We start from the raw sequence: 56,498 nt of genomic DNA on the forward strand, positions 1-56,498 counted from the left end.
AAGGTCTTGAATCCCGGCGCCTCCGCACTCACCTGTCGGTGAAACGTGGGGAACTCCAGACATGCCATTCGCCAATCACCGGGGTCAGCGCATTCATTACACCGTCGAAGGATCCGGGCCGCTGATCGTGTTACAGCACGGCCTGCTGCTCGACGCCGCGAGCTGGAAGCGATGCGGCGTGGTCGACGCGCTCGCCGATCGCTTCCTCGTCGTCTGCGTCGACTCGCTCGGACACGGCTTGAGCGACAAGCCCGCCGATCCCGAATTCTACGATCAGGAACAACGTGCCGGCGATATCGTCGCGGTGATCGATGATCTCGGCGAGGAGCGGGCGCATGTGGTCGGACATTCGATGGGCGGCTGGGTCGCGGTCGGCGTCGCCCGGTTCTTCCCGGCCCGGCTGGCGTCGCTGGCGATCGGCGGCTGGGACTTTCTCACCGGGCTGCCGCGCGGCAACGCCGGCCCGCTGACGTATGGCGCCTTCATGACGTTTGCGCGCCGTACCGCGCCGCAGCTCACGGGATGGGTGACGTCCGACCTCGAGGGCGGCGTGCGCGCCTGCTTCGACGCGCTCGGCCAGATCGACGGCGCAAGGGACGCCGTGCTTTCCTCGCGCGTGCCGGTGCTGCTCTGGAACGGACAGGATGACGCACCGCATGTGCCGATGCAGCGCTTTGCCGCGGAGAACGGCCTTGATGCGATGTCGGTCCCCGGCGATCATCTCGGCGCCCTGCTTCATCACGGCGTGGAGGTCGGCCGGGGCATCGGCTCGTTCGTCGGGCGCGACTGAGCGGAGCACGATGCAGGGTCACTTGCGACGGCGGCTTGCGCGGCCGGCGCCCCCGACATCGCAAATTCCGGTTAACTGCATTGCGCCGCTCTCATGCTCCCCACGGGGAAAAGCAGAGCAGAACACGGTGGAGCCCTTGGGGCTTGCACGGGATCATGTAGGATAGCGATCACGACCTCCACCGGCGACGCTGCCGGCCGACCCTCGGACCGTTTGCACTGGGACTGCTTGATGACCGCGCATGTCATAGTCACCGACGAAGCCGCCACACGCGTGATCCGGCTGCGCAGGCCCGAGAAGAAGAACGCGATCACCGAGGAGATGTTTCGCGCGATCAGCGATGCGATCGACAAGGCGCAGAACAATCCGAAGATCCGCTGCCTGATCATCACCGGCGGCTCCGGCGTGTTCACCGCGGGCAACGACATCGAGGACCTGCTCGCGCAGGGCACCTCGACCGGCGAGACGCCCCCCGCCTCCGACCTCGTCAAGTTCTTGTATTCACTGGCCCACAATGTGAAGCCGATCATCGCCGCCGTCGACGGCGTCGCGATGGGCATCGGCACCACGATGCTGTTTCACTGCGACTATGTGCTGGCAAGCAAGACCGCACTGTTCTCGACGCCGTTCTCCAATTTCGGCCTGGTGCCGGAGGGCGCCTCCAGCCTGCTGATGCCGCGGACGATGGGCCACCAGCGCGCCTTCGCGATGCTGGTGATGGGCCGCACCATGTCGGCCGACGACGCCCGCGTCGCCGGTTTCGTCAACACCGTGGTGGCGCCAGGCCATGCCGAGGTCGAGGCGCACAAGGTGGCGCGCGAGATCTGCGCGCTGCCGGCCGAGGCGGTGGCGATATCGCGACGGCTGATCCGGCTGCCGCCCGAGGACGTCACCCGCCGCATCGAGCAGGAGAACCACCTGTTCAGCGAGCGGATGCGCTCCAAGGAAGCGGTCGGCGCCTTCAAGGCCTTCATCGCGCGCACGAAGGATTGAAACGAAGCGTCGCAAAATTGTAGTGGCGTCGCGCCATGATCGTGTGTTCCATGATCATGCACGCCATGGACAGGTCATGAGACAGCCCCGCCTTACGCCCCTCGCCGCGCTCTGCGCACTCGGACTGGCCGCAGCAGGCCCCTGCCTGGCGCAGACCGCCGCGCCGGTGAGCCTGCGCATTCTCGCGATCAACGATTTCCACGGCTATCTGCGGCCGCCGCCGGGCGGCATCCGCATCACCGATCCCGCTGATGCGACCAAGAAGATCATGGTGCCCGCCGGCGGTGCCGAGCGATTGGCAACCGTCGTCAAGCAGCTGCGTGAAGGCCACAAGAACAACATCTTCGTCGCGGCCGGCGACCTGATCGGCGCCAGCCCGTTCTTGTCGGCGATGTTCCACGACGAGCCGACCATCGAGTCGCTCTCGATGATGGGGCTTGCGATCTCGTCGGTCGGCAACCACGAGTTCGACGAGGGCAAGGACGAGCTCCTGCGGATGCAGAATGGCGGCTGCCACCCGGTCGACAAATGCCAGGGGCCGCATCCCTTCCTGGGAGCCAAATTCCGCTATCTCGCCGCCTCCACGATCGACAAGGCCTCCGGCAAGCCGGTGTTTCCGCCCTACGAAATCAAGGAATTCGACGGCATTCCGGTGGCCTTCATCGGGCTGACACTGAAGAACACCCCGAACCTGGTGTCGCCGGCCGGCGTCGCCAGCCTCGAATTCCGCGACGAAGCCGAGACCGTCAATGCGCTGGTCCCCGAGCTGAAGGCGAAGGGCGTCGCGGCGATCGTGGTCCTGATCCACGAAGGCGGCTTTCCAACCGGCGACTATAATGAATGCCCTGGCATCTCGGGGCCGATCGTCGATATCGTCAAGAAGTTCGATCACGCGGTCGACGTCGTGATCTCCGGCCATACCCACCAGGCCTATGTCTGCGAGATCGACGGACGGCTCGTCACCTCAGGCGACAAATACGGCACCCTGGTCACCGCGATCGATCTTCAGCTCGATCCGAACAGCCATGACGTGATCAGCGCCAACGCCGACAACACCATCGTGAAGATCGGCGGCACCGCCAAGGACCCGGAGCAGAGCGCACTGCTCGAATCCTACGACCGCCTCGCCGCGCCGATCGCCAACCGCGCGGCCGGCTCGGTCACGGAAACGCTGTCGCGCACGCCCACTGAGACCGGCGAAAGCCCGCTCGGCGATATCGTCGCCGACGCGCAGCTGCGCGCGACCAGTGCTGAGCCGAATGGCGGCGCGGTGATCGCCTTCACCAATCCCGGCGGCGTGCGCACCGACATCGTCAAGCGCGAGGACGGCGCCGTCACCTATGCCGACATCTTCGCCAGCCAGCCGTTCCGCAACCAGCTCGTGACGATGACGCTGACCGGCAAGCAGCTCAAGGACGTGCTGGAGCAGCAATGGGCCGACCCGAAACGGCCGCGCGCCCTGCAGGTCTCGAAAGGCTTTGCCTATGCGTGGGATGCGAGCAAGGGCGACGGCGCGCGCATCATCGCCGCGCGGATGTCGCTCGACGGCAAGCCGATCGATCCCGCCGCGAGCTATCGCGTCACCGTGAACAATTATCTTGCCGAGGGCGGCGACGGCTTCACGGTGTTCAAGGAAGGAACGGCGCAGCAATTCGGCATCTACGACGTCGATGCGCTCTATGCCTATTTCAAGGCCAACAGTCCGGTCGGCCCAGCGGCCGGCAAGCGGATCGAGCGGATCAATTGAAGTGCGGGCATGGAACATCCGTGGGGCGGAGACAGGAGACAGGCCTTTCCGGCGAGCCGGTAACGGCCTAAATTAGACGTTCCTCGCACGCGCCCCCATTGCGCCGGGAATTTGCATGACACTGCTTCTGACGCACCCCGCCTGCCTCGACCACCTAACCCCACCCGGACATCCCGAACGCCCCGACCGGCTGCGCGCGGTTGCCGAGGTGCTCGGCGAGGACCGCTTCAAGGCGCTGGTGCGCGACCTTGCGCCGGAAGGCGACCTCGACACCGTGCTCCTTTGTCATGGCGAGCACTATGTCGGTGAGCTGCGCCACATCGCGCCGACCTCCGGCATGATCTATATCGACGGCGACACCTCGATGTCGCCGGGCACCTGGGAAGCCGTGATGCGCGGCGTCGGCGGCGCCGTGGCGGCGACCGATGCGGTGATGGAAGGCAAGCACCAGAACGCCTTCGTCGCGGTGCGCCCGCCCGGGCATCACGCCGAGAAATCGACGCCGATGGGCTTCTGCTTCTTCGACAATGTCGCGATCGCCGCGCGTCACGCGCAGCGCAAATACGGCATCAAGCGCGCCGCGATCATCGATTTCGACGTCCATCACGGCAACGGCACGCAGGATATCTTCTGGGCCGATCCGACCGTGATGTACTGCTCGACGCATCAGATGCCGCTGTTCCCCGGCACCGGCGCTTCCGGCGAACGCGGCGAGCACGACACCGTCGTCAACGCGCCGCTGGCGCCCGGCGACGGCGGCGCCAAATTCCGCTCCGCCTTCGAGAACCTGATCCTGCCGCAGCTCGAGAAATTCTCCCCCGAACTCGTCGTCATCTCGGCGGGCTTCGACGCGCATCACCGCGATCCGCTGGCCTCGATCAACCTGACCGGCGAGGATTTCGGCTGGGTCACGCGCAAGCTGATGGACCTCGCCGACAAGAGCGCCGGCGGCCGCGTCGTCTCCGTGCTGGAGGGCGGCTACGACCTCGAGGGCCTGAAAGAGTCGGTGGCATCTCACGTCACCGCATTGATGGGCGGATGAATCCCCGCCACAATACCCCCGCAAAATTTCGATTGATTCTGCGCCGGGGCAAGCATGGCCTGCGACAGGTCATGTTTGGACGACAAGATCCGATCACGGTCTGATTGGCGCACTGGGAACACATAATGGCCGAAAACACGCAAGCGGACGTCAAGAAGCTCTCCTTTGAACGCGCGATCGAGGAACTCGAATCGATCGTCAAGCGGCTCGAGGACGGCAAGGTCCCGCTTGAGGAATCGGTCGCGATCTATGAGCGCGGAGAGGCGCTGAAGCGGCGCTGCGAGGAATTGCTGCGCCAGGCGGAAGCCCGCGTCGACAAAATCACCACCGACGCCTCGGGCCAGCCGACCGGCACCGAACCGCTCGACGTGCAGTAGCGCCGATACGCCGCGATCATGCGACAAGATGTCCGCCTCGGCGGGCGATTGTTGCTGCCTATTTCCGGCAATCCATCACGCCGCGGGGTGACCGCGGCGACCGGCTGCGGCTGCAAATCCGGCCGATCCCGACCGGCCGGCTGCCGCTAAAATGGCCAAATTGGAACCCGCCTTTGGCCCCAGGCATTGAAAAGTCTAGATTTTTCAAGACCGCGCATAGGAACCCTGCGCCGCCTATCGGGTTGGCTTTGGTTACGGCTTTGGTGTAATGCTTCCAGTTCTATGGGCATTTGAGGGTGGCCGGCGGCCCGAATTTTTCGGGCGGCATGCACCTCAAATGGTTCGACAAAACTGAACCGGGACGGGTGAAGAGCGACCAAGGTGGTGCATATCACGTGGTCCAATCCGGAGTGAATCTAGGCTTACAACCAGGCAGGGCCTGCCGGGACGGCACCCAGTGTCTGGCATTCGCTGCGCGGTGAGCGCGCCAACCCTTCTCGCGTCGGGCCGTTCGTTCCGACAGGCAAAAATTGGAAATTCGCTGTGACCACATTTAGTAAAACGCCGCTTCTTGACACTATTCACACGCCGGATGACCTGCGCAAGCTGAAGGTCGAGCAGGTGCGGCAGGTTGCCGACGAGCTCCGCCAGGAAACCATCGACGCCGTGTCGGTGACCGGCGGCCATTTCGGCGCCGGCCTCGGCGTGGTCGAACTGACCACCGCCATCCACTACATCTTCGACACCCCGCGCGACCGCCTGATCTGGGACGTCGGCCACCAGGCCTACCCGCACAAGATCCTGACCGGTCGCCGCGACCGCATCCGCACCCTGCGCACCGGCGGCGGCCTCTCCGGCTTCACCAAGCGCACCGAGAGCGACTACGATCCGTTCGGCGCCGCGCACTCCTCGACCTCGATCTCGGCCGGCCTCGGCATGGCCGTGGCGCGCGACCTCTCCGGCGGCAAGAACAACGTTATCTCCGTGATCGGTGACGGCGCGATGTCGGCGGGCATGGCCTATGAGGCCATGAACAACGCCGGCGCGATGAACTCGCGTCTGATCGTGATCCTCAACGACAACGACATGTCGATCGCGCCGCCGGTCGGCGCGATGAGCGCCTACCTGTCCCGCCTCTATTCCGGCAAGACCTACCGTTCGCTGCGCGAGGCGGCCAAGCAGATCAACAAGCGCCTGCCGAAGATCCTCGCCAACCGCGCGAACCGCGTCGAGGAATATTCCCGCGGCTTCATGATGGACGGCGGCACGCTGTTCGAGGAGCTCGGCTTCTATTATGTCGGCCCGATCGACGGCCACAATCTCGACCATCTCCTGCCGGTGCTGAAGAACGTCCGCGACATGGAGACCGGACCGATCCTGGTTCACGTCGTGACCCAGAAAGGCAAGGGCTACGGTCCGGCAGAGGCTTCCGCCGACAAGTACCACGCCGTCGTCAAGTTCGACGTCGCGACCGGCACCCAGGCCAAGGCCAAGCCGAACGCGCCGGCCTACCAGAACGTGTTCGGCCAGAGCCTCGTCAAGGAAGCGCAGAAGGACGACAAGATCGTCGCCATCACCGCGGCGATGCCGTCGGGCACCGGCGTCGACATCTTCAACAAGGCGTTCCCGGACCGCACCTTCGACGTCGGCATCGCCGAGCAGCACGCGGTGACGTTCGCCGCCGGCCTCGCCACCGAAGGCTACAAGCCGTTCTGCGCGATCTATTCGACCTTCCTGCAGCGCGGCTATGACCAGGTGGTCCATGACGTCGCGATCCAGAGCCTTCCGGTCCGCTTCGCGATCGACCGCGCCGGCCTGGTTGGCGCCGACGGCGCGACCCATGCGGGTTCGTTCGACAACGCCTATCTCGGCTGCCTGCCGAACATGGTGATCATGGCCGCCTCCGACGAGGCGGAAATGGTCCACATGGTGGCGACGCAGGTTGCGATCAACGATCGTCCGAGCGCGCTGCGCTATCCGCGCGGCGAAGGCCGCGGCGTCGAAATGCCGGAAGTCGGCGTTCCCCTGCCGGTCGGCAAGGGCCGCATTGTCCGCGAGGGCAAGCAGGTCGCGCTGCTGTCGTTCGGCACCCGCCTCGCCGAGTGCGAGAAGGCCGCCGACGAGCTCGCTGCCCACGGCCTCTCCGCCACGATCGCCGACGCGCGCTTCTTGAAGCCGCTCGACGAGGAGATGATCATGAAGCTCGCCCGCGAGCACGAGATCCTGATCACCATCGAGGAAGGCTCGATCGGCGGCTTCGGCTCGCATGTCATGCAGTTCCTGTCCGACAACGCCATGCTGGACAGCGGCATGCTCAAGTTCCGCTCGATGATCCTGCCCGACGTGTTCCTCGACCACGACTCGCCGGCGGCGATGTATGCCCGCGCTGGTCTCGACGCCAAGAGCATCGTTGCCAAGGTCTTCGAGACCCTCGGCAAGGACTACAAGACCGAGACCGTCAAGCTCGCCTAGAGCCCTTATCCGTTCCGATCGAATCGGAACGGAGTTCTGGATTTTTGTTTTGACGCGTTTTCTTCACGCGAAGCCGGTACCCACTTCGCTTGAAAACGCTCGCATTGCTCGGGCGGCGCCCCAGGTGCCGGCAAGTCCATGAAAATCTATCTGGCAGGTCCTGACGTGTTCCTGCCGGATGCCGTGGAGATCGGCCGCCGCAAGGCGGAGGTGTGCGCCTATCATGGGCTGACCGGGCTCTATCCGCTCGACAACAACATCAATCCCACGACAGCCGGCGCCTCACTCACCATCTTCAAAAGCAACGAGGCGATGATGGAAACGGCCGACGCCGTCATCGCCAATTTGACGCCGTTTCGCGGCCCCAGTGCCGACGCAGGCACCGTCTACGAACTCGGCTACATGGCTGGACGCGGCAAGCTGTGCCTCGCCTATTCGAACGATCCCACGTCCTACGCCAATCGCGTGGCGCGGCTGCAGCAGGTTGTGCCGGCATCCGACGGACGCCTGATCGACGCGGAGGGGCTGACGGTGGAAGAGTTTGGCTTGCCGGACAATCTGATGATGATGCATGCGCTCGATCTGCACGGCAGTCCGCTGGTGACGCCGAGGGAGCCTGCGGCCGATCTCTGGCACGACCTCACCTCCTTCGAGACCTGCGTGCGGCTCGCCGCCGCGCAGCGCCGGCAGGCCGCCAAATGACCAAGCACGTGACCAAGGCAGGCGACAACGACAACGGCGCATCGGCCGGCAAGCGCATCGACGTGCTGCTGGTCGAGCGCGGCCTGTTCGAAAGCCGGGCCCGGGCGCGCGCCGCAATCGACGCCGGCCTCGTCACCGCCGACGGCAAGCCAATTGCAAAAGCATCCGAACTCGTCGCGCCCGGCGCCGAACTCACGGCCGAGCCGGCGCATCCCTATGTTTCGCGCGGCGGCGTCAAGCTCGCCGGCGCGCTCGAACACTATCCGGTCGACGTCGAGGGCCATGTCTGCCTCGATGTCGGCGCCTCGACCGGCGGCTTCACCGAAGTGCTGCTCGCCAATGGCGCGAGCCTCGTGTTCGCCATCGATGTCGGTCACGGCCAGCTGCATCCCTCGCTGCAGGGGCATCCGAAGATCGTCTCCATGGAAGAGACCGACATCAGGAATTTCGAGGGCAAACGCCTGCCGGCGCGGCCCGATATCGTCGTGATCGACGTCAGCTTCATCTCGCTGAAGCTGGTGCTGCCGGTGGCGCTGTCGCTGGCGGCGGCGCCGATGCATCTGTTGGCGCTGATCAAGCCGCAGTTCGAGGCGGCGCGCAAACACGCCAAGCGCGGCGTCATCCGCAACGCGATGGTGCACCAGGAGATCTGCGACGATATCGCCGCCTTTGCGGCCTCGCTCGGCTGCACCGATATTCAGGTGTTCCCGTCATCGATCACGGGCGGCGACGGCAATATCGAATTCTTCCTCGGCGCGCGCCGTGGCTGAACTTCTCACCATCGACCATGTCGGCCATCGCGGCGACGGCGTCGCGATCGACGGCGCGCAGTCGATCTTCGTGCCCACCACGCTGGCCGGCGAAACGGTCGAGGTCGAAGACGTCCCGGGCAATCATCCCGACCGGCGGCGTCTGGTGCGGGTGATGCAGGAAAGCCCCGAGCGGATCGCGCCGTTCTGCCCGCATTTCGGCGTCTGCGGCGGTTGCGCGATCCAGCACTGGAATGACGCGCCCTACCATGCCTGGAAACGCAACATCGTGATCGAGACGCTGGCGCAGGCAAGGATCGCCGCCGAAGTCGCGCCGCTGCTCGACGCCCATGGCGCGGGCCGCCGCCGCATCACGCTGCACGGACGCATGGGGACCCATGAGGTGCTCAAGGTCGGCTTCGCCGCGGCCGGTTCGCACGACATCATCCCGGTCGACCGCTGTCCAATCCTCGATCCGGCGCTCGACGGCGCGCTCGAGGCGGCCTGGGCCACAGCCGAGCCGCTGATCTCGATCGGCAAGCCGCTCGACATCCAGGTGACCGCGACCCTCAATGGTCTCGACATCGACGTGCGCGGCTCCGGCGCGCTGCCGACCAGCCTGATCACCACTCTGTCGCGGGTCGCGGAGAAACACCGGCTGGCGCGGCTGACCCGGCATGGCGAGCTGGTGCTGCAGCGCGGCTCTCCCGAGGTTGCGATCGGAAAGGTGAAGGTCGTGCTGCCGCCGGGCTCGTTCCTGCAGGCGACCGTCAAGGGCGAGGAGACCCTTGCCGCGCTGGTTCGCGAGCATTGCGGGCGCGCCAAGCACATCGCCGATCTGTTTTGCGGCGTCGGCCCGTTTGCGCTCCGCCTCGCCGAGAAGGCGCGGGTCACGGCCTTCGACAGCGACGCCGGCGCGATCACGGCACTGCAAAAGGCTGCGCAATCGACGCCGGGGCTGAAGCCGCTCAAGGCCGAAGTGCGAGACCTGTTCCGCCGCCCGCTGATGCCGCAGGAATTGCGCGACTACGACGCCGTCGTGTTCGATCCGCCCCGACAAGGCGCGCAGGCGCTGGTTACCCAGCTTGCGGCGAGCAAGGTGCCGGCGATCGTCGCGGTGTCCTGCAACGCCGCGACGTTTGCGCGCGATGCAAAAATCCTGATCGACGGCGGCTACAAGATATCAGCCGTCACCCCGGTCGATCAGTTCCGCCACACGGCGCATGTCGAGCTGGTGGCGCGCTTCGCACGCTGAAACATCGCGGCGACTATCGCAGCAGGCGGCGGTCTCGCTATAATCCGGGTCGCATGTCCCATGATCCGCTGCTCGCGCGCATCATTCCCGTCCTTGCCGGCGTGCCGGGCGTCGCCGCCATCGTGCTCGGCGGCTCGCGGGCGCGCGGCACGGCGCATGGGGCCTCCGACACCGATCTCGGCCTCTACTACCGGGACAGCGCCGCGCTGGATATCGATCGACTGCGAGCGGCGGCGACGGAACTGGTCGACGATCCCACAGCCGACCATGTGACGCCGGTCGGCGAATGGGGTCCGTGGATCGTCGGCGGGGCCTGGCTTGCGATCGGCGGCCACAAGGTCGACCTGCTCTACCGCAGCATCGACCAGGTCGCTGATGTCATCGACGCTTGCCGCAACGGCGAGATCAGCATGCACTACCAGCCGGGTCATCCGCACGGCTTCTGCTCGGCGATCTGGATGGGCGAGGTGGCGCTGTGCCGGGTCCTGCATGATCCCGATCGCCTCGTCGCGGCATTGAAGGCGAGGACTGCGCCCTACCCGCCCGCCCTGCGCGATGCGCTGGTGCGGCGCTTTCAATGGGAGATCCTGTTCGCGATCGAGAATGCCGAGCTTGCGCTGCCGCGCGGCGACAGCACGCATTTCGCCGGCTGCGCCTATCGCGCTCTGGCGTGTGTCGCGCAGGTGCTGTTTGCACTGAACGGACAGTATTTGATCAACGAAAAGGGCGCGCTGGCGCAGGCGGCAAATTTTCGGGTGACAATTCGTGGCCTCGCCGGGCGCGTTGCCGAGGTGTGGCGGCAGATCGGAGCCGGGCAGCATGCGGCCGCTTTGCAGACGCTCCGCGAAGTCGAGAGCGACATTCGAGCGGTTTGTACGGTCGGTTAGCGAACAACCGTAGGACGGGTAGTGCGCGATCGCTACCGCCCCCAGCGATCCTGCCAGATCTTCTCGCCGATCGTGCAACTGACCCGCGGCTCCTTGTCGGCGGTCCGCACGATCGGGCGCTCGGGGGTGCGGCCGGCGACCTCGAGCAGCAGCTTGGTGCGGATCGCTTCCTTGAACTTCTCGCGATCCTTGATCGACACCACGAACGAGCCGGGCCCGCCGATCACGCAGTCCTCGTAGTAGTAGTCGAGATTTTCGATATCCATCGTCGAGTAGGACGGCTCCTTCACCATGATCGGCAGGCCGTTGATGACGATGCCCTTGTCGAGCGCCGCATCGCGCGCGGGCGTGATCGGCGTGCCGTTGTTGTTGGGACCGTCGCCGGAAATATCGATCACGCGGCGCAGGCCGCGATGCGGATTCTCGTCGAACATCGGGATCGCGAAATAGATCGCGCCCGAGATCGAGGTGCGCGAGGCGCGGCGCACCGGCGTCTTCATGATCTCGGCGGAGACCGCATCGGCGGATTCGGGGCCGTCGATCACCCGCCAGGGAATGATGACCTTCTGGTCGTTGGAGGCGGCCCATTCGAAATAGGTGACCGAGATCTTGCCGTTGGGGCCGGCCTTCAGCGCCTGCAGGAATTCCTTGGAAACGATCGCCTGCGCATAGCCCTCGCGTTGGATCGCAAGCTCGTCCATGTCCATCGAATAGGAGACGTCGACCGCGATGATCAACTCGATGTCGACGCTCGGCGTGGATTCCTTTTCGGCCAGCCGGCCTGTCTGTGTTCCCGGGCCGGGCGCGGCAACACCGGCCACATCGCCGCTGGCCAACATGCCCGCGACAAGCACCGCTCCGATCGAGACATACCAGCGCATTGCGGCCCTCCCGTCGTGTCCTCTCATCGTGACACGCAAATCAGGCGCCGAAAAGCGCAGATATCATCTGTCCTTCACATTCAAGTTAGACGCCTGCAAGTTAGACGCCTGCAAGTTGGACGCTTGCAGGTTGGACATCGCTTGCCGCGAATGCGGCAACACGCGCCGTGCCGTTGCCGCAATGACGCCGTGCAAATCGAACGGTTCCAACATGTGCCGGAAGACGGTATTCTTACGGAGCAATCGCGAGGGAGTGCGATGCCCGATACCGTCGTCAAACCGAAAACCAGCACCAAGACCCAGGTCGAGCGGCCACGCCTGCACAAGGTGATCCTGGTCAACGACGACTACACGCCGCGCGAATTCGTCGTCACCGTGCTGAAGGGTGAATTCCGCATGACCGACGACCAGGCCTACAAGGTGATGCTGACCGCGCATCAGCGCGGCGTCTGCGTGGTCGCGGTCTTCACCAGGGATGTCGCCGAGACCAAGGCGACGCGTGCCACCGACGCCGGCCGCGCCAAGGGCTATCCGCTGCTGTTCACCACCGAGCCGGAGGAGTAGCGCGCCAGCGCCAGATTGCCGCAGGCCTTGCCGCTAATTTTATCGATCGCGGCCACTGCCGCTTTAGGTATCGCATGGCACGAACGCGGCATGACCGTCGCGCTGCGCCACCAACTTTCACTGCGGAAGACTCGCCCGGAAACCTCGTTCGGGCCATTTCGCCCCTTGCCAGCCCTGCCCTGGCTCATCATGGCGACGGCGCTGCGGATCGTCGGTTACGGCAACGTCGGCCTGATGCTGCCCGCGCTGGTGCTGGCCGACGTTTGCGTGCTGCTCGCCTTCTTCGCGACGGCGCGGGACTCGATCCAGGCCGCCGGAGGCCGATCATCGCTCGGCGAATTGACGTTGGCCGAGCAGACCGGACTGTCCCTGTCGATCCTGTGGCGGATCGCACTCGTGATGATCGTGGCGACACTCGGGACCGCCGCGATCGGCTTCACGTCGTTTGCACCGCACCTGATGTGGGGCCTCGACGGCATGGCGTTCGATCAGGGTACCCATCTCGGCCGGTTCTGGAGCGCGGCGATCGCGGCGCTGGTGCTTCTGATCATCGTCAATGCGGAAGGTAATGCCGGTCGCGTTGCGCTGTTTGCCGCTGTCAAGCAGCTTGGGCGGCACGGGCTCTGGCTTGCGGCCGCGGTGCTTGTACTTGGCGCGATCAACGTTGCGCTCGGCTACGGGCAAGAGCTTGTTCGCACTGCCATCTGGCAGTTCTGGCAGACCTCAACGGCGAGCCAGCCCTTCAAGAGCCTGGTCTACGTCATCTTCATTTTCGGCTTCGCGATGCTGCGGCTGTGGATCACATTGTCGGTTCTGACCTTCGGCCTGAAGCAGTCTTACGCGCGCGGCTAGCCACGTTGCGCCGCCGCTAGCCAGCAGCAGCAATCGGCGCCTCGTCGAACAGGCCGTAGACCCGTTCGGCCTTGGCAAATCCCGCGATCGGAAACTCGCCGAGATCGCTCCAGCCGCCGTCGTGAATGCCGGCGAAGCGCTCGGAGGCCACGACGGTACGGCCGAGACGACCGGCGATCTTCTCCAGCCGCGCTGCGAGATTGACCGCCGGACCGATGCAGGTGAAGTCGAGCCGGTTGCCGCCGCCGATATTGCCGTAGAGCACGCGCCCGAGATGCAGCGCGACGCCGAAGCGGAAGCGCTCGACGGCGTCGCCATTGGGGAATTGCAGCGCCTCGACCCCGGCGCGGGATTCGCGCGCGGCCTCCAGCACCCGCGAGCACACCTGCGCCTCGTCGCCGAGATATTCGTCGACCGGGAACACCGCGAGCAGACCGTCGCCCATGAATTTCAGCACCTCGCCGCCATGGTCGCGGATCGCGGTGACCTGGCAATCGAAGTAGAGGTTGAGGATCTCCACGACGGTCTCGGCCGGCAAGCGGTCCGACAGCGCAGTGAAGCCGCGCAGGTCCGACAGCCAGATAGCCGCATCCATGGTGTCGGCGCTACCGCGCCTGATCTGGCCGCCCAGGATGCGCTCACCGGCGCGGTTGCCGACATAGGTGTCGAGCAATAGTGTCGCCGTGCGGCGCAGCGTCACGATCTCGATGTAGCGCGCCAGCGGCACCGTGATCGACCGGATCGCATCGAGCTGCTCGTCGGTGAAGCCGCCCGGCTGCCTGGTGGTCCAGCTCGAGGCATTGGCGAAGCCGTCGGTATAGATCAGCGGCACCGCGATATAGTCGGTGACGCCTTCCGCCTGTAGATCCACGACGATTGGAAAGCGCATGCTGGCGGGGTCGTCGAGCCGCGCACGCACTTCAACCCCCTGTTTGAAGACGATCGACAGCGGGCTGACGGCAAATTCGGGGGCATCCAGAATGTTGTGGTCGACGCTGCCGGTTTCGACTTCGGCGCCCGGCTTCCAGAAGAAATGACGGCCGTAGATCTCGGGATGCAGCGTGCGCACGAAGACGCCGACGCGCCACAGCGGCAGCCCGGCCCGCACCAGGCGTTCGCAGCATTCCGCCATCATCTGCGGCGGGGTCGGCGCCGATCGCGCGCCGCCGATCATCCATTCGATGATGTCCCGAAGCTCCGACGCGTTCATGGCATTCCCCAGGCGAGCACCCGATCCGGTGACCACCAGTATATAGGGGATCAGCGCCCGGTCTGCCCGCGGTCGCGCAGAAAATGGTCGGCCAGCACGCAGGCCATCATGGCCTCCCCCACCGGCACCGCGCGGATGCCGACGCAGGGGTCGTGGCGGCCCTTGGTCAGGATGTCGGTATCGGCGCCCTTGCGGTCCACGGTCCGGCGCGTGGTCAGGATCGAGGAGGTCGGCTTGACCGCAAAGCGCACCACCACCGGCTGGCCGGTCGAGATGCCGCCGAGCACACCGCCGGCATGGTTGGACAGGAAACGCGTTCCGTTGTTGCCGGTCCGCATCTCGTCGGCGTTCTCCTCGCCGGTGAGCTCGGCGGCGCCGAAGCCGGCGCCGATCTCGACGCCCTTGACGGCGTTGATGCTCATCATCGCCGAAGCCAGATCACTATCGAGTTTTGCGTAGATCGGCGCGCCGAGCCCCGCCGGCACGCCCTCGGCGATGACCTCGATGACGGCGCCGATCGAGGAGCCGCTCTTCCTGATGCCGTCGAGATAGCTTTCGAAGAACGCCGCCTTGTCCTTGTCGGGACAGAAGAACGGGTTGTTGGCGATCTCGTCCCAGTCCCACTTCTCGCGGTCGATCTTGTGCGGGCCCATCTGCACCAGCGCGCCGCGCACCTTCACCTCGGGCAGGACTTTGCGCGCGATCGCACCGGCCGCGACGCGGGTCGCGGTCTCGCGCGCGGAGGAACGCCCGCCTCCGCGATAGTCGCGCAGGCCGTATTTCGCCTCATAGGTGAAGTCGGCATGGCCGGGGCGGAACTTGTCCTTGATCTCGGAATAATCCTTCGAGCGCTGGTCGGTGTTCTCGATCAACAGCGCGATCGGCGTGCCGGTCGTGACCTGCACGCCGCTTTCCGGATGCGCCATCACACCGGACAGGATCTTCACCGCGTCCGGCTCCTGGCGCTGGGTGGTGAAGCGCGACTGGCCGGGCCTGCGGCGGTCGAGGTCGTGCTGGATCTCCTCCACCGTCAGAGGGATCATCGGCGGACAGCCGTCCACCACGCAGCCGATCGCGACCCCATGGCTCTCGCCGAAGGTCGTGACGCGGAACATATGGCCGAAAGTATTGAAGGACATGGCGTGTCGTAACGCGCAGGGTCGGCAGCGTCAAACGGGTTTCATGACCCCCAAGGACGTGGCTGACCGGGCGTCCTTAGCTATACTTCTGCAGGCCCGCCGCGCTGAACACGTAGACCGCCCCCTGCTCGATCGTGAGGTCGGCGGCCGAGGCCGGGGTCTCGAAGCCGAGCGCCACCATCAGCGCCCGCGCCGTGCCGCCATGGGCGACGGCGACCGTGTCCGACATCACCGAGCGGTACCACTCGGTCATCCGCGCCTGCACGTCGACATAGCTCTCGCCGCCCTCCGGCGCGACCTGCCACTTCTCGGCGAGGCGGCGGGCATAGACGGCGGGGTCGGCGGCCTGCGCCTGTGCCAGCGTCGAGCCTTCCCACGTCCCGTAGCCGATCTCGCGCAGCCGCGCGTCGAGGGCATAGTCGCCCGGCGGCAGGGCAAGCTCGGTGCGCACCAGCTCCATGGTCGCGCGCGCCCGGAGCAGCGGACTTGCGACGAACGGCAGCGTCGTCTTGTCACGGCCGTCGCGCGCCAGGAGATCGGCGAGGATGCGGCCGGCATGTGCCGCCTGGGCGCGGCCGCGCTCGTTGAGAGCGATATCCTGCACGCCCTGAAGCCGGCCTTCGGCATTCCATGAGGTCTCGCCGTGGCGGATGTAGTAGATCGTTGGCACCGGCATTCACTTCGAACTTTTCCGGCCCGGAGGTACACCAGCAGTTTGGCCGGCGACAAGCCCAAATCGGCCGCAGCCGAGGCGCTATGCGCGCAGGTCGGCACGACCGGAATAGCCACGCCGTTAGGGTGTTATGTTGAGCAAGGCGGCTATCGCCGAGACCATCGAAGACTGGGATGCATGAGCGCGTTTCGTCAAAGTGTCGAAGCCATGATTCCAGCGCTCCGCCGCTATGCGCGCGCGCTGGTGCGTGACTCGGATATCGCCGATGATTTGGTGCAGGACACGCTGGTGCGCGCGCTGCGCTCGGAGCGGCTGTTTCTCGGCGGCGACGTCAGGAGCTGGCTCTACACGATCCTGACCAATCTGAACAAGAACCGAAGGCGCTCGCTGGCGCGGCGGCCGGCCTTCATGCCGCTGCTCGACAACAATGCCGACGCCAGCGGCACCGAGGCCGAGGGACGCGACATCGAGCGCGCGCTGTCGACGCTGGTCGAGGAGCAACGCTCGGTGCTGCTGCTCGTAATGCTGGAGGGCATGAGCTACCGGGAGGTCGCCGACATCCAGGGCGTACCGATCGGCACGGTGATGTCCCGCCTCGCCCGCGCGCGCGCCCATGTGCGGGCCTCGATCGAGGGCCAGCGCCCAACGCTGAGGCGGGTGAAATGATAATGTGCGCGATGACAGGCGTTATGGATGAACGTTTTTCGAACAAGATTTGGCAGAGACGATTGATATGACCGACCCGAACATCCCCGTCACCGAAGACGAGCTGCACGCCTACGTCGACAACGAGCTGCCGGCCGAACGCCGCGGCGATGTCGAGGCGTGGCTTGCTGCGCATCCCGACGATGCGGCGCGGGTGCAGTCATGGCGCGCGATGGCCGAGACGCTGCATGCGCGCTACGACACGGTGCTGGACGAGGCGGTGCCGAAGCGGCTCGAGCTCGAGCGGCTGGTGCGCCAGCCGCGCCGCTGGGTCTATGGCGCGGTGGCGGCGACGCTGATGGCCTTCATCGCCGGCGGCGGCGTCGGCTGGATCGCGCGCGGCGCCTCGGCGACGCCGTCGACCTTCCAGAGCTTCACGCTCGATGCGCTGGATGCGCACCGGCTCTACGTGGTCGAGGTCCGCCATCCGGTCGAGGTGCCCGGCAGCGAGCGCGACCATCTGCAGCAATGGCTGACCAAGCGCTGCGGCTGGGACGTCCGCGCGCCCGACCTCACCGGGCTGAAGCTGGTCGGCGGCCGCCTGCTGCCGGGGCCGAGCGGGCCGGCGTCGTTCCTGATGTATGAGAGCACGTCCGGCGAGCGCTTCACGGTCTACACCGCCAAGGCGAAAACCGAGGCGACCCAGATGCGCTATGCCGTGCAGGGCAGCGACGGCGCGCTGTTCTGGGCCGATCGTGGCGTCGCCTATGTCGTCAGCGGCGGCACCGACCGCACGCGCCTGACCCAGGTCGCGCAGGCCGTCTACGACCAGATGGAGAAGAACGGCGGCTGATCTCCCGTAAATTTACGGGAGACCAGCCGCGGACATTGTGCCGTTTCGAGTAAGTGAATCCAGCCTCACTCAGCGTCCCAATTCCGACATTGAAAATTTCGATTCGCGTCATGGACGCGTCTCATTGTCGTACCGGATGCTCACGCGAAGATGATCTGCGCCCGATCCGCCGATCGGCGCACGCGGCCTCGATTGGGGTTTTGTGTACCGCGCTGGTCCCCCTCTCGAGGCCGCACTCTTTTTCCGTGTCCGATCTGCACGCCGCAGATTGAGACTTCGGACGGCCGGTCATCCTTTGACGCCCTCACAACGACTGCGTCTACCCCGATAGAGTCCGGGGTAGTGCAGTTTCGCGTCTCTTGCGTCTTTTGGAGCGCGCTCCCGGCGGTCAGCCGAGATCGCTGCGCGGATTGTAGGGATTTCGCTCCCGCCACGTCTGCATCAATGCCTCAAGCTCGGCATCGTTCCCGTCGGGAAGGATGATGCGGGTCGTGACGTAGAGGTCGCCGACAGCGCCCGCCTTCGACAGCCCCTTGCCCTTGAGGCGGAAGGTACGGCCGCTGGAGGTGTTCTTCGGGATCGACAGTTCGACCGCGCTGCCGAGCGTCGGCACGCGGACCTTGCCGCCCAGCACCGCCTCGTAGAGGGTCACAGGCAGATCGATCCGGAGATCGTTGCCGTCGACCTTGAAGAACGGATGCGGCGCGATCGAGATCGTGATCAGGAGGTCGCCGGGCGGGTGGCCTTGCGCGGTGTCGCCCTGCCCCTTCAGCCGGATCTGCTGGCCTGCGGTGACGCCGGGCGGAATCTTGACGTTGAGCTCACGGCCGGTCGGCAGGCGGACGCGCTTGTCGCCGCCCCCAGCCGCTTCCTCCAGCGACACCGTCATGGCGACCGAAAGATCGAGGTCGACGCCGACCCCGCCGCCTTCGAATTCAAACGGGCTGCCCCGCCCTCCGCGCGCGCCACCGCCGCCACGCGCGGCGTTGCCGAACATGCTGTTGAGGATGTCCTCGAAGCTGCCACCGCCCACGCCGCCGCCAGGGCCGGGGCCGCTGCGGAAACTGTACTCGAAGCCGCCGGGACCGGCACGGCCGCCGGCGCCGCCGCCAGGGAAGCCCTGGAAGCGCGGCTTGCCGTCGGCATCGATCTCGCCGCGGTCGAACTGCTTGCGCTTGTCCTCGTCGCCGACGATCTCGTTGGCCGTATTGATCTCCGCAAAGCGGGCGGCCGCCTTCGGGTCGTTCTTGTTGTTGTCAGGGTGATGCTTCTTGGCGAGCTTGCGATAGGCGCTCTTGATCGTCGCAGCGCTGGCGCTCCGCTGCACCCCCAAGACCTCATAGGGGTCGCGCATCCGTCACGTCTCCTTCACGGGAAAATCAGTTTTGGCCGGGAACCCATCCGGGGCCCACTTTGCCTTCATGTGGGGGCTCAGTGGCATTTTTGCAACTAGCTTGGCGCCGGCATCGGCCGGAACTTTCAGGACCTGCTCCAAGGCTTCAGGCTATGGATTTGCCAGCGGCCTTGTCCAGACTTGCAAGCGGCGCCCTGCAGCCAAGTCTCGGTGGCTCCATTGACATAGCTGGCGAGAAAATCGCGGCACGTCTTGCCGTCGTCGCCCGAATAGGCCTGGGCCAGCGGCGTCACCGAGCCGCGCGCGCCGGTCTGGGGATTTTCCCAGGGCTGGCTGGAATCCTTGTCGCCCTTGGTCAGTACGTCGGAGGCGGCGTTGCGGGCGAAGGCGAGATCGCTGTCGGTCGGCATCACAGCGCTGACCCGGGTCGGGCTGATCGAGCCCGTCACATCCTTGTCGTCCATCTTGGCGAAAGCATCGGTGCGCGACAGGCTGCAGCCGCTTGCGCCGACGCCGATCAGGATCAAGGTCACCACCGCGCCCGCGGGGTGGATCGCCGATAGGCCAACGCGCCCCCATGCCCTATATAGGGCTAGAAACGCGCTCTCGGACGCGGGCGAATGCAAATCGGGACTCCTGACATGACCGACACGACCTCCATCAAACACCCGACACCGTTAACATCGGGTGATTTCACCGCGGCGGAGGAGCCGTTCGCCCTGTTCGGCGAATGGTTTGCGGAAGCGGTCAAGTCCGAGCCGAACGATCCGAACGCGATGGCACTTGCAACTGTCGATGCCGACGGGCTGCCCGACGTGCGGATGGTGCTGATGAAGGGCTTCGATGCCGACGGCTTCGTGTTCTACAGCCACATTGCCAGCGCCAAGGGCCGCGAATTGGCCGCAAACCCTAAGGCCGCTTTACTGTTTCACTGGAAATCGCTGCGCCGCCAGGTGCGCATCCGAGGGGCGGTGACGCCGGTGACGGACGCCGAGGCCGACGCCTATTTCGCCACCCGCCCGAAGCAGGCGCAGATCGGCGCCTGGGCCAGCAAGCAATCGCAGCCGCTGGAGAGCCGCTTCGCCTTCGAGCAGGCGATCGCCAAGGCCGGCGCGAAATACGTCATCGGCGAGGTGCCGCGTCCGCCGGGCTGGAGCGGCTGGCGGATCACGCCACAGCGCTTCGAGTTCTGGCACGACCGCCCGTACCGCCTGCACGACCGCATCGAATTCCGCCGCGATGGCGGCAGCGCATGGTCGAAGGTGCGGCTCTATCCGTGACAACGACAGCTTAAAAGACGCCAACCTGAAAGACACCATGTCCCCACCTTCCAACGCGCCGCGCCGTACCCTGCTTCTCACCGGTGCCAGCCGCGGCATCGGTCACGCCACCGCGATCCGGTTTGCTTCCGCCGGCTGGCGCGTCATCACCTGCTCGCGCCATGCATTTCCTGAGGTCTGCCCCTGGGGCGCCGGACCGGAAGATCACATCGAGGTCGATTTCGGCGATCATGACGACACGGTTCGCGCGATCAGCGAGATCCGCAAACGCTTGGTGAACGACGAGTTGCACGCGCTGGTCAACAATGCCGCGATCTCGCCGAAGGGTGCGGGTGGCGAGCGGCTCGGGACCATGGACACCGATATCGAGACATGGCTGCACGTGTTCCGCGTCAATTTCTTCGCGCCCATCATGCTGGCCCGTGGACTAATTGATGAACTCAAGCACGCCAGGGGCGCTGTGGTGAACGTCACCTCGATCGCCGGCTCGCGCGTGCATCCATTCGCCGGCGTTGCCTATGCCACCTCGAAAGCCGCGCTGGCATCGCTGACGCGAGAAATGGCATCCGACTTCGGCCGCGTCGGCGTCCGCGTCAATTCGATCGCACCGGGCGAGATCGACACCTCGATCCTGTCGCCGGGCACCGAGAAGATCGTCGATCAGCAAATCCCGATGCATCGCCTCGGCACCCCGGACGAGGTCGCCAAGATCATCTACGTGCTGTGCACGGAAACCAGCTCCTACGTCAACGGCGCCGAGATCCACATCAACGGTGGCCAGCACGTCTGAGCTTTGGATGAGTTGTCGTTTCGGGGAAGGAAGAGAGAGATACGAGGCGATCCCGGCCGCCGCCGCGGCCGTCACGCTAGGATTGCTTCGATTGCAGGCGTAACGACGCAGACGAGGCTTCTGCCTCCAAAAGGCCTCAGCCTCTAGTCCGCATAAAACCGGCGAGACTTCTTCTCAAGCGGCTGCAGCGCGACGTCATTCAACGCGCTGGAGCATTCGTCTTCGTCCTCGCCATCAAGCAACGCAGCGCCACAGTAACGGCAAAGTCTCGGCGAGATCGCCTGCACCTTGCCTGCTGCGCGGTCGTGTTGATAGCGCGCAAAGTCGATGACGTTACGCCGTGGCGTTATGATCTTCTCAACCATTGCTGTCCTCCGGCTTCGAGGCAGGCGTTATCGCAGACAAGTTTCGCCCAAACGTTCAGCGCAACACTCAAATTTTAGCAGAGGAAATAAGGCAGAAAACGCGTCCCAAAACGCGACGTTTGGAACCAGTGCTACAGCCACTTTTTCCACTTGAAGATCCAGTACGGCACGATCGCCGCGATCAGCATCAGCACCAGTGCATACGGATAGCCGTGCGCCCATTCGAGTTCCGGCATGATCTTGAAATTCATGCCGTAGACCGAGGCAATCAGCGTCGGCGGCATCAGCACCACCGCCATCACCGAGAACAGCTTGATGATGTTGTTCTGTTCCAGATTGACCACGCCGAGCATGGCGTCGAGCACGAAGGTGATCTTGTTGGAGAGATAGGAAGCGTGGTCGGTCAGTGAGGCCACGTCACGCTGCATGGTCTTGAGCTGCTCGCGCATGTCCTTGGACCATTTCACGCCTTCCACGATCGCCGAAAGGAACGTGACGAGGCGGCCGATCGAGACCAGGCTTTCGCGGACCTTGGAGGTCAGGTCGCCCTTGCGGCCGATCGCGATCAGGATCTGCGAATATTGCTTGGCGTGGCCGTGGCGCGCGCTCTCCGGCTCGAAGATGTCGTGGGAGACCTGGTCGATGTCGGCCCCGCAGCGCTCCAGAATGTCGGCGCAGCGGTCGATCACCGCATCCAGCAGTTCCATCAGCACCTGCTCGCCGGTGATGCTGGGGGCACAGGCCCGGGCCAGCTTGTTCTCGACCAGCGCGAACGGCTTGGGCAGGTCGTAGCGCACCGTGACCAGCCGATGGCCGGTCAGGATGAAGGTGACCGCCGTGGTGCGCGGCATGTCCGTGTCAGACTGGCACATCAGCGTCGCGGTCATGTAGCGCGCGCTGTTCTCGATATAGAGCCGGCTGGAGATCTCGATCTCCTGCATGTCTTCCCGGGTCGGAACCGCGATCCCTGCGAGCTTCTCGACCGCCCGGTCCTCTTCGACGGTCGGGTTCACCAGGTCGACCCAGACCGCGCCCTCCGGCAGCGCGCCGAGTTCGGTGACGGCGGCCTTCTTGAGGGAGAAATCGGAGGGAACGAACACCGACAGCATCACGAACTCCACGAAACAAGGCTGGCAGGACCCGTCGACTTAGCGCGATTCTGGCTGGCGCTTCATGACCGGGCGATTAACCGGACATCCACCTTTGTGGCGGCCAGGCGGCGGTGAATGTGACGTTGAAGCGGCTTCGATTGGACAACCGTTGCCTGTTTGCACAAAAACTGGCCCCACACCAGAAGACTTGCGGCAAAAAAGCCACAGACGACGTCTCGCGATGCGGGAAAGGCATCTAAACTCTGGGAAAAAAGGCACGTTTCAGCAATACTGCCCTTCATGGAATCGTGGCGTTTGGGGCGTAATCGTGGCGCTTTGAGACGCGGATTTTCGATTGGAATGTAATCATGTCGTCGTTCAAAGTTACCTTTGGGATCTTGGCCGCGGGCCTGATGTTGTCGGGCTGCATGCAGGCCACGACCTATGAGGCAACCAACACCGCCGCCTTCAAGCCGCGTGACAAGGAACTGCTGGCCAAGACCACCTACGTCAAGACGCCGGTGGCCGAACCGTTCCGCCGCGCCATCGTCGAGTATCACCGCAAGGAAGCCGCCGGCTCGATCGTGGTCGATTCCGACAACCATTACCTCTACTACGTGCTGAACGACGGCAAGGCGATCCGCTACGGCATCACAGTCGGCGAAGAAGCCATGGCCTGGTCGGGCATTGCCAAGGTCGGCAGCATGACCGAATGGCCGGCCTGGCATCCCACCCCGGGCGAAATCTCGCGCCTCGGTGTTCCGACCTTCGTGGCACCTGGCCCGGACAATCCGATGGGCTCGCGCGCGATGTATCTCTACTCGGGCGGCAAGGACACGCTGTTCCGCATCCACGGCACCAACCAGCCGGAATACATCGGCTCGTCGATCTCCTCGGGCTGCATCCGCATGACCAACGAGGACGTCATCGACCTCTACAACCGCGTCAAGCTCGGCACCATCGTTGTGGTGCTGGAGCCGAAGCACGGCGACTCGCCCTACAAGCCGCAGATGGCGCTGCAGGGCGGCGGCAACGTCCCCTACTGATCAGGTCACGACTGATCACATCGCTATCGCGATCAAAGGCGCCGGCTTTGCCGGCGCTTTTTTGTTGGCTGCGGCTTGGTCTCGGCCGCGGCGTCGGGCGCAGCCGCATCGTCTGATTTCGTCGCATCCTGCTTGCCGTCGCCATCAACCTTGCCGCGGTCAACCTTGGGGGCGTCCGTCTTGCTCCCATCGGATTTCGCCGCGACCTCGCGCGGTGGCGCCTCTTCAGGGCGTTCGGCCGGCAACAGCGGCGCGACATGCGGCAGCGGATCGTAAACGTTCCACTGGCAGATCCGGTAGTTGTTGCGGCGCTCGCTCAGATCGAGATGGATGTGGTCCTCGTGGTACCAGTCCGAGCCCGGGCCGAGCACGGTGGAGAAGCGGCCGCAGACCGAATGCAGCATGGTCTCGCGCAGATCGCGCGGCACGCTGCGGTCGGTCAGCGAGATCGACTTGCCATTAGCGAGGCCGAAGGCGCGCACGTCGAGCGCATTGGCGCGGCCATGTTCGGAGAGCTGTGCGCCGACGACGCGATTGCGGCCACGGCATTCGAACGAGTCGAAATTGTCGAGATTGCTGATCCCGCCCCCGAGGCTCTGCGCCAGCGGCGCAACATCGGTGCGCACCCAGTCAGCGACCGCACTTGCCATCTTGCAGCGGAGGATCGCCGCGGGCTTGACCGCGACCTTGCGCTTGTCCGGCAGCACGATGGCCTCGAGCCGCACCAGATCCTCGCCGCCACAGCCGCCGGCGCCGTGGATATCCGGAATGCTCGGCGCGATCGCGATCTCCTCGGTGAGTGCCTGCCGGCAGGCCGAAAGCTGCGGCCTGGGCGGCTCGGTTGGCTTGGCGGTCTCGCCGGGCTTGGCAGCCTCAGCAGGCGCGGCCGAAGGCGGTGCCGCGGGCGGCTCGGGCCGGGCGGCCGCAGGCGCCCCGGTTGCTGGCGGCGCCTCGGCGGGGCGCGGCTTCGGCAGCGGCACTGCTGAGCGCCGGACCGCCTTGTGCGCCCTCTGCGGCCGGACACCGAACAAATCGTCCCAGGGAAAGCCGGGCGCGCCGCGGGCGGCCTGCGCGGACCCTGCTTGCATGCCAAGGCAAAGCAGCGCGGCGGCAGCGGTAACCATTGCCGCGCCCCCGCGACGAAACGCGCCATCAGGCCATTTTCGGCTTGCTTTCTCCGCGCTACAGTTCATGTCAGTTCCATGATTTTACTGTCGGCCGCCCAAGATGCCGGCGGATCATGCGTGAGGATCGAGGAGGGATTTGCGTATGCTTGGCTTGATGCAAGATTGGCCCTTGCTGTGTCACAAGATTATTGAGCACGCCGCCAAATATCACGGCACGCGGGAAGTCGTGACCCGGTCGGTCGAAGGCCCCATTCATCGCACCAACTACGCCCAAATCCATGCCCGCGCGCTGAAGGTCTCGCAGAGCCTGGAACGCGACGGCATCGAGCTCGGCGATCGCATCGCCACCATCGCTTGGAACACCTGGCGCCACCTCGAGGTGTGGTACGGCATCATGGGGATCGGCGCGATCTGCCATACGGTCAATCCACGACTGTTTCCGGAACAGATCGCCTGGATCGTCAACCACGCCCAGGACCGCATCGTCATCACCGACCTCACCTTCGTTCCGGTGCTGGAGAAGATCGCCAGCCAGCTGCCGAGCGTCGAGCGCTACGTGGTGCTGACCGACAAGGCGCACATGCCGCAGACCACGCTGAAGAACGCGGTCGCCTATGAGGACTGGATCGCGGCATCCGACGGCAAGTTCGAATGGAAGACCTTCGACGAGAACACCGCCGCAGCGATGTGCTACACCTCCGGCACGACAGGCGATCCCAAGGGTGTCCTCTATTCGCACCGGTCCAACGTGTTGCACGCGCTGATGGCCAACTCGAAGGACGCGCTCGGCACCTCCGCGTCGGACACAATGCTTCCGGTGGTGCCCTTGTTCCATGCCAACAGCTGGGGCATCGCCTTCTCCGCGCCGTCGATGGGCACCAAGCTCGTGATGCCGGGCCCCAAGCTCGACGGCGCCTCGGTGTACGAGCTGCTGTCGACCGAGAAGGTCACCCATACCGCGGGTGTCCCGACAGTGTGGCTGATGCTGCTGCAATACATGGCCGCCAACAACGTCAAGCTGCCGGACCTGCAGATGGTGATCTGCGGCGGCTCGGCGATGCCGCGCTCGATGATCAAGGCGTTCCTCGACATGGGCAGCCAGGTGCGCCATGCTTGGGGCATGACCGAGATGAGCCCGCTCGGCACGCTGGCCACGCTGAAGCCGCCGTTCACCGAACGCACCGGCGAGGAGCGGCTCGATATCCTGCAGACCCAGGGCTACCCGCCGTTCGGCGTCGAGATGAAGATCACCGACGATGCCGGCAAGGAGCTGCCGTGGGACGGCAAGACCTTCGGCCGTCTCAAGGTCTCCGGCCCCGCGATCGCGAAAGCCTACTTCCGGGTCGACAGCAACATCCTCGACGATGCCGGCTTTTTCGACACCGGCGACGTCTCGACGATGGACGAGCACGGCTACATGCGGATCACCGACCGCTCCAAGGACGTGATCAAGTCCGGCGGCGAATGGATCTCCTCGATTGATCTCGAGAACCTCGCGGTCGGCCACCCGGCGGTCGCGGAAGCCGCCGTGATTGGCGTCCATCACCCCAAATGGGATGAGCGGCCGCTCCTGATCGTGCAGCTCAAACAGGGCGAAAACGCTACGCGCGAGGACATCCTGAAATTCATGGACGGCAAGATCGCGAAATGGTGGATGCCCGACGACGTCGCCTTCGTCGAAGGCATTCCCCACACCGCGACCGGCAAGATCCTGAAGACCGCGCTGCGCGACCAGTTCAAGGACTACACCTTCCCAACCGCCGCGGCGTAGGGCAACGCGAGAAACCGTAGCCCGGATGGAGCGAAGCGCAATCCGGGTTTGGCGTTCGACGGAAAGACCTGCCCCGGATTTCGCTCCGCTCCATCCGGGCTACGAAACTGCTGCGGCGTGATTGACCCTGGTCGACGCCGTAGTTGGGGCATGGCCGCTTATCCAAGACGTTTCTGCGCCCAAATCCCTTGAATTCGCCGCAGGTCCGTGGTCTCACACGATCATTGGCGGCGGCTGAGGTCGCCGGGCACATCTCAACCGGCAGATTTTTCGACGATGGCGCGCAGGTTTTCCGCTCCCTACCAGCAGGAGCCCGTGTCCGGTCTCGCCACCTGGTCGCGCAACCTCGCCATCTTCTCCGTCGTCGCGGTGCTGGTCTCAATCATCATCGTCCGGTTCGGGTTCCTGGAGGTCAAACCGGCGCTGGCGACCTTCTTCGGCGCGCTGGGCCTGGCCGGCCTGTCGATCCTGCTCGGGCTGGCCGCCTTCGCCGCGATCTGGCAGAACGGCACCCGCGGCATGGGCCGGATCATGCTCGCGTTCCTGATCGACGCCGCGATCCTCGGCTACCCGGCCTATCTCACCTATCAGTACCGCAAGCTGCCGCGGATCTACGACGTCACCACCGACGCGATCGACCCGCCGAAATTCGAGGCGCTGGCGCGGCTGCGCACCGGCGAAGGCACCAACCCCGCCGCCTATGCCGGCCTTTATTCGGCCGAGAAGCAGCGCGCCGCCTATCCCGATATCGAAACCGTCGAACTGGAAACCCCGGTCGACCGTGCCTATGAAATGACCTTGCGGCTGGTGAACCGCCGCAAATGGCTGGTCATCGACGCACGCGCGCCGCAGCCGCCGCGCCGGATCGGCCGCATCGAGGCGGTGGCGCGCACGCCGATCATGGGTTTCCGCGAGGACGTCTCGATCCGGGTCACGCCCGACGACGAGGACTCGCGCGTCGATATCCGCTCCGCCTCGCGTTATTTCGACACCGATCTCGGCAGCAACGCCGCGCGGGTCAAGAAGCTGATCGAGGACCTCAACACCGCCGCGGACAACGAGAACGCCAAGCCGGCGAAGAAGGCGGCGCCGGTCGCGCCGAAGGCGCCGCCGGCGAAGACGGTGAAGAAGTAATCCACCTTGTCATTCCGGGGCGCGCGTAGCGCGAGCCCGGGAATGACGAACTAAGCCATCCTGTACGTGCCGCCGATCACGGGATCGCCATCCGTCGCCACGATGCCGCGTGCGACCAGATCCTCCAGATGCGCCAGCACCGAATAGCCGGCGGCATTGGCGAGGCGCGGGTCGAGCCCGATATAGATCGCCCGCACCATGGTCGGGATGTCGGCCTCGCCCTTGCCGAGGCGATGCAGGATCGACGCCTCGCGCGCCCGGCGGTGCCGCGCCAGGAAACGGACAAAGCGCGGGCCTTCCGGAATCTCCGGGCCATGGCCGGAAAAATAGAGCTGCTCGGGCCGCTGCCCCAACTGCTCGAGCGAGGCCATGTAGTCGATCATCGAACCGTCCGGCGGCGCCACGATCGAGGTCGACCAGCCCATCACATGGTCGCCGACGAAATTGATGCTGCGCTCGGCCCAGGCAAACGCCAGGTGATTGGCGGTGTGGCCGGGGGTGGCAACCGCCTCCAGCGCGAAGCCACTGCCCTCGATGACGTCGCCGTGCTTGACCTCGATGTCGGGCCGGAAATCGCGGTCGGCGCCGGATTCCGGATTGTGCTTCTCGCTCTCGAAACGCGGGCGCGAGGCGCGGTGCGGCCCCTCGGCATAGACCGGCGCGCCGGTCGCGGCCTTGATCCGCGGCGTGTTCGGCGAATGGTCGCGATGGGTATGGGTGACCAGGATATGCGTCACGGTCTCGCCCTTGACCGCATCGAGCAGCGCTTTCGCATGCGCCTCGTCGTCGGGACCGGGATCGATGATCGCGACCTTGCCCTGGCCGACGATGTAGCTGACCGTGCCGGTGAAGGTGAACGGGCTCGGATTGTTGCACAGGACGCGGCGCACACCGGGCCGGACCTGTTCGACCACGCCGGGCTTCAGCGGAAAATCGCGGTTGAACGGGATGTCGTCGTTGTCGGCCATGGGATCCGATTCCTTGTGAGCCGTCATCCTGAGGTGCGAGCTCTTGCGAGCCTCGAAGGATGTCGGGCACCACCTCGCGTCATCCTTCGAGGCGCGCCGAAGAGGCGCGCACCTCAGGATGACGCCTCCGGGATTACGAGAACGCCTGGATGCCGGTGATCGCGCGGCCGAGGATCAGGGCGTGGACGTCGTGGGTGCCCTCGTAGGTATTCACCGTCTCGAGGTTCGCAGCGTGACGCATCACGTGATACTCGATCTGGATGCCGTTGCCGCCGTGCATGTCGCGCGCCATGCGGGCGATGTCGAGCGACTTGCCGCAATTGTTACGCTTGACGATCGAGATCATCTCGGGGGCCATCTTGCCCTCGTCCATCAGGCGGCCGACGCGCAACGAGGCCTGCAGGCCGAGCGCGATCTCGGTTTCCATGTCGGCGAGCTTCTTCTGCACCAGCTGGGTGGCGGCGAGCGGGCGGCCAAACTGCTTGCGGTCGAGCGTGTACTGGCGCGCGCGGTGCATGCAGTCCTCGGCGGCGCCCAGCGCGCCCCAGGAGATGCCGTAGCGGGCGCGGTTGAGACAGCCGAACGGACCTTTGAGGCCGGAGACGTTGGGCAGCAGCGCGCTTTCCGGCACCACGACATTGTCGAGCACGATCTCGCCGGTGATCGAGGCGCGCAAGCTGAGCTTGCCGCCGACCTTCGGCGCCGACAGGCCCTTCATGCCCTTCTCGAGGATGAAGCCGCGGATCTGGTTGTCGTGCGCGGCCGACTTGGCCCACACCACGAACACGTCGGCGATCGGCGCGTTCGAGATCCACATCTTGGCGCCGTTGAGCTTGTAGCCGTCGGCCACCTTCTCGGCGCGGGTCTTCATGCCGCCGGGATCGGAACCGGCGTCCGGCTCGGTCAGGCCGAAGCAGCCGACCCATTCGCCGGTCGCGAGCTTGGGCAGATATTTCTTGCGCTGGTTCTCGTCGCCATAGGCGTAGATCGGATACATCACCAGCGACGACTGCACCGAGTTCATCGAGCGATAGCCGCTATCGACGCGCTCGATCTCGCGCGCCACCAGGCCATAGGCCACGTAGCTCGCATTGGCGCAGCCATACTCCTCGGGCAGCGTCACGCCGATCAGGCCGAGCTCGCCCATCTCGTTGAAGATCTCGCGATCGGTCTTCTCTTCCAGATAGGCCTTGGTGACCCGCGGCAGGAGCTTGTCCTGCGCGTAGGCCCGCGCAGTGTCGCGGATCAGGCGCTCGTCTTCGGTGAGTTGGTCGTCGAGCAGGAACGGATCATCCCACTGGAAGCTGGCGGCAGCCGGCTTGTCCTTGGACTGGGGGCGCACGCTCATGAAACATCCTTTCGCATCGTCAGTCGGAAATTGGCGGATAAATTAAAGCGCTATGCTGCGAAGCGCAATTGAATTGGGTTACCGTCATTCCGGGGGCACGCGATGGTGTCCCTCCGGAATCTCGAGATTCTCGGTGCGCAACCGCGCACCTGAGGGTTCGATGCTGACGCATCGCCCCGGAATGACGGGTGCTAGCAGTCCAGCCTCTCGTTCGACACGATCTCGATGCCGAAACCGGACAAACCCTTGTAGTCGTGCACCGACGAGGTCAGGTGCCGGATCGAGGTGATGCCGAGATCGCGCAGGATCTGTGCGCCGACGCCGACCTCGCGCCATTGCTTGTTGCGATCGGCCTCCGCCGATTTCTGCTCGCTCACCGGCTGGACCGGAACTCCGGCGGCACCGTCGCGCAGGTAGACCAGCACGCCGCGGCCGGCATCCTTGAAGTGCCGCAACACGGCTTCCATCCGCGCCGGACCGGTGAAGAGGTCGGTCACGATATTGGGCTTGTGCAGCCGGGTCAGCACGTCCCGGCCATCGCCGATGCCGTTATAGACGAAGGCGGCGTGCATGATCTCGTCGAACGGCGAGCGATAGGCATAACCCTGCAGGGGGCCGATCGGGCTTTCGATGGTGAAGGTCGCCACCCGCTCGATCAGCTTCTCGCGCGCCTGGCGGTACGCGATCATGTCCGCGATCGTGACATGCTTGAGCTTGTGGGCGGCGGCGAATTTCGCGACCTGCTCGCCCTTCATCACGGTTCCATCGTCGTTCATCAGCTCGCTGATGACGCCGACCGGCGGCAGGCCGGAGAGCCGGCACAGATCGACCGCGGCTTCGGTGTGGCCGGAGCGCAGCAGCACGCCGCCGTCCCGCGCGATCAGCGGGAAGATATGGCCGGGGCGCGCAAAATCATTGGCGCCGGCATTGGGATTGGCGAGCGCGCGGCAGCAGGAGGCGCGTTCATCGGCCGAGATGCCGGTGCCGCCATCGGGCTTGTAGTCGATCGAGACGGTGAAGGCCGTGGTGTGGTTGGACTCGTTATGCGCCACCATCGGGTCGAGCCGCAGCCGGCGGGCATCCTCGGTGGTGATCGGCGCGCACACGATGCCGGAGGTGTGGCGGATGATGAAGGCCATCTTTTCCGCCGTGCAGAACGACGCCGCGACGATCAAATCGCCCTCGCCTTCCCGATCGTCATCGTCGGTGACGACGACGAGTTCACCCTTCGCAAAGGCTTGCAGCACTTCCTGGATCGTATCGGCCATTGTCCTGACATCTCGTTATATGCAGGCAGTGGATTAGCCGGGTTCCGATGTCAGCGCCAGTATCATTATGCAACCCGCCATGCGTCTGGCAGGCAGGCCAGGACGGAAGATTTCACCTCTCCCAAAGGGAGAGGTCGGATCGCATCGCCAGATGCGATCGGGGTGAGGGGTTGCGCTCCCTCGTGGGACCTGAGCCCCCTCACCCGCGCTTTCAGCGCGACCTCTCCCCGATGGGGAGAGGTAAGAGAAAGCTCGCCTACGGCAGCACCTCGCGCCGGTCGCTGAGCTGGGCGTCCAGCTCGGCGCGCTTGTCGTCGAGCAGGCCGGCGTCGGCGGCCTCGATCACCGAATAGAGCTCGCCGGCGTCGCTGAGCCGGGTCACCGTCACGTAGTCGGCGCCGGCCGTGTAGAGGTCGTCGACACCGGTCAGGAGATCGGCGGTGGCAACAACCTTCGCGGTCGGATTCAGGGCGCGGACGTGGCGTACCAGCTTCTCGTTGTCGGCGCCGACCAGGAGGAAATCCGGCACGCTCAGGATGATGATCTCGGCCCTGCCGATGCCGGCATGAACCAGCGTATCGACATTGCTGATGTCGCCATAGATCACGTGCATGCCGCGGTCGGTCAGCGTGCGGAACACCAGCGGATTGAAGTCGATGACGCTGATCTGCTCGAGCAGCGACTGGTTCTGCCGCTCGATCTGGCTGATCAGCGCGCTTGCGGCACGGAAAAAGCCGAGGATGACGATGCGCCGGATCTCGCCGTGTCCCTCCTCCTGGCCGCCCTCCTGCCCGGACTCGCCGCCGCCCTCCCGTCGATGGTCGAGATCACGCAGCCCGATCCGCTTCAACGGACCAATCAGGCCGCGCACGATCTGATCGCTGCGGGCCATCGCGAAGGTCGAGAGCACCGCCAGCACCACGAAGGCGAACGAGGCCGCATTCGCGGTTTCGGTCCCGATATGGTTGGCGGCGACGCCGGTCTGGATCACCACCAGCGAGAACTCGGAAATCTGCGCCAGATTGATCGCCGGCAGGAGGCTGGCGCGCAGGCCCTGCTTCATCAGATAGAGCGGCGTGAATGTCGTGACCAGGCGGGTCACCACGGTAAAGGCCGCGATAACCAGCGCAAGCCAGATCACCGAGAGGCCCGGGATCGGGATCGTCATGCCGAGCGCGACGAAGAACAGCGTGATGAAGAAATCCCGCAGCGTCGTGACCTTGGCGGTGACGTCGAGCGCGTAGGGAAAGGTCGAGATCGAGACGCCGGCGACCAGCGAGCCCATCTCGCGCGACAGGTGCAGCCGCTCCGCGATCTCGCCGATCAGGAAGCACCAGGCGAGCGCACCGAGCAGCACGAGCTCGGGCCGGCGTGCGATCTGGTGGAACAGCCGCGGCAGCACGTAGCGACTGAGCACCAGTGCGGTCGCGACCAGCACCGCGACGCGGGCGATCGACAGCAGCACGACGCTGATCTGCAGATTGTCCAGGCTCGGCTGCACCGCCAGGAACAGGATCGCGAAGATGTCCTGCAGCACCAGCACGCCGAGCGTGATGCGGCCCGGCAGCGTATCCAGCTCGCGCTTCTCGTAGAGCACCTTGACGATGATGACGGTCGAGGACAGCGCGCAAGCGACGCAGAGATAGACCGCATCGAACTTGCCGCCGCCGATCGCAAGGCCGATCCCGGCAAAGAACGCCACGCCGATCAGGCAGCCCCCGATCAGCTCGCCGGCGCCGGCGAACAGGATGACCTTGCCGGCACGGATGATCTTCTTGAGGTCAATTTCCAGCCCGATCATGAACAGCATGAAGATCAGGCCGAGCTCGGAGATGACGCTGATCGACTCCTGGGACTTGACCCAGCCCATGCCGAATGGACCAATGAAAAAGCCGGCGATAAGGTACGCCAGTATCAGCGGTTGCCGGGAGAAATGGGCGAGCAGCCCAATCCCCCAGGCAAACAGGATACAGAGCGTGATATCGCGAATCAGTTCATGCATGCGTCAAAGACTTCCTGTTGCCGCAACCTAGAGGGCCGGGCGTGAGGATCAACCGAGCAATGTGTCACATCCGCGCAGGCGGCATTTTTCTGGCAGTTTTGCTCTGCCTGCTCACCGTGAGCGCGAAGGAGGCGCTAGCACAATCCTCGGCAAGTATTGAACAAAATTTCGCGAACTCGCTGACCGCGGTGCCGTCGGAAGGCCTCACCGCCTCCGGTGCACTCTACGTGCCGGTGTATTCCAGCGTGTCGATGAGCCAGGGCAAGCTCAGGGCCGATTTCTCGGTGACGCTGAGCGTGCACAACGCCTCCGAGACAAGGCCGCTGGTGCTGAAGCGGATCGCCTATTTCGACACAGCAGGCAAGATGGTGGAGAGCTACCTCAAATCGCCGATCGCGCTAAAACCGTTTGCGACCGTCGAGGTCTCGATCGCCACGACTGATGTCCGCGGCGGCACCGGCGCGAATTTCGTGGTCGATTGGGCGGCCGGCGGCGAGATCGCGGAACCGGCGGTCGAGGCATTGATGGTCGGCAGCGTCGGCGCCGGGCACTATGCCTTCATCAGCCAGGGTCGCCCGATCAAGCTGACCGGCAAGAACTGATTTCATGGAAGGCCCGCCTCCCACGGGCGTTCTCAACGACAACAACACGGAGCGAAACGTCCATGTCCACCTCAGCCCAGTTCGACTTTGCACCGCTGCTTCCGGCCGGCCTGCCTGCGCCGGCAGCGCGATGGACCGGGCTCGCCAAATACAGCTTCGTCGGCGGCAACAACGATCCCGACCAGGTCCCGGTCGACGGGCTGCTGGAGGCGGTCAACGCCGTGATGAAGCGCGAGGGCAGGAATCTGGCGACCTACAACCTCGCGCACGGGCCGCAGGGCTATCTGCCGCTGCGCCAGTTCCTCACCGAGAAGCTGAAGCGCGATGCCGGGATTGCCTGCACGCCGGACGAGATCATGATCGTCTCCGGCTCGCTGCAGGCGCTTGACTTGGTCAATCACACGCTGCTCGCCAAGGGCGACACAGTGCTGATCGAGCAGGAGACCTATCAGGGTTCGCTGAACCGGCTGACCCGGCTCGGCGTCAATGCGGTCGGCATTCCGCTCGATGGCGACGGCATCCGGATCGATGCGCTGGCCGCAGCGCTCGCCGATCACAAGCGGCGCGGCATCACGCCGAAATACATCTACACCATCCCGACCGTGCAAAACCCGACCGGCTCGATCCTCCCCGAGAGCCGCCGCGCCGAGATGCTGAAGCTGTCGAAAGAATACGGCGTGCCGATCTTCGAGGACGATTGCTATGCCGATCTGATCTGGAACGGCGAACGGCCGCCCGCGATCTATGCCATGAGCAGGCATGGCGGCGTGATCCATATCGGCTCGTTCTCGAAGTCGATCGCGCCGGCGCTGCGGGTCGGCTTCATCGTCGCACCCTGGGAGATCATGTCGCGGATGCTGCCGCTGAAGACCGACGCCGGCTCCGGCGCGCTGGAGCAGATGGTGCTCTCGGAATATTGCGCGCCGCATTTCGCGACCCACGTGCCGCGGCTGACCCGTGGCCTGCGCGCCAAGCTCGACACGCTGATGGAGGCGCTGAACGAGCAGTTCGGCACGTCGGCCGAATTCGAGGCGCCGAAGGGCGGCATCTTCCTCTGGGTCAAGCTGCCCGACAATGTCGACACGATGAAGCTCTATCAGGCGGCGCTTGCCGCCGGGGTCTCGATCAATCCGGGACCGGAATGGTCGACCAGCAAGGCGCATTCCGGCAGCCGGCTGCGCCTGTGCTTCGCAAGCCCCTCGCACGAGCAGATCCGCGAAGGCGTCGCGGTGCTGGCCGAGGTGTGCCGCAAGGAGTTCGGGGTGCCGGCGCGCAGCAGCAATGTGGAGAAGCGGACGTAAGCGCCCGGTTGCGACTGCCGCGGCATTGGCGGTCCACCTCTCCCCTTGTGGGAGAGGTCGGATTGTATCGTCAGATACAATCCGGGTGAGGGGTTACGCTCTCTCGTGGGACCTGCACCCCTCACCCGGCGCTGCGCGCCGACCTCTCCCCGGTGGGGAGAGGTGATCGTGAGACTGAGTCACCTCACCGAAAACGGCGCCTGATACGGCCGGCCGAACGGCACGCCGTTGACCACGGTCTGCACCGGCTTCAGCTGCAGATTGCCGTCGCGCTTGTTGTTGCGGGTGTCGACGAAGGAGACCGGGCCTTCGATGAGGTCCATGATCGCGACGTCGCCGGGCGCGCCGCGCTGCAGCGTGCCGATCTTCGGGGTGCGGTTGATGATGCGCGCCGGCACGGAAGTCGCCATCGCCACCACCTGATCCAGCGAGGAGCCCATCGCCAGGAACTTGCTCATCACGTTGGGCAGGAACGGGATGCCGGGCGAATTGCCCGAGAAGACGTGGATGTCGGAGGAGATCGTATCGGGCGTGCAGCCGGCGGGGATGGCGATCTCGGCCACCGTGAAATCGAAGCTGCCGCCGCCATGGCCGACATCGAACAGCACCCCGCGCTGCTTGGCCGCGAGCGCCGCCGGCAGCAGCTTGCCGTCCTGCACGATGTTGGTGAAGGCGCCGGACATGTTCGGCGCGCCGGAATAGGCATGGGTGAGGATATCGCCCGGCCTCAGCAGATCGAGGATGTCGGACATCAACTCCCTGGTCTCGACGCCGCCGATATGCACCATCATCCGCGCCGGCCAGCCGCACATCTCGCAGGCCTGGATGCCACGCTTCAGCGGCTCGATGCCATGCTTGAAGATGACGTTCTCCGACATCCGCACCTTGACCCCGATCAGGAAATCAGGGTTCTCGGCGAGCGCCATGGCGCAGGCTTCGACCTGCGCATTGTCGATGTTGTAGAGCTCGGCCACCGGGAAGGCCGACAGGCCGTTGTTGGCGATATGGACGAAGGCGTAGATCCGGGACCGCGACTGCGCCACGATGAAGCGGCGCAGCGCCGCGAGATTGTTGACGCCGGCATCGCCGGCCGAGACCACGGTCGTGGTGCCCTGGAATTGCACCAGCTCGTCGGCGGGAATGCCGATCGCCGATCCATAGGGATAGACGTGGCAGTGCAGATCGACGAGCCCCGGCATCACGAGCTTACCCGACGCGTCGATGGTCTTGACGGCGCGCGCGGCCGGGATCTCGTCCTCGATCGCCTCGATCAGGCCCCAGCGGATGCCGATGTCGCGCTTGCCGCGCAGCGATTGGCTGGGATCGATCACGTCGCCGCTCTTGATCACAAGGTCGAACTTGTCGTCCGGCCCCATCGCCGCAGCGGCCGGCCCTGCGATGACAGCAGCAGCGGCCGATCCTGTACCTTTCAAAAAGTCCCGGCGTGAAAAATCACCCACGGCAACGTCCCCCCGAACATTGATTTTATGGCGTGATGATGCGTCGGACGCCGGGGTTAGGCAAGACCACCGAAAGAGGCGTTAGCGCTCACGCGTCGGTTGTGCAGCGAACGCGCGGCGAGCGTTGCGCTGGCGCAGTTGCTGAACAGGCGTTCAGAAAACTCCCCCGGTTCCTGAGGAACGTTTCGTTGCTCGCACGGTTTCCTCCACGCATCATTTGAGGAGGATGAGATGAAGAAGTTTGGTTTTGTTCTTGCCGCGATTGGCGCGCTTGCAGTGGCCGTTCCGTCGATCGCGAGCGCCGAGACCGTCGTGATCAAGCGCGGCCATCATCACTGGGATCGTGGCTGGGGCTCGCGGGCCGAGATGCGCCATGACCGTGGTTGGCATCGCGGCTGGCATCACGACCACGACCGCGCCATGGTCATCAGGCGGGATCGCTATTAAGCGCCGGCAGATACGATAGACCGACACAACGGAAAATGGCTCCTCGCGGAGCCATTTTCTCGTTCTCCGTCCTGATCAGGAGCTCGCAGGACTCAGTCCCACGCCGGAGCAAAACCCGGATTCACACAGCGCATGTCCTTGCGCAGCGCGGCGATCGCCTTGCGGTCATCGTCGTCGAGCTTGACTTTCAGCGCGTCGAGATTGGCCTTTTGACTTTCAGCGCGCGAGGCTTTCGGGATCGCCGCAACGCCATCCTGGTCGAGCAGCCATTTCAGCGCCACCTGCGCGGCCGTCGCATCATGCTTGCTGCCGATTTTCGCCAGCGTCGCGTCGGTCGCGAAACGGCCCTGCGCCAGCGGGCAATAGGCCACCAGCGGGATCGATTTCGCGGCGAGAAATTTCCGCACCGGCGTCTGGTCGAGCATCACGTGATATTCGATCTGGTTGCAGGCGATAGGCGCCTTGATATCCTCGACCACAGTCTTGAGCAGCGCGGTGGTGAAATTGGCGACGCCGATCGCGCGGGTGTGGCCTTCCTCCTTCAGCTGCATCAGCGTCTCGAACACAGCCGGCAGCTTCATGCTCCGCGACGGCCAGTGCACCAGATAGAGGTCGACGTGATCGAGCCGCAGCTTCTTCAGGCTGGTGTCGAACGCCTTCCGAATCGCATCCGGCGCCAGGTTCTCGTGCCAGACCTTTGTGGTCACATGCAGGTCCTTGCGCGCAACCTTCGCGTCCGCGATCGCGGCCCCGATCGCCTCCTCATTGCCGTACATCTCGGCGGTGTCGATATGCCGGTAGCCGAGCCCGAGCGCGCTCTCGACCGCCGCGCGGCAGGCGTCGCCCTGCATGCGGAAGGTGCCGAGCCCGAGCTGCGGCAGGCTGATGCCCTGTGTCTGCAGATTGTCCATGGATAGCTCCTGACACGTGGAACGCCGAATGTCATCGACGACGTCACGCCAGTAAATCGGCTGTAGGGAATGAAATTGGCAGAACTGCCAACAAGCAGTCTGCCCGCAAACCGACCCTTCGGGCAAGGCGTCGGCAATCAAGATGTCGCGACGAATCCTGGCTTGACGCATTTTCTTCACGCCAACCGGAACCCCACTTCGCTCGAAAACGCTATGGGTTTAGATGTGCTGCGCCATGATCTGGCCGGGCCGCGCATCCGGCCGCGGCTCGATGTCGACCGACCAGAGATCGTGGTTGTCGACGTCCTTCAGTGTCACCGTCATCACGCCGGTCCTGCCATCGATGTCGACGCGGCCGAAGAATTGCAGGCCGAAGCAGGGCGCGAGATTGTCGCCCTGCTCGGCCGAGCAGCCCTTCTGGTACATCGCCTTCGGGCCAAAAGTGTTGTCGAGCTCGCCCGGCGACCACGTGCCGGCATGCAGCGGACCGGAGACGAATTCCCAGAACGGCTCGAACTCCTGGAACACCGCGCGGTTCGGATCATAGTGATGCGCGGCGGTGTAGTGCATGTCGGCGGTGAGCCACACCGTGTTGCGAACGCCGGCCCGCTTCATGAAGGACAAGAGATCGGCAATCTCGTGCTCGCGCCGCTCCGGCGGCCCGTCGCCGAGCGCGACCGCATCCAGGCTGACGAGCCCGATCGGCAGATCCGCGGCGATCACCTTCCAGACGGCATCCGACGCCACCAGCCCCCGCTTCAACCAGGCGAGCTGGCTCTCGCCAAGGATGAACGCCTGGTCCGGATCGCCCTGCTTGTTCCAGCTGGAATCGCGATAGGAGCGCATGTCGATGATGAAGACGTCGAGCAGCGGCCCGTAGGGGATCTTGCGATAGACCCGGCCGTCGCGCTCCGGCATCAGCCGCATCGGCATGAATTCGTGGAAGGCGCGGCGCGCCCGCGCCACCAGGCGCGAGGTGCCGTCCGTATCGTAGCCGGTCGCGTCCGCGGTGCCGAGCGGCGACCAGTCGTCGGCCACCTCGTGGTCGTCCCACTGCGCGAAGACAGGCACCTCGGCGTGGAAGGCGCGGAAATTCTCGTCGAGCCAGTTGTATTTGTAGTTGCCGCGAAACTCGCCGAGACTGTGCGCAACGACCGATTTCTCCTCGGTGACGATGTTGCGCCAGACCTCGCCGTTCGGCAGCGCCTGCTCCGGCGGTACCGTGCAATCGGCATAGATGTGATCGCCGGAATGGATGAAGAAATCCGGGCGCTCGTTCAGCATGGTGCGGTAGCTGCGCAGGCCGCCGCGCGCGGGGTCGATGCCCCAGCCCTGCCCCACCACGTCACCGGACCAGACGAACGAGACCGAGCGGCGGTCGGCCGGCGCGGTGCGGAAATGCCCAATGCGGCTTTCGCCGGCGATGCCGTCGCGATCCTCGAAGCGGATTCGGTAGAACAGGTCCTGTCCCGGCGGCAGGCCATCGAGCAGCAGTTTGGCGGTGAAGTCGCGCTCGGGCAGCGCATCGGCGGACGCGCTGCGCAGGATGGTGGCAAAGCTTTCGACCGCGGCGCATTCGATCTGCATCCGCGCGGCGCGATCGGCGCGGGCCCAGATCACAGCGGAATCGCTGGCGACGTCGCCGGACTGGATGCCCGCGATCGCGGGACGATCCGCGGCGCGGCTCAGATAGGGCTTTGCCAGCGCGCCCAATCCTGCCAGCGCGGCCGTCGATGCCGAGCGCACCAGAAGCTGACGCCTCGTGAGGCCTCGCCCCCTCGCGGAGATCGCTGTCGGCATCGAATAACCTTCGTCGAATCGCAACGAAGGTTTTGCCTGCGCTGTTTGACTCCGCCCTTACGGTTTCTTGACTCTGTGCCGACGGTTTTGCGACGGCGGGATGACTCGGGGGAGATCGAGATCGGAACGGTGGCGTCAGGCGCCGGGCACTCAAACGCCAAACCCGCCATCCTGAGGAGGCGCGTAGCGCCGTCTCGAAGGATCGACGGCCCGGCTGCTAGATCAGGGCCGTGCATCCTTCGAGACGCGCGCAAGAGCGCGCTCCTCAGGATGACGGGTTGGTTCTCCGCGCGCATGAAAGAGCAAGAAGCGCCGCAGTCACCGCTGCCAGTTGCAGATGCCGCCGGTGCGGCACGGCCAGGTCTGGATCCTGGTGTCGCGGGCTTCCGCATCGAGCGGGTTCGAGTGCCGCCGCGCGAGCTTGGCCCGGGCGGGAACGTGCGCCGCTGCGCGCTTGCGCTCGTGCGGCGCCGCCTCACGCGGTTCCGTCACCCTGCTTGTGCGCACGGCCTTCTGCGGCTCGACCTTCGGCTGATCGACCCCCGGCTCGACATTGGCGTGCTGATCCGGGCTGCGATCGGTCTTCGCCTCGACCGGAACCGGCTGGAACTGCGCCGGCGGGCCAAGCGGTTTCGGCGACAGCACGGCCTGCGAGAGGTCGAGGCTGAAGAACTCGCTCGGGCGGTAGTCGTCGGCAAACGCCACGCCACCCAACGCCAGGCACGCGGAGCAAACAGTTGCAACAAAAGCGTTTTTCAGGACCATCAAAGGGCCTCCTGAAATCACTCGAACAGAACAGCCGTTATGTAGGGGCCCGGCCGCGCGAATCCAGCCGCGGCTCGCGGGCAGGGTTACCGGTCAACCAAGGCGGCCGTGGAAAGTTCCGCCGCTCACCCGCCTGGAGCCCCCGTTCCAATGGGATCGGAACGGGGAAGCGCTCTGGCCTACTCGGCCGCCTGCGCCAGCGGCTGGCCGATCGCGCGCTCCAGCCGCGCACATTCGGTGCGGTAACGGGCGACGTTGCCTTCCTTGATGTGGCCATAGCCGCGCACGAGGTCGGCTGCCTTGGCCAGCGCCACAAGGCGCGGCAGGTCGAGCGGCTTGTTGCCGTCGAGGTGACGCAGGATCATCGCGGAGTAATCCAATGGCAGCGCGCGCTCCATCTTGCGCTCGGCGGTGTAGCCGAAGATGTCGAACGCGGTACCGCGCAGGCCCTTCAGCCCCGCCAGCAGGCCGAACGCCTTGAAGATCCACGGCCCGAATTCGCGCTTCTGCAAACGTCCGGTGACGGGATCGCGCTGCGCCAGCAGCGGCGGCGCCAGCAGGACCTTCAAGCCGGAATTGCCCTCGAACTGCTCTCTCAACGCCTTGCTGAACTCGCCGTCCGAATAGAGCCGCGCGACCTCGTATTCGTCCTTGTAGGCCATCAGCTTGAACAGGCCGTTTGCAAAGGCCTCGGTCAGGTCCTGCGAGCCCGGCGCTGCCGCGGCTTCGGCGGAGCGGACGCGCGCGACGTCGTCGAGATAGCGCTTGGCGTAGGCCGCGTCCTGATAGTCGGTGAGGAACTTGGCGCGGAACGCGATCGCCTCGTCGAGCGTCTTCTTGGCCGGCGCGGCGCCTGCGCTCTTGAAGCGGGCGGCGCTGACCACGCGCTGCAGATCGTGCGCGGCAAGCCGGCCCCACGAGAATGCGGTCTTGTTCATCTCGATCGCAGCGCCGTTGAGCTCGATCGCCTTCAGGATGGCCTCGAGCGACAGCGGGATTGCGCCGCGCTGGAACGCGAAGCCCAGCATGAAGGCGTTGGTCGCAATGCTGTCGCCCATCAGCGCGGTGGCAAGCCCGGTGGCATCGAGGATGTCGAGATCATCAGGTCTCACCGCGCCATTCAGCGCGTCGCGCATCGAGCTGGCCTCGAAATCGATATCGGGATCGATCACGAAGCTCGCGGTCGGCAGCAGGTCGGCGTTGACGACGGCGCGGGTGACGCCGCGCTCGGCGCGGCTCAGCGCCGGCACGCTGGTCGCGACGACGAGGTCGCAGCCGAGGATCAGATTGGCATTGCCCGGCGCGATGCGGACTGTGGTCAGCATGTCGGACGCGGGCGCGAGCCGGACATGACTCATGACCGCGCCGTTCTTCTGCGACAGGCCGGTGAAGTCGAGCGTCGAGCAGGCGAGCCCCTCGACATGCGCGGCCATGCCGAGCAGCGCGCCGATGGTGATGACGCCGGTGCCGCCGATGCCGGTGATCAGGATGTTGTAGGGAGCGCTCAGCGCCGCGGCTGGCGGCGGTGGCAGGTCGGCGAACAGCGCCTTGGGATCGGCGGCGGTGCGGTCGGCCTTGCGCAGCTTGAGATCCTGCACCATCACGAAGCTCGGGCAGAAGCCCTCGATGCAGGAGAAATCCTTGTTGCAGTTCGACTGGTCGATGCGGCGCTTGCGGCCGAGTTCGGTCTCCAGCGGCTGCACCGAGACGCAGTTCGACGCAACCGAGCAGTCGCCGCAGCCTTCGCAGACGCGCTCGTTGATGAAGACGCGCTTGGCCGGATCGGGAAACAGCCCGCGCTTGCGGCGACGACGCTTCTCGGCAGCACAGGTCTGGTCGTAGATCAGGACGGTGAGGCCCTCGATCTCGCGCAAGGTGCGCTGCACGGCGTCGAGCTCGCGGCGATGATGGATGGTGGCGCCGGACGGGAAATAGTTGGCGGGATATTTGTCGGGATCGTCGGAGACGATCGCAAGCCGTTTTGTTCCTTCCGCCGCGACCTGGTGCGCGATCTGCGACACTGTGAAGCCGCCTTCGGCCGGCTGGCCGCCGGTCATCGCGACCGCGTCGTTGTAGAGGATCTTGTAGGTGATGTTGACGCCGGCCGCGGCCGCCGCGCGCAGCGCCAGCAAGCCGGAATGCGTGTAGGTACCGTCACCGAGATTCTGGAACACGTGCTGTTCGCTGGTGAACGGCGCCTGCCCGATCCAGCTCACGCCCTCTGCACCCATATGCGAGATGGTCTGGGTGTTGCGGTTCGGCACCGACAGCGCCATGCCGTGACAGCCGATGCCGGCCATGGCGCGGCTGCCTTCGGGGATCTTGGTCGAGGAGTTGTGCGGGCAGCCCGAGCAGAAATACGGCGTACGCTGCAGCTTCGCGGTGCCCGTGCCCTCGGCCGGGCGATCGAACGCCTCGAGTTTTGCCAGACGTTGCTCCAACAGCGGGCTGTGGTGGCCGAGCTGGCGCAGACGCGCCACTACGGCCGCTGCGACCATGGTGGGCGTCAGCTCGCCTTCGCTCGGCAGCAAGGGCGCACCGCTCTCGTCGCGCTTGCCGACCACCGAGGGGCGCTTCGAGGCGTCCATGTTGTAGAGGATGCGGACCAGCTGGTCCTCGATGAAGCCGCGCTTCTCCTCGACGACCAGCACGTCCTGCAGGCCTTCGGCGAAGTCCCGCGCGCCGCGCGCTTCGAGCGGCCAGGTCAGCGCCACCTTGTAGATGCGCAGGCCCAGCGCCTGCGCATCGGCGTCGGTGATGCCGAGATCGGCGAGCGCCTGGCGCAGATCGAGATAGGCCTTGCCGGTCGCCATGATGCCGAGCCGCGCCGGCTTGGAATCCAGCACGACGCGGTCGAACCGGTTGGCGCGGGCGAAGGCCGCGACCGCCTCCATCTTGGGCCCGTGCAGCCTGCGCTCCGCCTCCAGCGGCGGATCCGGCCAGCGGATCGAGAGCCCGCCGGGCGGCATCTCGAAATCGTCCGGCATGATGGTCTTGATGCGATCGGGATCGCTGACGATCGAGGCCGAACTCTCGACCGTCTCGGAGATCGCCTTGAAGCCGACCCAGCAGCCGGAATAGCGCGACAGCGCAAAGCCGAGGATGCCGAGGTCGAGATAATCCTGCAGCGTCGCCGGATTGACCACCGGCATCAGCGCCGAGGCGAACACCTGCTCGCTCTGGTGCGCGAGCGTGGAGGACTGGCAGCCATGGTCGTCGCCGGCGAGCGCGATCACGCCGCCATTTGGCGAGGTGCCGGCGGAATTGGCATGCTTGAGCGCATCGAGCGAACGGTCGACGCCCGGACCTTTGCCGTACCAGATGCCGAACACGCCATCGACCTTGGCGCCGGGGAACATGCCGACCTGCTGGCTGCCCCACACCGCGGTCGCCGCCAGATCCTCGTTGAGGCCGGGAACGAAGGCGATGTCGTGTTCTCTAAGGAACGATTTCGCCCGCCACAGCGCGTGGTCGTACATGCCGAGCGGCGAGCCGCGGTAACCGGAGATGAAACCCGCGGTGTTCAGCCCGTGCGCGCGGTCGCGTTCGCGCTGCAACATGGGCAATCGGACCAGAGCCTGGGTACCGGAGAGGAAGATTCGTTTCGTATCCAACCGGTACTTGTCGTCCAGTCCAACTTCCATCAACGCCATCAGTTTCAGGCTCCCCGCCGATCAGGTCACGCCGGTCCGAACCGGTCTCATTATCCTGCGCGTGATCATGCATCAGCATGGACTGATTTTGCTATGCATGAACAGCCCCGTTCCATGGCCGCAGCACATATCTCATGTTGCGGATGCGAGGCCTTGTGGCTCTGCGAGGCCTTGTTTGCTCTGCGAGGCTTGCAGACCCCCGGCATCTTTGAAACGGTGGCGCGCAAAGGGAGACCAAGGATGATTAAAGTCGAATCCGCATTCACGACGGAAATCGTGGAGAACGGCAATCTGCTGGTGGGTCCCTGGCGCAGCCCGAAGCAGATGCTTCAGGCCCAGACCTACGACTCCCACGCTTCGATCCACGACGATGCAACCGCGCAGAAGCTCGGCTTCCGCGGCGGCACGATCGAGGGACCGACCCATTTCAGCCAGTTCGCGCCGCTGTGCGAGCGGATCTGGGGCCGCGCCTGGTTCATGACCGGGTGCCTGTCCGCGCACTACCGCAATCCGGTGTTCGAAGGCGAGGAGGTGCAGGCCCAGATCGAGAAGCCGAAGCCGGGCCAGACCGTTTGCACCATCGGGATGATCAAGCGCGACGGCACCGAGATCCTGCGCGGCACCGCCTCGATCGACGGTGACGGCAGCGAAACCGCGCTCTCCCACCGGCTCGGCGAATTGAAGCCTCTGGCCGATCCCGTGATCCTCGCCGACATCAAGGTCGGCATGAAGACGCCGCGGCAGCCGATCAGGATGGATTTCGACCAGAACATGGGCGATCTCTATCCGTTCTCGCTGGCCGACAAGCTCAAGGTGATCACCGAGCCCTCGGACTATTATTCGCTGGAGTACAATCCCTGGGGCCGCGCAATCATCCCGATGGAGATGCTGAGCGTGCTGTTCCAGTACCGCGCGCGCGAGGCCCGGCTACCGGTCCGTGGTCCGGCCGTCGGGCTGTTCGCCGATCAGGAGATCCGGCTGGTGCGCGGGCCGCTGTTTCCGGGCGAGACCTATTGGGTCGAGCGCGAGGTCGTCGCGCTCTCGGGCAGCAAGCGCACCGAGAGCATGTGGGTGCGCTCGAGCGTGTTCGATGCCGACAACGCCGTGGTCGCCACCATGCTGCTCAACGGCGCCAGCATGAAGGATTCCTACGCCAACTACGAGCGCGAGCACAAAGCCCTCTACGGCTGAAGCAACAGCCGCCTGTTCCGCAAGCCGCCGAACCAAGGACAACAACAATGGCCCGCCTGCCCTATCTCGAAGCCGACCAGGTCGCCCCCGAATATCGCGACATGCTCAAGCGCAACACCAATTTGCACAAGCTTCTGGTCAACTCGCCGGACATGGCGCGCGCCTTCAACGGCATCGGCGGCTACATCCGCTTCAAGAGCAAGCTCGACCCGCGGCTGCGCGAGCTCGCAATCCTGCAGGTCGGCTGGCTCGAGAAGTCGGAATACGAGTTCACCCACCACGTGAAGATCGGCAAGGAGTTCGGCGTCACCGACGAGGACATCCAGGGCTTGATCGCGGAGACCGAGGGCAAGCCGTCGAAGCTCGAGCCGCTGGCGAAGGCGATCCTCAGAGGTGCCCGCGAGATGGTGCGCGAGCTCGCAATGTCGGAGGCGACCTTCGCCGAGATCAAGCGAGAGCTGACCGACGAGCACATGACCGACCTGGTGCTGACCATCGCCTTCTACTGCGCCGTGGTGCGCGTGCTCGCCACCATGCAGATCGACAACGAGCCAAGCTACAAAGAGGTACTGCAGCAGTACCCGATCCCGGGAGTGAAGTGACATGCGCCTGCAAGATCGCGTTGCCATCGTCGTTGGCGCCGGCCAGAGCCCCGGCGAAGGCATCGGTAACGGCCGCGCCACCGCGCTGACCTTCGCGCGCGAAGGCGCCAAGGTGCTGTGCGTCGATCACAATCTGGCATCGGCGCAGGAGACCGTCGACCTGATCGCGGCCAACGGGGGCACTTCGGTTGCCTTCAAGGCCGACGTCACCAAAAACGCCGACATCAAGGCGATGGTGGCGGATGCGCATGGCCGCTGGGGCAGCGTCGATATCCTGCACAACAATGTCGGTGTCAGCCTCTCCGGCGGCGATGCCGAGCTGCTCGACATCACCGAGGAGGCATTCGACCGCTGCGTCGCGATCAACCTGAAGAGCTGCATCCTGGCCGCCAAGCACGTGATCCCGATCATGCGCCAGCAGCAGCGCGGCTCGATCATCAACATCTCGTCGATGGCCGCGATCACAACCTATCCTTATGTCGCCTACAAGGCGACCAAATCGGCCATGATCGCCTTCACCGAACAGCTCGCCTACCAGAATGCGCAATATGGCATTCGCGCCAACGTGATCCTGCCGGGGTTGATGAACACGCCGATGGCGGTGGACACGCGCGCACGCGAATTCAAGAAGAGCCGCGCCGAGGTCGAGGCGGAGCGCGACAGCAAGGTGCCGCTGCGTCACCAGATGGGCACCGGCTGGGACGTCGCCAATGCCGCGCTGTTTCTCGCCTCGGATGAGGCCAATTTCGTCACCGGTGTGACGTTGCCGGTCGATGGCGGCGCCAGCGTGCGGCGCGGTTAATGGATAGTGAGGAACCTGGCCGGTTAATCCTCGCGATTAGCCCGGTTAATCGAGACGATTAACCCGGTTAATCCTCGCGATTAACCTGTGTGACGGTGTGCGGTTAATCTCTGTGACAACATCACGCGTTGTTGCGCCGCAATGATTCGAAAAAATTGAAGTATTCCAATGACACGGCGATGTGACGGCGTGTCCACATAAATCGAAATCCTGACTCGTTGTGGTCGCACGAAATTCATCTGCGCTCTGTATCTCGCACCCCAAGAACTTCTGGAGTGCCTGGACCAATGAGCGAAGAATTCGAACTCAGACCCGATCAGTGGGATGCGCTGAAAGCGTTGCGGGCTCCCGCAGCGAACCCTTCACGGCTGAACCGGTTCGCCGTCGAGAGCCTGATCACGCTCGGTTATGTCGCCGTGCGCGGCGATTCGTTTGAACTGACGCCCGCGGGCCGCAAGGTGCTGGTCCGCGGTTCGTCACTTCTGCTGCTCGATATCGCAGCCTGATTCCCTTCAAACTGACACGAGCGAGAGCTTCGGTTTTGATTCGATCAAAACCGAAGCTCTCATTTCTTGCTTTGACGCGTTTTCTTCACGCGAACCGGTATCCACTTCGCTCGAAAACGCTCTGCACAACCGGTATCATGCCGCGTGTGCCTTTCCGGGAATGGTCGCCTCGCCGTGCTGCGTCAGCGGCTTCATGCCGGTGACAGTGCGCAGCAGCACATAGAACACCGGCGTCAGGAACAGGCCGAACACGGTGACGCCGATCATGCCGGAGAACACCGCGACGCCCATCGCGCGCCGCATCTCCGAGCCCGCGCCGGTCGACAGCACCAGCGGCAGCACGCCCATGATGAACGCCATCGACGTCATCAGGATCGGCCGCAGCCGCAGCCGGCTGGCCTCGATCGCGGCACGGATCGGCGAGCGCCCGGCGAATTCGAGCTCGCGCGCGAATTCGACGATCAGGATGGCGTTCTTGGCCGACAATCCGACCAGCACGATCAGGCCGATCTGGGTGAAGACGTTGTTGTCGCCCTTCGACAGCCAGACACCGAACATCGCAGCCAAGAGGCCCATCGGCACGATCATGATGATCGAGAGCGGCAGCGCCAGGCTCTCATAGAGCGCGGCGAGCACCAGGAACACCAACAGGATCGCGAGCGGAAACACCCAGATTCCGGAGTTGCCGGCGATGAACTCCTGATAGGTCAGGTCGGTCCATTCGAAGGCAAAGCCCGGCGGCAGCGTTTCGGCCGCAATCCGCGTTGCCGCCTCTTGCGCCTGGCCGGACGAAAAGCCCGGCGCCGCAGCGGCGTTGATGTCTGACGACAGGAAGCCGTTGTAGCGGATCGCTCGCTCCGGACCCGCGCTCTGGCGGACCTTCAACAGCGCCGACAACGGCACCATGTCACCGGACGACGAGCGGACCTTCAACTGCCTGATGTCGTCGGCACGCGCACGGAACGGCGCGTCCGCCTGCACATAGACCGAATAGGTGCGGCCGAATTTGTTGAAGTCGTTGACATAGTAGGAGCCGAGATAGATCTGCAGCGTGTTGAAGACCTCCGTGACCGGCACGCCGAGCTGCAACGCCTTGGTGCGATCGATGTCGGCGAACAGCTGCGGCACGTTGACCTGGAAGCTCGAGAACACGCCGGCGATCTCCGGCGCCTTCTGCATCGCCGTCATGAACGCCTTGGTCGCGTCGTTCAGCGCCTCATAGCCGAGGCCGGCGCGATCCTCGATCTGCAGCTTGAAGCCGCCGATGGTGCCGAGGCCGTTGACCGGCGGCGGCGGGAACATCGCGATGAAGGCATCCTGGATGCCGGCATATTTCTTGTTCAGCGCTGCCGCGATCGCCGGACCGCTCAGCGACGGATCCTTGCGCTCGTCGAACGGCTTCAGGGTCGAGAACACGATGCCGGCGTTGGAGGAGTTGGTGAAGCCGGAGATCGACAGGCCGGGAAATGCCACCGAGCTCTCGACACCCGGCTGGGTCAGCGCGATGTCGCTCATCTTGCGGATCACTTCCTCGGTGCGGTCCAGCGTGGCGCCGTCAGGCAGCCGGGCAAATCCGACCAGATACTGCTTATCCTGCCCCGGCACGAAGCCGCTCGGCACCTGCTTGAACAGCACGCCGGTCAAGCCGATCAGCAGCACGTAGAGGCCGATCACCACGGCCTTGCCGTAGATCACCTTGGTGACGGTACGGCCGTAGTTCTCGGACGACTTGGTGAAGACCTTGTTGAAGCCGCGGAAGAACCAGCCCAGCGACTTCTCCATGCCGCGGGTCAGCCAATCCTTCGGCTCGTCATGCCCCTTCAGCAGCAGCGCCGACAGCGCCGGCGACAGCGTCAGCGAGTTGATCGCCGAGATCACGGTCGAGATCGCAATCGTCAGCGCGAACTGCTTGTAGAACTGCCCGGTCAGGCCGGAGATGAAGGCCAGCGGCACGAACACCGCGATCAGCACCAGCGCGATCGCGATGATCGGGCCGGACACCTCGCGCATCGCCTGGTTGGTGGCATCGCGCGGCGACAGGCCGGATTCGATGTTGCGCTCGACGTTCTCGACCACGACGATGGCGTCGTCGACCACGATGCCGATCGCGAGCACCAGGCCGAACAGGCTGAGCGCGTTGATCGAGAAGCCGAACACATGCATCACCGCGAAGGTGCCGACGATCGACACCGGAACCGCGATCAATGGAATGATCGAGGCTCGCCAGGTCTGCAGGAACAGGATCACGACCAGCACGACGAGCGCGATCGCCTCGAGCAGCGTATGGATGACGGCCTCGATCGACGACCGCACGAATTGCGTCGGATCGTAGACGATCTGGTACGTCACCCCTTCCGGCATGTTCTTCTTGATCTCGGCCATCGTCGCGCGGACGTGGTCGGAGATCTCCAGCGCGTTCGAACCCGGCGCCTGGAAGATCGGGATCGCGACCGCCTGCTTGTTGTCGAGCAGCGAGCGCAGGCCGTATTCGGAGGCGCCGAGCTCGATCCGGGCGACGTCGCGCAGCCGTACCACCTCGCCGGCCGAGCCGGTCTTCACCACGATGTCGCCGAACTGCTCCTCGGTCGACAGCCGTCCCTCGGCGTTGACGGAGAGCTGGAGGTCGAGGCCCTTGACGCTGGGCGAGGAGCCGACAACGCCGGCGGCAGCCTCGACGTTCTGCGCCTGGATTGCGCGAACGACGTCGCTTGCGGTCAGCGCATGTTCGGCGGCCTTCTGCGGATCGACCCAGACCCGCATCGAATAGTCGCCGGCGCCATAGAGCTGGACGTCGCCGACGCCGTCGATCCGCGCCAGCCGGTCCTTGACGTTGAGCACTGCGTAGTTGCGCAGATACGTCATGTCGTAGCGGTTGTTCGGCGACAGCAGATGCACGACCATGGTGAGGTCGGGCGAGCTCTTCTTGGTGATGATGCCGAGCTGGCGCACCACGGCCGGCAGGCGCGGCTCGGCCTGCTGCACGCGGTTCTGCACCAGCTGGGTCGCCTTGTCGGGGTCGGTGCCGAGCCGGAACGTCACCGTCAGCGTCATCGCGCCGTCGGTGGTCGCCTGGCTCGACATATAGAGCATGCCCTCAACGCCGTTGATCTGCTCCTCGATCGGCGTCGCCACCGTCTCGGCGATCACCTTCGGATTGGCGCCGGGATAGGTCGCGCGTACCACGACCGACGGCGGCACCACGTCGGGGTATTCCGAGATCGGCATCGCCACCAGCGAGATCAGGCCGGCCAGGAAGATCAGGATCGATAGCACGCCGGCGAAGATCGGCCGGTCGATGAAGAATTTTGAGAGATTCATGGCTCCGCCCCCGCGTGCAGCGCCTAGCGCTGCACGACGTGCTGGTTGGTTTCAGTGGATGCCTGTTGCATGCCGCGCGCGCCCATCTCGGCGACTTCCATCTTCAGAAGTGCGCCGGGACGCACGCGCTGCAGGCCGTTGACGACGATGCGGTCGCCGGATTTCAGGCCGGCGGTGACGATCCGCAGGCCATCGACCGCGCCGCCGAGCGTGACGGAGCGGTACACGGCACGGCTGTCGTCGCCGACCAGCATGACGAACTTCTTGTCCTGGTCGGTGCCGACCGCGCGCTCGTCGACCAGCACCAGCGTCTGCTGCTGGGGCTGGCCCATGCGCACGCGGGCGAACTGGCCCGGGATCAGCCGGCCGTCTTCGTTCTTGAACACGGCGCGGACGCGGATGGTGCCGCTCTGCCCGTTGACCTGGTTGTCGATCAGCTGGATGTGCCCTTTGGCGCTGAGGCCGCCCGACGTCACCATGTCGACGGGGATCTGATCGAGGTTGCCGCGCTTGCCGGACGCGTCCGCGATCGAGTTCAGCGCACGCAGCACGACCTCCTCATCGGCATCGAAGCTCGCATAGATCGGATTGACCGAGACCAGCGAGGTCAGGACCGGCGACGAGGTGCCTGCCGCGACGAGATTGCCGACGGTGACCTCGATCCGTCCGACCCGGCCGTCGACCGGTGCGCGGACCTCGGTGTAGTCGAGATTGAGCTTTGCGGTCTGCAACGCGGCTTCGGCGGCCTTGACGTTGGCGATCGCCTCGCGATTGGTGTTGTCGCGCTGGTCGAAATCGCGCTTGGTGACGATGTTGTTGCCGACCAGTTGCGCGCCGCGCTCGACCTCGTTTGCGGCAAACACCGCGCGGGCCTTGGCCGCCTCGAGCTGGGCCTGGGCCCGGTCGACCTCGGCCGCGTAAGGCGCGGGGTCGATCTTGAACAGGATGTCGCCGGACTTCACCAGCGCGCCCTCGGTGAAGTTGGTCGAAAGGATCGCGCCCGCCACCCGCGGCCGCAGCTGGACGCGGTCGACGGCTTCGAGCCGGCCCGAGAAGTCATCGAACAGGGTGGTCGGCCGCGGCTGCACCACGGCGACGGTCACAGGGACCGCCGGTTCGGGCGCGGCGGCGGTAGCGGTCGCCTGCGCAGCATGGAAATAGTGGCCGGTCGCGATTGAACCGGCCAGGCCGAGGGCGCCAAGGATCACGACACCGCCGACGACGCGTCGGAAACGGCCGGAACGAGGATTTTGGGTTGACGAGGGCATTCACGCGCTCCAGAGATCTGTAGTGTTCGCTACAGATGTGGAGCTGGACGCCGGTTCGCAAGATACTTATGTATCGAGCACTATGAATTTATTATCTCATTCGTGGGGAAATGGGAAGACGCGGAAAAACATCACGTGCAACAAGAGGATAAGCTAGGGACAAGCCGTCACAGAAACGGCACCCGGCTTACGGAGTAACTGGAAATGGGAATGGGACGCCCCCGCGCTTTCGACGCCGATGCCGCTTTGGACCGGGCCATGGACGTATTCTGGCGCCACGGTTACGAGGGCACCACGATCGCGCAGCTCACCGAGGCGATGAGCATCAATCCGCCCAGCCTCTACGCCGCCTTCGGCAGCAAGGAAGGCCTGCTGAAGGCCGCGCTCGACCGCTATACCGAAAAGCGCGACGCCTGGATGGAAAAGGTTGTGGGCGCCTCGACCGCGCGCGAGGTGGCCGAACGATTCCTGATGGAGCACGCGGACGCCCAGACCGATCCCGCCAACCCGCCCGGTTGCCTGCTGGTCCAGGGCGGCCTTGCCTGCGGCACCGGCTCGGAAAATGTTCCATTCGAACTGGCGGCGCGCCGCACCCGCACCGAAGACCAGTTGCGCGAACGCTTTGTCCGCGCCAAGGCCGAACGGGACCTCGGCGAAAACGTCGATCCGGCCATGCTTGCCCGCTATCTCTCCGCGGTCACATCGGGCATGTGCGTGATGGCCTCCTCGGGTGCGAACCGCGAGACACTGCGCGAGATCGCAGCGGTGTCGCTGAAGGCGTTCGAGGAGCAGACGAAGGCCTAGCCATACGAATCGGCGAAGCCGTCGAAAGTCACCTCGCCCCGCTTGCGGGGAGAGGTCGAATTCGAGCGCAGCTCGAATTCGGGTGAGGGGGAGCTGCCGCGTGCACAACTGTCACCATCATCGTGGGACGACCCCTCACCCCAACCCTCTCCCGCAAGAGCGGGGCGAGGGAGAAGAGGCCTCACCACATCGTCTGTCGCGCGCGCTCCGGCCATTCGCGATCGTATGTCTCGCCGCCGACGGTGTGCTCGCTCATCTCGGTGAGGATCTGGCCCGGCGTCGGCAGGGCCTTCGGATCGACCTGCTTGTCCGGATTCCAGAGGTCGGAGCGCACGATCGCGCGGGCGCACTGGAAATAGATCTCGTCCACATTCATCACGATGACCGTCCGCGGCGCCTTGCCTTCCATCTTGAAAGAGGCGAGCAGCCCCGGCTCGGCCGTGACATAGGCGCGGCCGTTGACGCGCAGCGTGCTGCCCGAGCCCGGGATCAGGAACAGCAGCCCGACGCGAGGATCGCGCACGATGTTGCGCAGCGAATCGCAGCGATTGTTGCCGCGGCGATCCGGCATCATCAACGTCTTCGCATCATGGATGCGCACGAAGCCCGGCAGGTCGCCGCGTGGCGAGCAATCGAGCCCCTCGGGCCCCGAGGTCGCAAGCGACACGAATGGCGACTTCTCGATGAGCACACGATAGAGCGGCGTCACGTGATCGGCGACCTTCACGGTCGACGCGTCGTTCGGGAAGCCGTAGATCGCCTCAAGCTGCTCGATCGTAGAGATCACCGACATTCGTGCTGTTCTCCTTTGTGGCTACTCGTCTCTTGCTATTCGTCCCAGCGCTCGCCCTTGATGATGCGGACAAGCTGTCGCGCGTGATAGTCGGCGGTGCCGGAATTGACGATGGTGAAATCAGGCGTCGACGTGCTCTCGTCGACGGTGCGGGCCAGCCGCTGCGCGAGCAGGCCGTCGCTGCTGCGTGCCCGCGCAGCCAGCCGCGCCGCCAGCACATCCGGCGGCGCCGTGATCGACACCACGATGGCATTGGCATACTTGCGGCGTGCCGCCGCGATCACCGTGCGCGAGACATTCGCGATCACGGTGCGCCCGGCGCGGATCTCATCGTTGATCGCCCGCGACAGCGCATAGCGATGGCCATGCGCTTCCCAGTGCATGGCGTAGTCGCCGGCGGCGACCGCGCGCTGGAAGGTTTCCGCGCTCACCTCTTCATTGTCTTCCGACGCCGAGGCCTGGCGGGTGATCAGGCGGCGGGGAAACACGATGTCACGGTCATCGGCGCAGGCCGCCTTCGCCAGTGCCAGCAACGTGTCCTTGCCGGCACCGCTCGGGCCGACCACCAGGATCAACCGGCCGGGACCGATCGTGCCGGCGTGCTGCGCGGCGACGGCAGGGACATCGCTCATGCGACCCTGGCTCCTTCGCGCCAGACGCTGCGCACGACAGGCAGATCGCGCGCGACGTGGACGCGGATCAGATCGGCGCGCCTGCCGACGGCGATCTCGCCGCGATCGGTGAGCCCGACCGCTTCGGCCGGCGTTTTGGTCACGGTGCGCACGGCGGCGGCAAGATCGATCGCCGGCACATGCCGCGGCAGTTGCAGCGCCGCCATCAGCAGGCTGGAGGGGATGTAGTCCGACGACAGGATATCGAGCATGCCCTCATTGGCGAGATCGACGGCGGCGATATTGCCGGAGTGCGAGCCACCGCGCACCACGTTCGGCGCGCCCATCAGGATGTCGATGCCGGCGGCGTGCAGCCCGCGCGCCGCTTCCATCGTGGTCGGGAACTCCGCGACCGCGACCTTGTCGTTGACGGCATCGACCACGTTCTCATCCGTGGTGTCGTCGTGGCTCGCCAGCGGAATCCTGTACTGATGCGCCAGCGCGACGATCGCGCGGGTGTTCGCCACCGCATAGTCCTTCTGATAGGCGAAGCGGCGCGCAAACAGCACGTCGAGCTGGGCGTCGGTCATGCCGCCGCCCTTGCCGCGGTAGTAATCGCGCAGCTTGACCTCGTCGCGGAACTGGCGCTGGCCCGGCGTATGGTCCATCAGCGACATCAGCCGCACATCCGGCCGGTCGATCAGCTCCTTGGCCTCGGCGACGACATCGGGCATCGGCACTTCGCAGCGCAGATGCAGGAAGTGATCGGCGCGCAGCAGGTCCTCCTCGCGCGCGGCCGAGATCGCCGCCGCCAGCACGCCGGCGCGGCCGTCGACATCCTCGGCGCCGTCCTCGCGCCAGACCCGCAGCGAATCCAGCACCGTGGTGATGCCTGAGGTCGCGAGCTGCCCGTCATAGGAGATCACGGCGGCGACCGGATTCCAGAACACCTTCGGCCGCGGCACGTAGTGCATTTCGAGATGGTCGGTGTGCAGCTCGATCAGCCCGGGCATCAGCAGATCGCCGCCGGCGTCCTCCGCTGCCTCGGGCGCCCTGCCCTCGCCGAATTCGGCGATCTTGCCATCAGCGATCGCAACCCAGCCCTGCTCGATCACGCGATCGGCGAGGACCAGCCGGGCGTTGCCGACGATGGTGTCTTGCTTGGCGGTCATTTCAATCGGTCCTTCAGGCAGCAGCGGCGAACGAGGTCACATCGACGATACGGTCGGCAATCAGATGGCGGATTTCGTCGTCATGGACAATCGCGACCATCGCGACGCCCTTGGTCTTTTTCTCCGCAATCAGCTCGACCACCACTGCGCGATTCGCCGCATCGAGCGAAGCGGTCGGCTCGTCCAGCAGCAGGATCGGCAGGTCCGAGATGAAGCCGCGCGCGATGTTGACCCGCTGCTGCTCGCCGCCGGAGAAGGTCGAGGGCGGCAACGTCCACAGCCGCTCCGGGATGTTGAGGCGGCGCAGCAGGCGCCCGGCGCGTTCGCGGGCTTCCTCGCGCGCCACGCCGTTGGCGATCAAAGGCTCGGCGACGACGTCGATGGTCGCCACCCGCGGCACCGCGCGCAGGAACTGGCTGACATAGCCGATGGTCGAGCGGCGGATGCTCAGCACCTGGCGCGGCTCGGCGGTCGCGAGGTCAACAACCTTGCCGCGATGGCGGATGCCGATCCGGCCGCTGTCGCAGCGATAGTTGCCGAAGATCATCTTCAGGATCGAGGATTTACCGGCGCCCGACGGGCCCGACAGCACCACGCACTCGCCGGGATCGGCGTGGAACGAGACGCCGCGCACCACGGGCAGCTCGACGCCGCCTTGCAGATGCATGGTGAAGGTCTTCTCGGCGTTGGCAAGTTCGATCATCGCGGTCATTGGCAAGCTCATGGCGGAAGTATCGAGGAAACGAGCAGCTGGGTATAGGGCTCGCGGGGATCGTCGAGCACCTGGTCGGTGAGACCGGTCTCGATGACGCGGCCGCCTTTCATCACCATCACGCGATGCGACAGCAGGCGCGCCACCGCGAGATCGTGGGTCACGACGATGGCGGCAAGGCCGAGCTCGCTGACGAGATTGCGCATCAGATCGAGCAGGCGCGCCTGCACCGAGACGTCGAGGCCGCCGGTCGGCTCGTCCATGAACACCAGCCGCGGCTCGGTGACGAGATTGCGCGCGATCTGCAGCCGCTGCCGCATGCCGCCCGAATAGGTCTTCGGCGCATCGTCGATGCGGCCGACATCGATCTCGACCCGATCGAGCCAGGTCGACGCGGTGTCGCGG

The 56,498-nt window shown here is 65.1% G+C and carries 52 protein-coding genes (1 of these 52 cut by a window edge); 27 read left to right on the forward strand and 25 right to left on the reverse strand.

What is annotated here, in order from left to right:
* The first annotated feature begins 61 nt into the window (after window positions 1–61).
* From ACE10Z_RS32780 to ACE10Z_RS32825, 10 genes are all read left to right on the forward strand, one after another.
* Window positions 62–790 carry an alpha/beta fold hydrolase gene (locus ACE10Z_RS32780; protein ID WP_375784480.1) on the forward strand — a complete coding sequence of 243 codons (729 nt, stop codon included), beginning with the start codon at window positions 62–64 and terminating at the stop codon, window positions 788–790.
* 231 nt (window positions 791–1,021) lie between these two features.
* Window positions 1,022–1,783 carry a crotonase/enoyl-CoA hydratase family protein gene (locus ACE10Z_RS32785; protein WP_375784481.1) on the forward strand — a complete coding sequence of 254 codons (762 nt, stop codon included), beginning with the start codon at window positions 1,022–1,024 and terminating at the stop codon, window positions 1,781–1,783.
* A 76-nt stretch (window positions 1,784–1,859) separates the two neighbouring features.
* A complete protein-coding gene (locus ACE10Z_RS32790) occupies window positions 1,860–3,530 on the forward strand; it encodes a bifunctional metallophosphatase/5'-nucleotidase (RefSeq protein ID WP_375784482.1) in 1,671 nt (556 codons plus the stop codon).
* Between the two features lie 115 nt (window positions 3,531–3,645).
* Window positions 3,646–4,572, forward strand: a complete 927-nt coding sequence (locus tag ACE10Z_RS32795; RefSeq protein WP_375784483.1) for a histone deacetylase family protein — start codon at window positions 3,646–3,648, stop codon at window positions 4,570–4,572.
* Window positions 4,573–4,697: 125 nt separating this feature from the next.
* A complete protein-coding gene (locus tag ACE10Z_RS32800) occupies window positions 4,698–4,949 on the forward strand; it encodes an exodeoxyribonuclease VII small subunit (RefSeq protein WP_028334494.1) in 252 nt (83 codons plus the stop codon).
* Between the two features lie 543 nt (window positions 4,950–5,492).
* On the forward strand, window positions 5,493–7,421 hold the full coding sequence (gene dxs / locus ACE10Z_RS32805) for a 1-deoxy-D-xylulose-5-phosphate synthase (RefSeq protein WP_375784484.1): 1,929 nt from the start codon (window positions 5,493–5,495) through the stop codon (window positions 7,419–7,421).
* 138 nt (window positions 7,422–7,559) lie between these two features.
* Window positions 7,560–8,123 (forward strand): nucleoside 2-deoxyribosyltransferase, encoded by a 564-nt coding sequence (locus ACE10Z_RS32810; RefSeq protein ID WP_375784485.1) that lies wholly within the window; start codon window positions 7,560–7,562, stop codon window positions 8,121–8,123.
* A complete protein-coding gene (locus ACE10Z_RS32815) occupies window positions 8,120–8,893 on the forward strand; it encodes a TlyA family RNA methyltransferase (protein ID WP_375784486.1) in 774 nt (257 codons plus the stop codon). The genes ACE10Z_RS32810 and ACE10Z_RS32815 overlap by 4 nt, the downstream gene beginning before the upstream one ends.
* Window positions 8,886–10,127, forward strand: coding sequence for a class I SAM-dependent RNA methyltransferase (locus ACE10Z_RS32820; RefSeq protein WP_375784487.1), 1,242 nt, complete (start codon window positions 8,886–8,888; stop codon window positions 10,125–10,127). Before ACE10Z_RS32815 ends, ACE10Z_RS32820 begins: the two co-directional genes overlap by 8 nt.
* Window positions 10,128–10,180: 53 nt before the next feature.
* A complete protein-coding gene (locus ACE10Z_RS32825; RefSeq protein WP_375784488.1) occupies window positions 10,181–11,014 on the forward strand; it encodes a nucleotidyltransferase domain-containing protein in 834 nt (277 codons plus the stop codon).
* Between the two features lie 32 nt (window positions 11,015–11,046).
* Here ACE10Z_RS32825 and ACE10Z_RS32830 read toward each other — a convergent pair whose 3' ends face one another.
* Entirely contained in the window at window positions 11,047–11,895 is an 849-nt protein-coding gene (locus ACE10Z_RS32830; RefSeq protein ID WP_375784489.1) for a DUF1194 domain-containing protein, read from the reverse strand.
* 258 nt (window positions 11,896–12,153) lie between these two features.
* Between ACE10Z_RS32830 and clpS the strand changes: the two genes are divergently transcribed.
* Together clpS and ACE10Z_RS32840 are read left to right on the forward strand one after the other, a co-directional pair.
* Window positions 12,154–12,459 (forward strand): ATP-dependent Clp protease adapter ClpS, encoded by a 306-nt coding sequence (clpS, locus tag ACE10Z_RS32835; RefSeq protein ID WP_375784490.1) that lies wholly within the window; start codon window positions 12,154–12,156, stop codon window positions 12,457–12,459.
* Between the two features lie 90 nt (window positions 12,460–12,549).
* Complete coding sequence (locus ACE10Z_RS32840; protein WP_375784491.1) at window positions 12,550–13,311, forward strand: hypothetical protein; 762 nt, start codon at window positions 12,550–12,552, stop codon at window positions 13,309–13,311.
* A gap of 16 nt (window positions 13,312–13,327) precedes the next feature.
* Here the strand turns inward: ACE10Z_RS32840 and ACE10Z_RS32845 are convergent, their stop codons facing one another.
* From ACE10Z_RS32845 to ACE10Z_RS32855, 3 genes are all read right to left on the reverse strand, one after another.
* Window positions 13,328–14,521: an adenylate/guanylate cyclase domain-containing protein gene (locus tag ACE10Z_RS32845; protein ID WP_375784492.1), complete on the reverse strand. Its 1,194-nt coding sequence runs from the start codon at window positions 14,519–14,521 to the stop codon at window positions 13,328–13,330.
* A gap of 50 nt (window positions 14,522–14,571) precedes the next feature.
* Window positions 14,572–15,660, reverse strand: coding sequence for a chorismate synthase (gene aroC / locus ACE10Z_RS32850; RefSeq protein WP_375784493.1), 1,089 nt, complete (start codon window positions 15,658–15,660; stop codon window positions 14,572–14,574).
* Between the two features lie 76 nt (window positions 15,661–15,736).
* Window positions 15,737–16,336 (reverse strand): histidine phosphatase family protein, encoded by a 600-nt coding sequence (locus ACE10Z_RS32855; RefSeq protein WP_375784494.1) that lies wholly within the window; start codon window positions 16,334–16,336, stop codon window positions 15,737–15,739.
* Between the two features lie 174 nt (window positions 16,337–16,510).
* Here ACE10Z_RS32855 and ACE10Z_RS32860 point away from each other — a divergent pair, with 174 nt between their 5' ends.
* Both ACE10Z_RS32860 and ACE10Z_RS32865 read left to right on the forward strand, forming a co-directional pair.
* A complete protein-coding gene (locus ACE10Z_RS32860) occupies window positions 16,511–16,999 on the forward strand; it encodes a sigma-70 family RNA polymerase sigma factor (protein WP_375784495.1) in 489 nt (162 codons plus the stop codon).
* Window positions 17,000–17,066: 67 nt separating this feature from the next.
* Window positions 17,067–17,831: an anti-sigma factor family protein gene (locus tag ACE10Z_RS32865; RefSeq protein WP_375784496.1), complete on the forward strand. Its 765-nt coding sequence runs from the start codon at window positions 17,067–17,069 to the stop codon at window positions 17,829–17,831.
* 388 nt (window positions 17,832–18,219) lie between these two features.
* Here the strand turns inward: ACE10Z_RS32865 and ACE10Z_RS32870 are convergent, their stop codons facing one another.
* Together ACE10Z_RS32870 and ACE10Z_RS32875 are read right to left on the reverse strand one after the other, a co-directional pair.
* Window positions 18,220–19,185 carry a DnaJ C-terminal domain-containing protein gene (locus ACE10Z_RS32870; protein WP_375784497.1) on the reverse strand — a complete coding sequence of 322 codons (966 nt, stop codon included), beginning with the start codon at window positions 19,183–19,185 and terminating at the stop codon, window positions 18,220–18,222.
* A 125-nt stretch (window positions 19,186–19,310) separates the two neighbouring features.
* Window positions 19,311–19,718 (reverse strand): RT0821/Lpp0805 family surface protein, encoded by a 408-nt coding sequence (locus tag ACE10Z_RS32875; protein WP_375784498.1) that lies wholly within the window; start codon window positions 19,716–19,718, stop codon window positions 19,311–19,313.
* Between the two features lie 108 nt (window positions 19,719–19,826).
* Between ACE10Z_RS32875 and pdxH the strand changes: the two genes are divergently transcribed.
* Window positions 19,827–20,465: a pyridoxamine 5'-phosphate oxidase gene (gene pdxH / locus ACE10Z_RS32880; RefSeq protein ID WP_375784499.1), complete on the forward strand. Its 639-nt coding sequence runs from the start codon at window positions 19,827–19,829 to the stop codon at window positions 20,463–20,465.
* Window positions 20,466–20,502: 37 nt separating this feature from the next.
* Entirely contained in the window at window positions 20,503–21,255 is a 753-nt protein-coding gene (locus ACE10Z_RS32885; protein ID WP_375784500.1) for an SDR family NAD(P)-dependent oxidoreductase, read from the forward strand.
* Window positions 21,256–21,398: 143 nt separating this feature from the next.
* Here the strand turns inward: ACE10Z_RS32885 and ACE10Z_RS32890 are convergent, their stop codons facing one another.
* Together ACE10Z_RS32890 and ACE10Z_RS32895 are read right to left on the reverse strand one after the other, a co-directional pair.
* The gene (locus ACE10Z_RS32890) at window positions 21,399–21,620 is read right to left on the reverse strand and encodes a hypothetical protein (protein ID WP_375784501.1); all 222 of its coding nucleotides are present in this window, start codon (window positions 21,618–21,620) and stop codon (window positions 21,399–21,401) included.
* A gap of 131 nt (window positions 21,621–21,751) precedes the next feature.
* On the reverse strand, window positions 21,752–22,729 hold the full coding sequence (locus tag ACE10Z_RS32895; RefSeq protein ID WP_375784502.1) for a magnesium transporter CorA family protein: 978 nt from the start codon (window positions 22,727–22,729) through the stop codon (window positions 21,752–21,754).
* Window positions 22,730–23,079: 350 nt separating this feature from the next.
* On the opposite strand from ACE10Z_RS32895, the gene ACE10Z_RS32900 reads away from it, so the two are divergent.
* A complete protein-coding gene (locus tag ACE10Z_RS32900) occupies window positions 23,080–23,757 on the forward strand; it encodes a L,D-transpeptidase (protein ID WP_375784503.1) in 678 nt (225 codons plus the stop codon).
* A gap of 32 nt (window positions 23,758–23,789) precedes the next feature.
* On the opposite strand, the gene ACE10Z_RS32905 is transcribed toward ACE10Z_RS32900, so the two are convergent.
* Window positions 23,790–24,950 (reverse strand): extensin family protein, encoded by a 1,161-nt coding sequence (locus ACE10Z_RS32905; protein ID WP_375784504.1) that lies wholly within the window; start codon window positions 24,948–24,950, stop codon window positions 23,790–23,792.
* A gap of 76 nt (window positions 24,951–25,026) precedes the next feature.
* Between ACE10Z_RS32905 and ACE10Z_RS32910 the strand changes: the two genes are divergently transcribed.
* Entirely contained in the window at window positions 25,027–26,655 is a 1,629-nt protein-coding gene (locus tag ACE10Z_RS32910; RefSeq protein WP_375784505.1) for a fatty-acid--CoA ligase, read from the forward strand.
* 276 nt (window positions 26,656–26,931) lie between these two features.
* Window positions 26,932–27,789: a DUF1499 domain-containing protein gene (locus tag ACE10Z_RS32915; protein ID WP_375784506.1), complete on the forward strand. Its 858-nt coding sequence runs from the start codon at window positions 26,932–26,934 to the stop codon at window positions 27,787–27,789.
* A 50-nt stretch (window positions 27,790–27,839) separates the two neighbouring features.
* Here the strand turns inward: ACE10Z_RS32915 and ACE10Z_RS32920 are convergent, their stop codons facing one another.
* The 4 genes from ACE10Z_RS32920 to ACE10Z_RS32935 form a co-directional block, all read right to left on the reverse strand.
* On the reverse strand, window positions 27,840–28,757 hold the full coding sequence (locus ACE10Z_RS32920; RefSeq protein ID WP_375784507.1) for an MBL fold metallo-hydrolase: 918 nt from the start codon (window positions 28,755–28,757) through the stop codon (window positions 27,840–27,842).
* A 133-nt stretch (window positions 28,758–28,890) separates the two neighbouring features.
* Entirely contained in the window at window positions 28,891–30,105 is a 1,215-nt protein-coding gene (locus ACE10Z_RS32925; protein WP_298365259.1) for an acyl-CoA dehydrogenase, read from the reverse strand.
* A gap of 191 nt (window positions 30,106–30,296) precedes the next feature.
* Window positions 30,297–31,373, reverse strand: a complete 1,077-nt coding sequence (ribB, locus tag ACE10Z_RS32930; protein WP_375784508.1) for a 3,4-dihydroxy-2-butanone-4-phosphate synthase — start codon at window positions 31,371–31,373, stop codon at window positions 30,297–30,299.
* Window positions 31,374–31,629: 256 nt separating this feature from the next.
* Window positions 31,630–33,375 (reverse strand): cation:proton antiporter, encoded by a 1,746-nt coding sequence (locus tag ACE10Z_RS32935; RefSeq protein ID WP_375784509.1) that lies wholly within the window; start codon window positions 33,373–33,375, stop codon window positions 31,630–31,632.
* 59 nt (window positions 33,376–33,434) lie between these two features.
* Here ACE10Z_RS32935 and ACE10Z_RS32940 point away from each other — a divergent pair, with 59 nt between their 5' ends.
* Entirely contained in the window at window positions 33,435–33,977 is a 543-nt protein-coding gene (locus ACE10Z_RS32940; protein WP_375784510.1) for a DUF3124 domain-containing protein, read from the forward strand.
* A gap of 62 nt (window positions 33,978–34,039) precedes the next feature.
* The gene (locus tag ACE10Z_RS32945) at window positions 34,040–35,278 is read left to right on the forward strand and encodes a PLP-dependent aminotransferase family protein (protein WP_375784511.1); all 1,239 of its coding nucleotides are present in this window, start codon (window positions 34,040–34,042) and stop codon (window positions 35,276–35,278) included.
* 179 nt (window positions 35,279–35,457) lie between these two features.
* On the opposite strand, the gene ACE10Z_RS32950 is transcribed toward ACE10Z_RS32945, so the two are convergent.
* Window positions 35,458–36,738 (reverse strand): amidohydrolase family protein, encoded by a 1,281-nt coding sequence (locus tag ACE10Z_RS32950; RefSeq protein ID WP_375784512.1) that lies wholly within the window; start codon window positions 36,736–36,738, stop codon window positions 35,458–35,460.
* A gap of 231 nt (window positions 36,739–36,969) precedes the next feature.
* Here ACE10Z_RS32950 and ACE10Z_RS32955 point away from each other — a divergent pair, with 231 nt between their 5' ends.
* Window positions 36,970–37,185 (forward strand): hypothetical protein, encoded by a 216-nt coding sequence (locus ACE10Z_RS32955; RefSeq protein ID WP_375784513.1) that lies wholly within the window; start codon window positions 36,970–36,972, stop codon window positions 37,183–37,185.
* 92 nt (window positions 37,186–37,277) lie between these two features.
* Here the strand turns inward: ACE10Z_RS32955 and ACE10Z_RS32960 are convergent, their stop codons facing one another.
* The 4 genes from ACE10Z_RS32960 to ACE10Z_RS32975 form a co-directional block, all read right to left on the reverse strand.
* Window positions 37,278–38,096 (reverse strand): aldo/keto reductase, encoded by an 819-nt coding sequence (locus tag ACE10Z_RS32960; RefSeq protein WP_375784514.1) that lies wholly within the window; start codon window positions 38,094–38,096, stop codon window positions 37,278–37,280.
* Window positions 38,097–38,315: 219 nt separating this feature from the next.
* The gene (locus ACE10Z_RS32965) at window positions 38,316–39,896 is read right to left on the reverse strand and encodes an alkaline phosphatase D family protein (protein ID WP_375784515.1); all 1,581 of its coding nucleotides are present in this window, start codon (window positions 39,894–39,896) and stop codon (window positions 38,316–38,318) included.
* A gap of 318 nt (window positions 39,897–40,214) precedes the next feature.
* Complete coding sequence (locus ACE10Z_RS32970; protein WP_375784516.1) at window positions 40,215–40,661, reverse strand: hypothetical protein; 447 nt, start codon at window positions 40,659–40,661, stop codon at window positions 40,215–40,217.
* Between the two features lie 179 nt (window positions 40,662–40,840).
* Window positions 40,841–44,314, reverse strand: coding sequence for an indolepyruvate ferredoxin oxidoreductase family protein (locus tag ACE10Z_RS32975; RefSeq protein WP_375784517.1), 3,474 nt, complete (start codon window positions 44,312–44,314; stop codon window positions 40,841–40,843).
* A 240-nt stretch (window positions 44,315–44,554) separates the two neighbouring features.
* On the opposite strand from ACE10Z_RS32975, the gene ACE10Z_RS32980 reads away from it, so the two are divergent.
* The 4 genes from ACE10Z_RS32980 to ACE10Z_RS32995 all read left to right on the forward strand — a co-directional run bounded on the left by ACE10Z_RS32980 (window position 44,555) and on the right by ACE10Z_RS32995 (window position 47,415).
* Entirely contained in the window at window positions 44,555–45,505 is a 951-nt protein-coding gene (locus tag ACE10Z_RS32980; protein ID WP_375784518.1) for a hypothetical protein, read from the forward strand.
* Window positions 45,506–45,552: 47 nt separating this feature from the next.
* Window positions 45,553–46,107, forward strand: a complete 555-nt coding sequence (locus ACE10Z_RS32985; RefSeq protein WP_375784519.1) for a carboxymuconolactone decarboxylase family protein — start codon at window positions 45,553–45,555, stop codon at window positions 46,105–46,107.
* Between the two features lies 1 nt (window position 46,108).
* On the forward strand, window positions 46,109–46,909 hold the full coding sequence (locus ACE10Z_RS32990) for an SDR family NAD(P)-dependent oxidoreductase (protein ID WP_375784520.1): 801 nt from the start codon (window positions 46,109–46,111) through the stop codon (window positions 46,907–46,909).
* Window positions 46,910–47,196: 287 nt separating this feature from the next.
* Window positions 47,197–47,415 carry a hypothetical protein gene (locus tag ACE10Z_RS32995; protein ID WP_028334528.1) on the forward strand — a complete coding sequence of 73 codons (219 nt, stop codon included), beginning with the start codon at window positions 47,197–47,199 and terminating at the stop codon, window positions 47,413–47,415.
* A 135-nt stretch (window positions 47,416–47,550) separates the two neighbouring features.
* Here the strand turns inward: ACE10Z_RS32995 and ACE10Z_RS33000 are convergent, their stop codons facing one another.
* Together ACE10Z_RS33000 and ACE10Z_RS33005 are read right to left on the reverse strand one after the other, a co-directional pair.
* On the reverse strand, window positions 47,551–50,733 hold the full coding sequence (locus ACE10Z_RS33000) for an efflux RND transporter permease subunit (RefSeq protein WP_375784521.1): 3,183 nt from the start codon (window positions 50,731–50,733) through the stop codon (window positions 47,551–47,553).
* A 23-nt stretch (window positions 50,734–50,756) separates the two neighbouring features.
* Entirely contained in the window at window positions 50,757–52,001 is a 1,245-nt protein-coding gene (locus ACE10Z_RS33005; protein WP_375784522.1) for an efflux RND transporter periplasmic adaptor subunit, read from the reverse strand.
* Between the two features lie 204 nt (window positions 52,002–52,205).
* Here ACE10Z_RS33005 and ACE10Z_RS33010 point away from each other — a divergent pair, with 204 nt between their 5' ends.
* Window positions 52,206–52,805, forward strand: coding sequence for a TetR/AcrR family transcriptional regulator (locus ACE10Z_RS33010; RefSeq protein ID WP_375784523.1), 600 nt, complete (start codon window positions 52,206–52,208; stop codon window positions 52,803–52,805).
* A gap of 181 nt (window positions 52,806–52,986) precedes the next feature.
* Here the strand turns inward: ACE10Z_RS33010 and ACE10Z_RS33015 are convergent, their stop codons facing one another.
* The 5 genes in view from ACE10Z_RS33015 to phnK are tightly spaced (at most 35 nt apart) and all read right to left on the reverse strand, a layout consistent with a single transcriptional unit that may run on beyond the window.
* Complete coding sequence (locus ACE10Z_RS33015; protein ID WP_375784524.1) at window positions 52,987–53,598, reverse strand: pyridoxamine 5'-phosphate oxidase family protein; 612 nt, start codon at window positions 53,596–53,598, stop codon at window positions 52,987–52,989.
* Between the two features lie 35 nt (window positions 53,599–53,633).
* Window positions 53,634–54,230 carry a phosphonate metabolism protein/1,5-bisphosphokinase (PRPP-forming) PhnN gene (gene phnN / locus ACE10Z_RS33020; protein WP_375784525.1) on the reverse strand — a complete coding sequence of 199 codons (597 nt, stop codon included), beginning with the start codon at window positions 54,228–54,230 and terminating at the stop codon, window positions 53,634–53,636.
* Entirely contained in the window at window positions 54,227–55,381 is a 1,155-nt protein-coding gene (locus ACE10Z_RS33025; protein ID WP_375784526.1) for an alpha-D-ribose 1-methylphosphonate 5-triphosphate diphosphatase, read from the reverse strand. The genes phnN and ACE10Z_RS33025 overlap by 4 nt, the downstream gene beginning before the upstream one ends.
* Before the next feature lie 13 nt (window positions 55,382–55,394).
* Window positions 55,395–56,093 carry a phosphonate C-P lyase system protein PhnL gene (phnL, locus tag ACE10Z_RS33030; protein ID WP_375784527.1) on the reverse strand — a complete coding sequence of 233 codons (699 nt, stop codon included), beginning with the start codon at window positions 56,091–56,093 and terminating at the stop codon, window positions 55,395–55,397.
* Between the two features lie 8 nt (window positions 56,094–56,101).
* A protein-coding gene (gene phnK, locus ACE10Z_RS33035; protein ID WP_050423104.1) for a phosphonate C-P lyase system protein PhnK crosses the window boundary here: on the reverse strand, window positions 56,102–56,498 show its end. 401 nt of this gene lie beyond the right edge of the window; 397 of the gene's 798 nt are visible here — the last part of the coding sequence; its start codon lies off the right edge, out of view; it ends in the stop codon at window positions 56,102–56,104.

Origin of the sequence: Bradyrhizobium sp. Pha-3, assembly GCF_042258615.1 — a bacterium.
Taxonomy (GTDB): domain Bacteria; phylum Pseudomonadota; class Alphaproteobacteria; order Rhizobiales; family Xanthobacteraceae; genus Bradyrhizobium.

Bases quoted from the DNA above. Each gene is read 5' to 3' on its own strand.
- ACE10Z_RS32935 (WP_375784509.1), bottom strand. From the start codon at position 33,375: ATGCATGAACTGATTCGCGATATCACGCTCTGTATCCTGTTTGCCTGG.
- ACE10Z_RS32830 (WP_375784489.1), bottom strand. From the start codon at position 11,895: ATGCGCTGGTATGTCTCGATCGGAGCGGTGCTTGTCGCGGGCATGTTG.
- ACE10Z_RS33005 (WP_375784522.1), bottom strand. From the start codon at position 52,001: ATGCCCTCGTCAACCCAAAATCCTCGTTCCGGCCGTTTCCGACGCGTC.
- ACE10Z_RS33015 (WP_375784524.1), bottom strand. From the start codon at position 53,598: ATGTCGGTGATCTCTACGATCGAGCAGCTTGAGGCGATCTACGGCTTC.
- ACE10Z_RS32900 (WP_375784503.1), top strand. From the start codon at position 23,080: ATGTCGTCGTTCAAAGTTACCTTTGGGATCTTGGCCGCGGGCCTGATG.
- ACE10Z_RS32890 (WP_375784501.1), bottom strand. From the start codon at position 21,620: ATGGTTGAGAAGATCATAACGCCACGGCGTAACGTCATCGACTTTGCG.
- ACE10Z_RS32845 (WP_375784492.1), bottom strand. From the start codon at position 14,521: ATGAACGCGTCGGAGCTTCGGGACATCATCGAATGGATGATCGGCGGC.
- ACE10Z_RS32970 (WP_375784516.1), bottom strand. From the start codon at position 40,661: ATGGTCCTGAAAAACGCTTTTGTTGCAACTGTTTGCTCCGCGTGCCTG.
- ACE10Z_RS32965 (WP_375784515.1), bottom strand. From the start codon at position 39,896: ATGCCGACAGCGATCTCCGCGAGGGGGCGAGGCCTCACGAGGCGTCAG.
- ACE10Z_RS32795 (WP_375784483.1), top strand. From the start codon at position 3,646: ATGACACTGCTTCTGACGCACCCCGCCTGCCTCGACCACCTAACCCCA.
- ACE10Z_RS32925 (WP_298365259.1), bottom strand. From the start codon at position 30,105: ATGAGCGTGCGCCCCCAGTCCAAGGACAAGCCGGCTGCCGCCAGCTTC.
- ACE10Z_RS33010 (WP_375784523.1), top strand. From the start codon at position 52,206: ATGGGAATGGGACGCCCCCGCGCTTTCGACGCCGATGCCGCTTTGGAC.
- ACE10Z_RS32780 (WP_375784480.1), top strand. From the start codon at position 62: ATGCCATTCGCCAATCACCGGGGTCAGCGCATTCATTACACCGTCGAA.
- ACE10Z_RS32860 (WP_375784495.1), top strand. From the start codon at position 16,511: ATGAGCGCGTTTCGTCAAAGTGTCGAAGCCATGATTCCAGCGCTCCGC.
- ACE10Z_RS32815 (WP_375784486.1), top strand. From the start codon at position 8,120: ATGACCAAGCACGTGACCAAGGCAGGCGACAACGACAACGGCGCATCG.
- ACE10Z_RS32985 (WP_375784519.1), top strand. From the start codon at position 45,553: ATGGCCCGCCTGCCCTATCTCGAAGCCGACCAGGTCGCCCCCGAATAT.
- ACE10Z_RS32855 (WP_375784494.1), bottom strand. From the start codon at position 16,336: ATGCCGGTGCCAACGATCTACTACATCCGCCACGGCGAGACCTCATGG.
- ACE10Z_RS32910 (WP_375784505.1), top strand. From the start codon at position 25,027: ATGCTTGGCTTGATGCAAGATTGGCCCTTGCTGTGTCACAAGATTATT.
- ACE10Z_RS32955 (WP_375784513.1), top strand. From the start codon at position 36,970: ATGAAGAAGTTTGGTTTTGTTCTTGCCGCGATTGGCGCGCTTGCAGTG.
- ACE10Z_RS32870 (WP_375784497.1), bottom strand. From the start codon at position 19,185: ATGCGCGACCCCTATGAGGTCTTGGGGGTGCAGCGGAGCGCCAGCGCT.
- ACE10Z_RS32980 (WP_375784518.1), top strand. From the start codon at position 44,555: ATGATTAAAGTCGAATCCGCATTCACGACGGAAATCGTGGAGAACGGC.
- ACE10Z_RS32800 (WP_028334494.1), top strand. From the start codon at position 4,698: ATGGCCGAAAACACGCAAGCGGACGTCAAGAAGCTCTCCTTTGAACGC.
- ACE10Z_RS32885 (WP_375784500.1), top strand. From the start codon at position 20,503: ATGTCCCCACCTTCCAACGCGCCGCGCCGTACCCTGCTTCTCACCGGT.
- ACE10Z_RS32990 (WP_375784520.1), top strand. From the start codon at position 46,109: ATGCGCCTGCAAGATCGCGTTGCCATCGTCGTTGGCGCCGGCCAGAGC.
- ACE10Z_RS32975 (WP_375784517.1), bottom strand. From the start codon at position 44,314: ATGGCGTTGATGGAAGTTGGACTGGACGACAAGTACCGGTTGGATACG.
- ACE10Z_RS32810 (WP_375784485.1), top strand. From the start codon at position 7,560: ATGAAAATCTATCTGGCAGGTCCTGACGTGTTCCTGCCGGATGCCGTG.
- ACE10Z_RS32825 (WP_375784488.1), top strand. From the start codon at position 10,181: ATGTCCCATGATCCGCTGCTCGCGCGCATCATTCCCGTCCTTGCCGGC.
- ACE10Z_RS32940 (WP_375784510.1), top strand. From the start codon at position 33,435: ATGTGTCACATCCGCGCAGGCGGCATTTTTCTGGCAGTTTTGCTCTGC.
- ACE10Z_RS32905 (WP_375784504.1), bottom strand. From the start codon at position 24,950: ATGAACTGTAGCGCGGAGAAAGCAAGCCGAAAATGGCCTGATGGCGCG.
- ACE10Z_RS32895 (WP_375784502.1), bottom strand. From the start codon at position 22,729: ATGCTGTCGGTGTTCGTTCCCTCCGATTTCTCCCTCAAGAAGGCCGCC.
- ACE10Z_RS33000 (WP_375784521.1), bottom strand. From the start codon at position 50,733: ATGAATCTCTCAAAATTCTTCATCGACCGGCCGATCTTCGCCGGCGTG.
- ACE10Z_RS32945 (WP_375784511.1), top strand. From the start codon at position 34,040: ATGTCCACCTCAGCCCAGTTCGACTTTGCACCGCTGCTTCCGGCCGGC.
- ACE10Z_RS32840 (WP_375784491.1), top strand. From the start codon at position 12,550: ATGACCGTCGCGCTGCGCCACCAACTTTCACTGCGGAAGACTCGCCCG.
- ACE10Z_RS32915 (WP_375784506.1), top strand. From the start codon at position 26,932: ATGGCGCGCAGGTTTTCCGCTCCCTACCAGCAGGAGCCCGTGTCCGGT.
- ACE10Z_RS33025 (WP_375784526.1), bottom strand. From the start codon at position 55,381: ATGACCGCCAAGCAAGACACCATCGTCGGCAACGCCCGGCTGGTCCTC.
- ACE10Z_RS32920 (WP_375784507.1), bottom strand. From the start codon at position 28,757: ATGGCCGACAACGACGACATCCCGTTCAACCGCGATTTTCCGCTGAAG.
- ACE10Z_RS32785 (WP_375784481.1), top strand. From the start codon at position 1,022: ATGACCGCGCATGTCATAGTCACCGACGAAGCCGCCACACGCGTGATC.
- ACE10Z_RS32995 (WP_028334528.1), top strand. From the start codon at position 47,197: ATGAGCGAAGAATTCGAACTCAGACCCGATCAGTGGGATGCGCTGAAA.
- aroC (WP_375784493.1), bottom strand. From the start codon at position 15,660: ATGTCCTTCAATACTTTCGGCCATATGTTCCGCGTCACGACCTTCGGC.
- clpS (WP_375784490.1), top strand. From the start codon at position 12,154: ATGCCCGATACCGTCGTCAAACCGAAAACCAGCACCAAGACCCAGGTC.
- ACE10Z_RS32865 (WP_375784496.1), top strand. From the start codon at position 17,067: ATGACCGACCCGAACATCCCCGTCACCGAAGACGAGCTGCACGCCTAC.
- phnN (WP_375784525.1), bottom strand. From the start codon at position 54,230: ATGAGCGATGTCCCTGCCGTCGCCGCGCAGCACGCCGGCACGATCGGT.
- ACE10Z_RS32790 (WP_375784482.1), top strand. From the start codon at position 1,860: ATGAGACAGCCCCGCCTTACGCCCCTCGCCGCGCTCTGCGCACTCGGA.
- ACE10Z_RS32960 (WP_375784514.1), bottom strand. From the start codon at position 38,096: ATGGACAATCTGCAGACACAGGGCATCAGCCTGCCGCAGCTCGGGCTC.
- phnL (WP_375784527.1), bottom strand. From the start codon at position 56,093: ATGACCGCGATGATCGAACTTGCCAACGCCGAGAAGACCTTCACCATG.
- ribB (WP_375784508.1), bottom strand. From the start codon at position 31,373: ATGGCCGATACGATCCAGGAAGTGCTGCAAGCCTTTGCGAAGGGTGAA.
- pdxH (WP_375784499.1), top strand. From the start codon at position 19,827: ATGACCGACACGACCTCCATCAAACACCCGACACCGTTAACATCGGGT.